The organism is Boseongicola aestuarii, assembly GCF_900184815.1.
GTDB lineage: Bacteria > Pseudomonadota > Alphaproteobacteria > Rhodobacterales > Rhodobacteraceae > Boseongicola > Boseongicola aestuarii.
This window is the reverse complement of the sequence record NZ_FXXQ01000007.1, coordinates 1-56,671: the sequence shown is the minus strand read 5'-3', so window position 1 is coordinate 56,671 and position 56,671 is coordinate 1. Positions and strand designations below refer to the sequence as shown.

Sequence of the window (56,671 nt, the reverse complement as noted above, 5' to 3'; positions counted from 1 at the left end):
CTCGATGATGTCCACGCCCATCTCATCGAGCAGGGACGCGATCTCCAGCTTTTCGGCATGGCTCATGGTTGCGCCCGGCGATTGCTCGCCGTCACGCAGGGTCGTGTCGAAGATCAACACGTGGTTCTTGTCCGCAGGTTGCGAAACGGTCTTGGTATTCATGGGGTCTCTCACTTTTTCCTTAGCATTTCGTGGCGCGGGGTCACCTCTGAGCGGTCGCGCCTAAAGGCACGCTCAGAGGCGGCTAAGGAGGAGTAGCAAGCCAAGCGCGCGCGCAACTGCACGGTCGCTCACAGGGGTATGTGTGATCTTGCTCATGAGGCGAAACGATAGAATCGCGATTTCACGAAGTAAAGCCCCGCGCGTCGCGAAGGGTCATTTCTCTTCGAGCCGTGGTCCGTCCGGATAGAACGTCAGACCAAACCCTTCTGCCTTCAACAGGTGCGCCAGATAGCTGTCCTCGGGAATGCTGTCCCAGTTTCTGACCTCCATTTGACGGTGCTGAGCAGAACCATAGAGATGGATCGCATAGGGATTGCTACGTCGCACCCGCTGTCGCGCGCGGCGCCAGGTGTTCAGTACATGACGGGGATCAATTGGAGCATGCAGCGTGTTATCAAAGGCACGTCCCACCTCGCCGTGGCGCTTCAATAGCCAGGTCAACGCCAGGGGCCCAAGCGCTTTATAGGGCAGCTTTGCAACATCAATGGTTCCGTCCGCATTCGCCCTATCTCGGATGGCTTCACGAAAACGCCGGATCCACGGCAGATCGATGCTTGGCCGCTCAAACGCGTCACAAAGAGCGACCAGCGTCGGTGAGTGCGGCGGCAGGGCCAGTACACAATTGCTGATCATCCCCTGCGCCCACCCAAATAGATATCCACAATCACGCGGGAAGGGACGGCACAGATAAATGTCCGCATCGACCCAGTAAAAGTCCGTATCCCTAAGCAACCTATACCGAAACACGTCCGAAAACGGCGCATAGGACTGCCGCTCGTCATTCAGAAAGACCCGTTCACGCGGCAAAACCTGCGTCGCATCCCTGACCTCAACACCAGTCGGCACGCCCTCTACCGGATCATAACTATAGAGGACCGGCTCCATTCCAAGCCGCACAAACGACGTCAGACACAACTGCTCGATGACGCTGAGTCGCGGACCAATCCAAAGCGTCGCAGGCCGTGTCCGTCCACGGGCGGTCCGGCTCACGCTTCGCCGGTCTGCTCGGCTATCGACAACTCCTTGCGCGCCGCCACAGCCCCCTTCAGCCAGCCCGGATCCATCGTCGGCACTGACGACAGCAACAACTCGGTATATTCGGGATAGGGCGGCTGCATGATCTCGTCCTTCATACCCTGCTCGACGACCTTGCCCATCCACATCACGACGATCTCGTCGGAAATGGCCTGCACCGTCGCGATATCATGCGTGATAAAGATATAGGTAATGCCCAGTTCCTTCTGAAGCTTCATCAAAAGCTTCAGAATGCCTTCCTGCACCACCTGATCCAAAGCGGACGTCACCTCGTCGCAAATGATCACCTCAGGCTCTGCTGCCAGGGCACGCGCGATGCAAATCCGCTGCTTCTGCCCGCCCGACAATTCGCCGGGATAGCGGTCCAGGAAACTGTCATCCAACTCGATGAGATGCAGCAACTCCGACACCCGCGCATCCACGGCGCGACCTTTCAGCCCCAGATAGAACTCGACCGGACGCCCGATGATCTCGCGCACGGTGTGGCGCGGATTCATCGCGGTATCGGCCATCTGATAAATCATCTGGATTCGCTGCAACTGATCCTTCGAGCGCCCCTTCAACTCCGGCGGCAACGGTGTGCCGTTGAATAGAACCGCGCCCTCTTTCGGCGGCAACAAACCCGTCACAACCCGCGCCGTCGTCGACTTGCCCGACCCGCTCTCGCCCACAACCGCCACGGTCTTGCCACGCGGCACCGAAATCGACACGTCGTGCAAAACCGGCACCGTACCATAAGCCGCCGTTACGTTCTTGATCTCCAGAACGTAATCGTCGCTGGTTTCGGCAGGCTTCTGGATCGAGCGCACTGCCCAAAGCGACTTGGTATAGGCTTCCTTCGGGTTCGAGAGCATCTCCTGCGTCTCGGCCTCCTCGACTTCCTCGCCATAACGCAAGACCTTTATGCGATCCGCCATCTGCGCGACGACCGCCAGATCATGCGTGATATAGATCGCTGCCGTGTTGAAGCGGTCCACCGCCTCGCGCATCGCGGCCAGAACATTCACCTGCGTCGTCACATCCAAAGCCGTCGTCGGCTCGTCGAAAATGATCAGATCGGGGCGCGCCGACATGGCCATCGCGGTCATCGCGCGCTGCAACTGCCCGCCTGACACCTGATGGGGATAACGGAAACCGATGTTTTTCGGATCCGGCAAATCCATCGCCGCATAAAGCGACTTGGCGTCCTCCGCGGCTTCCGCCGCAGACCTCACTCCATGGGCAAGACTTGCCTCGATCGTCTGATCCAGCAAGCGATGCGCAGGATTGAAAGCAGCCGCCGCCGACTGCGCGACATAGGCAATCCGCGAGCCGCGCAATGCCTGCCGCTCGGCCTCCGAGATCTTCATCAAATCCTTGCCATCGAACCAGATCTCACCCGAGGTCAAACGAATACCCGGTCGCCCGAAGGCCATCGCCGCCAGGCCCAGGGTCGATTTACCCGCCCCGGACTCGCCGATTAGCCCAAGCACCTCACCGCGCTTCAACTCAAGACTGACGCCCTTGATGATCGGATGCCACTGCTCGTCGGAAAACCCGTCGATCACGATGTCTTTCATATGCAGCAAAAGGTCTTCGCTCATTATCGGCCCTCAAATATCCCGGGGGTCTGGGGGCAGCGCCCCCAGCCGGTCGGATCGCAAAAGCGATCCGAAACTTGCACCAGTCGTCATTCCTTCAACCCACTGGTCTTCATCAGGAACCAGTCGACCACGAAATTCACTGCAATCGTCAGCAGTGCGATTGCAGCCGCCGGCAATAGCGGCGTCAACCCGGCCTTAAAATCGTACTGCGCAAACTGAATAAGCGAAGCATTGTCGCGCACCATCGACCCCCAGTCTGCGGTCGGCGGCTGAATGCCCACGCCAAGAAAGCTCAAGGCAGCAATCGTCAGGAACACGAAGCTGAACCGCAACCCGAACTCTGCCACCAACGGCGGCATGATGTTCGGCAGGATCTCGCGCCGCATGATCCAGCCAAGTCCTTCCCCTCGCAACTTCGCAGCCTCGACATATTCCATCACGACCACATTCATCGCCACAGCGCGGGTCAAACGGAACACCCGCGTCGAATCCAGCAGCGCGATGATCATGATCAACGCCGGAATGGACGAGCCGAAAATCGACAATAGCATCAGCGCGAAAATCAATGACGGAATTGCCATCAGGACATCCACGAACCGGCTGATCACCTGATCCACCCAGCCCCGGCTGATCGCGGCCATCAGGGCAAACCCGCCCCCGATCAAAAACGCCAGACAGGTCGTCGCAAAGGCAATCCCCATCGTGTTGCGTGCGCCATAGATCATCCGGCTGAAAATATCGCGCCCGATCTGATCGGTGCCAAACACGTGACCGTCACCCCAGGGCATATACGCACCGAACGAACTATCAGCCTCGCCATATGGTGCCAGAACATCGGCGAATACCGCGACAAAAACATAAAAGGCGATCACGATCATCCCGAACCATGCGGTCAGAGGTGCCTTGCGCAGTTCGATCCAGACGCGTTCGCGGCGCGAGCGTCGCGCCCGAACCTGTCCGACTTCGTCCTTGGCGGAATATGTCTCTGGGGCATCGGTCATCTTGGGTGCAACAATCTTGGATTAGTGACGATGGAAATGATGTCGGCCAACAAGTTCAAGACGATGTAGGTCGCGGCAAAGATCAACGCGCAGGCCTGAACGACGGGAATGTCGCGCGTCGTCACCGCATCGACCATCAATTGCCCCACGCCGGGATAGACGAACACCACCTCGACCACGACCACGCCCACGACCAGATACGCCAGGTTGAAGGCTACGACGTTGGCGATTGGTGCCCATGCATTCGGCAGGGCGTGGGTCAGGATCACATTGCGCGGCGACAGTCCCTTGAGCCGCGCCATTTCAATATAGGGCGAGGCCAGAAGATTGATGATCGCGGCCCGCGTCATCCGCATCATATGCGCGACGATCACCAGCGTCAGCGTCATCGCAGGAAGGGCGCATTTATAGACCCTCTCCCAGAAGGGCGTGTCGGCGTTGATGTTGGCAAGGCTCGGAAAGATCGGGTTCAGCGAGGCAAGAAACAGGATCAGGATATAGGCGACAAGAAATTCCGGCATCGCGATCGTCGTCAGAGTGACGGCGTTCACGCCCCGGTCAAAGATCGACCCGCGATACAGGGCCGCCAGAATGCCCAGCGTCAGCGCAAGAGGCACCGCGATGATTGCTGTCATCGTCGCAAGAAACAGCGTGTTCTCAAGACGTGGCCCGACCAGATCAATCACCGGACGCGACCGGTCGATGCCCGATGAAGCACGGCCCGAGAAGGACGTCCCCAGATCACCCTGAGCAAGCGCCCCGATCCAGTCGAAATATCGCACATATGCTGGCTGGTCGAGCCCCAGTTCGCGCCGGAAGGCGGCCACGGTCTCTTCCGTCGCGGTTTGCCCAAGTACAGCTTCGGTGAAGTCTCCTGGCAAAAATTCAATTGAGCTGAAGATGATCACGGACACGAAGAACAGCGTCAGGACACCAAGCGCCAATCGCTGAAGCACCGTCGTCAAAATGGGGTGCATTGAAGTCTCCCTGGTGGTGCCGGATATCTTTCCGATCTCATGCGAAGATTAGGCGCAGCGGCGCGCAAATAGCAACTGTTTGAAACAATCAAATCCCGTCGCGCGGAATGTCGAACCGAAAATCCCTATCAAAACATAAGACTTCGCCCTCGTATGCCTCGATCCGCGCGCGGCCGTGCCACGTCGTGCCACTTGCCCAAAGCGACGCATGGCATCGCGTCTCGACCGTCCAGTCGTCCCGGCGCATTGTCTCGACCCAGTCGAACTGAGCTCGCGCCGACAAAGGGTCGTCGGGATGGATGCGCCATTCTTCCACGCAGATCGAGCCCGTTGCCAAACCATGCGTGTCATCGCGCATTTCGCCGTTGTCGGTGGTAACCTTTATGACCGAGGTTCCGTCTTCCAGCACATCGCTGTCCCGCGTCAACGACGGCGCGCGCAACGTGGTCGCCTTCCATGCCGGCGCGGCCTCCGGCGGCTCGAAGGTGAGTTCGTCGCCTTGCGCCGTCGGGCGCACCGGCAGGGCCAGAGCGCCGGCCGTCAAGGTCACGCGCCCCGCCTCGGGGCCGGGCCATATGAACGGCCAATAGGAGGTAGAAACCGCAACCCGCAGGCGATGCCCCGCTGGCAGGCGATAGGCGCATTGATCAAGCGTGATGCGCACGTCGATCTCGGCCCCCGGCACCAGATCTTCGGGCGCTGCATGTGAGGCGCGATGCCGCAAATTCAGAAAGCCGTGAGTGATCAAAGTCGCACTTCCATCGGGGCGCAAATCCACCAAGCGCACCGCAAGCTGACCGCTTTTTGCGGCAGGAGTAAGCCGCAAGGTCACCTCTGGTGCGCCGACGATATCCGTCACCTCCTGCAAGGCAGATCCATCGAAACAGGCCGACATCGCATCGTCGTCGCTTTGATCTCCGGGGAAATCCTCATCAAAGGTAAAAGGGAAATACTCGCCCGCACCAGCCCCGCAGTTCTGAGGTGAATCAAGTTCCGCCGAAAAGACCTCGGTCATGCCTAACGTGCCATCTCCAAACGGGAAATTCTGAACCGGCACCGGCTTGTCCACGGCAATCCAACGCCCTGGTCTGGTGTCCAGCCAGCGCTTTGGCGGCACTGAATCCATCAGCCAAAGGCGCTGGGCGGGATCATCTTCAACACTAGTTTCAGCTCCTTTCAACCAACGATCCCACCACCGCAGGGCCTCTTGCAGAAACCCGATCCGCGGCTCTGGCAAGGCAAAATGGGGATACTTGTGGATCCATGGTCCGACGATGGCTTTCACCGGCGCAGAAAGCCCAGCCACCAGTGCCGCCGGGGTATTGCGATAGCCGTCGTGCCAGCCACCGACTGACAGAACCGCCGCCTCAACGGCCCCGAAATCTTCGCAGATCGAGCCATGCTTCCAATAGGCATCGCGCCGCTGGTGCGTCAGCCACGGCTCCAGCAAGAAAGGCTGCGCGGCCAGCCGCTCTAACCACATTTCGCGCCAACGCTCACCGACAACCTCGGGGTCCGGCGGGCGCGAGGAATAGGCCAGCATCTGAGACGCCCAACCCAGATTCTCACCCAACATGCACCCGCCCTTGTAATGGATGTCATCCGCATAACGATCGACCGTCGAGCACAGGGAAATCACGGCTTTCAAGCCCTCAGGTCTTAACGCCGCGACCTGCAAAGCGTTAAAGCCACCCCAGGAAATCCCCATCATCCCCCAGTCACCCGTCGACCAGGGCTGAGATCGTACCCACGCCATGACGTGAACCGCATCCTGCCATTCCGTTAGCGTATATTCATCTTCCATTAACCCAGAAGACTCCCCGTTCCCGCGCATATCGACGCGAATGCAGGCGTATCCATGCCCGGCGAAATAGGGGTGGGTCAGCTCATCACGCGCGATTGTCCCGTCGCGCTTGCGATAAGGCAGATGCTCCAGAATTGCCGGGACGGGGTTTGCGTCGGCGTCTTCGGGCAGCCAAATCCGCACCGACAATTCAACCCCATCCGGCATCGCGATGCGCTGATCCGGCCGTTCCACAACTTTTCTGGGAAAATCGCTACGATGCTTCATGAAGCCCCCCTCGGTCAGGACCACGTAAGCACGTGGCATCCGATCTGAAAAGTCCGCGTTGACGCCCGGCCTGCGGCGGCTACCTGATAGCCCATGAAGCGCGCACTTGTCATAGGGGCCTCCGGCGGGATCGGAACGGCCGTTACCTTGGAACTCAGGACCAAAGGCTATGACGTGACAGGTTTGTCTCGCCGCGCCGACGGTCTGGACGTCACGGATGAGGCCAGCATCGAAGCCGCGCTCGATCAACTGAAAGGCCCCTTCGACGTCATTTTTGTCGCCACGGGCGCATTGGAGCCCGGCGGCCACGCGCCGGAAAAAGCGGTCCGCGAGGTCTCGTCCGAAGCGATGGAGGCTGCCTTTCGCGTCAACGCCGTTGGTCCGATGCTCGTTTTGAAACATGGACTTAGACTGCTTCCGAAAGACGCACCTTCGGTTTTTGCGGCTCTGTCGGCGCGGGTTGGCTCGATCGGGGACAATGGGATCGGCGGTTGGCACAGCTATCGCGCGTCCAAGACCGCGCTGAACCAGTTCATCCACGGCGCGGCCATTGAAATGAAGCGCACGCACAAGCAGGCGACTACGGTTTGCCTGCATCCCGGCACGGTCGAAACCGACTTTACCGCGAAATACGCAGGTCGGAACAAAACGGTTCCTGCGGCTGAAGCGGCGGCAAATCTGGTGCGGGTGATCGAAAGCCTCGGTCCCGCGCAGACCGGCCGATTCTTTGACTACGCCGGGCAGGAGATTCCTTGGTGAGCCGTCTGATCTTGGTCCTTGGGGACCAGCTTAGCCCGGACGTCGCCGCTCTGAAATCCGCCGATAAATCCAGCGATATCATCGTAATGGCCGAAGTGGCGGACGAGGCGGCCTATGTTCCGCATCACCCCAAGAAGATCGCCTTTCTGTTTGCGGCCATGCGCCATTTCGCACAGACCTTGCGCGACGATGGCTGGACCGTGGACTATACCCAGCTTGACGATGCGGCACCTCACGCATCGATCGGTGCGGCCCTTCTGGCAGCCGCCGAGCGTCACGGAACGTCGAAAGTCGTGGCGACGGAACCCGGCGAATGGCGTTTGATCAGTCATCTGAACGAGACTCCGCTTGAGGTGACGCAGAAGGAAGATGACCGTTTTGTCGCCACCCGCGCCGAGTTCGAGGCTTGGGCCGAAGGGCGCAAAGAGTTGCGGCTTGAGTGGTTTTACCGCGATATGCGTCGCAAGACCGGGCTGCTGATGGAAAGCGACAAGCCAGCGGGCGACAAGTGGAACTTCGACCACGATAACCGCAAGCCCGCGTCAGGAAGCGTAGATTTTTCGGGACCGATGCAGTTCACGCCGGATCAGATCACAAACGAGGTGCTTGATCTGGTCGAGGCACGGTTCCCCGAAAATTTCGGCACGCTGCGCCCGTTCTGGTTTGGCGTTACGACAACGGACGCGCGGCGTGCGCTGACGCATTTCATCAAGGGCGGGCTGGCGAAATTCGGGGATTATCAGGATGCGATGCTGCAGGACGAAAAATTCCTCTGGCACTCGATCCTGTCGATGTATCTGAACGCCGGTTTGCTGTCGCCGCTGGAAATTTGCCGTGCCGCCGAGCAAGCCTGGCTGGACGGCAATGCCCCTCTGAATGCGGTCGAAGGCTTCATCCGGCAGATCATCGGCTGGCGGGAGTTCGTGCGCGGCATCTATTTTCACGAGGGACCGGACTATACATCGCGCAACGCACTTGGTCATGGTCGGGCCTTGCCTGCGCTTTACTGGGGCGGTGAAACGAAGATGCTGTGCCTGTCGCAGGCTATCGATCAGACCCGCACCGAGGCTTATGCCCATCACATCCAACGCCTTATGGTGACAGGGAATTTCGCCCTATTGGCGGGCATAGATCCGCATGAGGTCCACGAGTGGTATCTTGCCGTATATGCCGATGCCTATGAATGGGTCGAAGCCCCGAACACGATCGGCATGAGCCAGTTCGCCGACGGCGGCGTGGTCGGCTCGAAGCCCTATGTGTCATCAGGAAATTACATCGACCGGATGTCGGACTATTGCAAAAGCTGCGCGTATTCCGTGAAGACCAAGACGGGCGAGGGGGCCTGTCCGTTCAATTTGCTTTACTGGCATTTCCTCGACCGGCATCGCAGCCGGTTTTCCGACAATCCCCGGATGGGCAACATGTACCGGACTTGGGACCGTATGAACGCAGACAAGCGCGAAACAATCCTCAGCGAAGCGGATGCGTTCTTGCGAGATCTGGAGAGCGGCAAGCCTGTTTGACGCGTTGGATTGGTATTTAAGAAAGGGTGAAGTCTAAACCGCTTAATTGCTATCTGTCAGCGCGCCATCTTCCCAGGATCCGCTGCGTTCTTCACCGCTTGCATAGCGTATCGTGCCGGTACCCTGACGTTTCCCTCGCACGAACATGCCTTCGTAAACATCCCCGTTTGCATAAGTCGCGACGCCCATCCCGTCGATTTCACCAGCGTTCCATTCACCTTCGTAAATGAAGCCGTCCGGCATGGTGATTTTGCCTTGGCCCTGTCTTTGACCTGCAACGAAAGCGCCCACGTAGACCGTACCATCCGAGTAGGTCGCAACCCCTTCGCCTTCGCGTTGCCCGTTGATCCAGCCGCCCTCATAGGTATAGCCGTCCGCGAAGGTCATTTTGCCCTGACCGTGCATTTTGGCGTCCATAAAGCCGCCCTCATAGACCAGCCCGTTCGCGTAGGTGGCGACGCCTTCGCCCTCGATCACCCCGGCGATCCAGGTGCCTTCGTAGGTGTTGCCGTCGGGGTAGACGATCTTGCCAGTGCCGTCCGCCAGATCGTCCTTGAATGTGCCGGTGTAAACTGACCCGTCGGGATAGGTGACCTGACCTTCGCCTTCGATCCGTCCATCAACCCAGCCGCCGGTGTAGACATAGCCGTCGGTGCCGGTAAATGTGCCCTGGCCCTGACGGCGGTCGGCTTCGAAAGTGCCTTCGTAGATATCTCCGTTCGCGTAGATCACCTGGCCCTGGCCTTGGCGTTTTCCGTCGACAAGGTCACCTTCGTAAACGTCACCGTTAGGTTGCGTTAACGACCCCGTGCCGTTGATCTGCCCGTTCGACCATTGGCCCACATAGACCAGTCCATCCGGCATCGTCAGCGTACCGCGACCATCGCGCGCGCCGCGCACAAGCTGGCCCTCATAGACCGCGCCGTCGGGGTACTGGATCGTGCCAGTGCCTTCGCGGATGCCCTTGTTCCACTGACCTTCATAGATATAGCCGTTCGGGCTTTCCATGCGGCCCTGACCATCGTGCAGCGCATCGACAAAGCCGCCTTCGTATTTCACGCCGTTCGCGTAATTGGCCACGCCCTGGCCGTTGATCTTGCCGTCGCTCCAGTCACCTTCGTAGGTACCGCCATCAGCAAAGACGATCTTTCCGCGCCCTTCGGGTTTGCCGGCCGCGAATTCACCTTCGTAAACCGATCCGTTAGGGAATTCAGCGCGTCCCTGACCGCGGATTTCGCCATCCTGCCACTCGCCGGAATAGACATACCCGTTGGGCAACCGGTAGGTGCCGGTGCCATGCTGTTTGCCGTCCCGGAACGTCCCTTCGTATACACCGCCATCGTCGTATTGCTTGGTGATTACCTGGCTGTCTTGCGCCCATGCGGCACCGCTCAGTGCAATCACTGCACATGTCGTCACCAGCTTTAGCCTCAGTCGTCTTGCCACGATCGGTTCCACTCTTTTTATGCGCTCGGTTCACTAAATCTAGTGGAGCGACCCGTCGCTCGCAACGCTTTTCCCACGCGCCAACCCTTTCCCTTCGGCACATCTCTGCTAAGACACGCTTTGGGCATGGAGACTGCGCATGACAAACCGCTTCCGTATCACGCTCGGGCAATTGAACCCGACAGTCGGAGATTTGGCTGGAAACAAGGCTAAGGCATTGGCTGCGTGGGAAGAAGGTCGTGCGGCGGGGGCCGACTTCGTGGCGCTGCCAGAGATGTTCATTACCGGGTACAACACTCAAGATCTTGTGATGAAACCGGCGTTTGCCCGCGATGCAATGGCGCATCTCGACGCCTTGAGGGCCGAAACTGCAGATGGTCCGGCGCTTGGAATTGGCGGTCCCTTGCTGCAGGGCGGCAAGTTATTCAATGCCTATCATGTCCTGAAGTCCGGGCGGCTGGTGCGTCAGGTCTTGAAGCATCACCTGCCCAATGAGACCGTCTTTGACGAGGTGCGTCTATATGAACCCGGCCCCATTTCAGGACCATATGATCTGGGAATTCTGCGTGTTGGAACACCCATTTGCGAGGACGCCTGGCACGAGGATGTGTCCGAAGCTCTGGGTGAAAGTGGCGCCGAGATTCTGCTCGTGCCGAACGGCTCCCCCTACTATCGAAACAAGTATGAAACGCGGCTTAACCAGATGGTGTCACGGGTGGTCGAAACCGGCCTGCCGTTAATCTACCTTAATATGACCGGCGGCCAGGATGATCAGGTATTTGACGGCGGAAGCTTCATTTTGAACCCCGGCGGGGCGCTTGCGATGCGCTTGCCTGCGTTCGACGAAACGATCGCGCACGTCGATTTCGAAGAGACCCCGGAAGGCTGGCGCGCGATGCCTGGCGCCATCGCACAGTTTCCGAACGAGTGGGAGCAGGATTACCGCGTGATGGTCGAATCCTTGCGGGATTATTTTCGCAAGACCGGCTTTACCAAAGCGCTGCTCGGACTGTCGGGTGGCATCGATTCCGCGATCGTCGCGACGATCGCCGCTGATGCGCTTGGACCCGAAAATGTCCGCTGCGTCATGCTGCCGTCGAAGTATACCTCGCAGGCATCGCTGGATGACGCGGGCGAAGTCGCGCGCCGTCTTGGAACACGGCTCGACACGGTCTCTATTAAGGATCCTGTACAGGCCGTTAACCATACTCTGGAGGGAGTCTTCGAAGGCACCGAACCTGGGCTGACGGAAGAGAACATCCAGTCGCGCCTTCGCGGCGTCATCTTGATGGCGATTTCGAACAAGCACGGCGAGATGTTGCTGACGACGGGCAACAAGTCTGAAGTCGCGGTCGGGTATGCCACGATTTATGGCGATATGGCGGGCGGCTATAATCCGATCAAGGATCTCTACAAGATGCGTGTCTTCGAGACGTGTCGTTGGCGCAATGCGAACCACCGCGACTGGATGAAAGGTCCGGCGGGCGAAGTCATCCCGCCGCGCGTGATCGACAAACCGCCGACCGCCGAATTGCGCGAAGACCAGAAAGACAGCGACAGTCTGCCGCCATACGACGTGCTGGACGTTGTCCTTGAGGAGTTGATCGACAACGAAGCCTCGGTCGCGGATATCGTGGCGAAAGGGTATGACAGGGCGATGGTGAAAAAGATCGAACACCTCGTCTATCTCGCCGAATATAAACGCTTTCAATCCGCGCCCGGAGCACGACTTACAATGCGGTCGTTTTGGCTCGACCGTCGCTATCCGATCGTCAACCGTTGGCGCGATCCAAGCTGAGAACACGCGTTCACAAAGGTTAATTCCTGCGAACGCTTTGTTAATCGACTCCTACCTGAGCGCGCGGTCGCACCGACGCAATACCGACGCGATACCGACGTTGTACCGACATCTGGATTCCGACGGAAACACTGGCCATTAAATTGCTCAATTACGCGCTCTAAAGCTTTGTAACTGTGCAATCTTTCAGAAGTTTTGTGGTGATTTCCCGGTCGCAAAGACGCGTTGCCTCGGTCATGACCGCAGCGCTCGCCGCAGCCACGCCCCACCGCAAGCATTCCTCGACGGGTTCGTTGCCAGCAAGCGCCAAAGTAAAGGCGCCGACGAAGCTGTCGCCGGCACCGACTTTCGAGATCACTGGCACGGTTGGCCCGACCGAATGCCAGCTACCATCTTCGCTTGCCAACACCGAACCATCAGCCCCGCGGGCCACGATGATGATCCGCGCGACACCCGCCCGCACCAGAGATTGCGCGAAGTCAGCGGTGTCTTCACGGGTCGGCAAAGGACGCCCCGCCAGCTCTTCTCCTTCCGGGCCATCCATGCGTAAGACGTGCAGTGCTTCACGTGGTTTTTCAGCCAGATGGAACAGCGCCGGTCCCGAGGTGTCCACGATGAGCCTGGCCGCACGTCCCTTGACGTGGCTTGCCAGAATCGAAGGGAAATCCTTTGCAACGCCAGGGGGTTGGCTGCCGGAGAGAACCACCAGCGAGTCTTCACCGGTTGCCTGATCGACTGAGTTCAAGGCCCGCGGAACATCATCCTCGCGCCAGACCGGACCGGGCATCACAAAGCGGTATTGTTCGCCGGTTGCCTGATCGATCACGCTCATGGATTGCCGGGTTTCTCCGGGGCCTTGAAAGGCCACCGTCGGCACGCCTTCCAGTGCCAGCAACTGCAGAAGATGGGCGCCAGTCGCCCCGCCGATCGCAACAAGCGCGGTCGCTTGCCCGCCGAGCAATTTCACTGCACGCGCCACGTTGATCCCGCCGCCGCCGGGGTCAATCTGAGGGTCTGTGCACCGCAGTTTCGGACCCGGCTCAATGTGCGGTGCGGTCGTGCAGAAGTCGACCGTCGGGTTCAGGGTGATCGTCAGAATATGCGATTTCATGTGCGGGGCCCTCGCAGACTTTTCGAGGGTCGTTGATGCCGCGTTAGCGCAATCATCGCAAGCCCAAAACGCGTTCTCCGCGTCCGGACGGTTGGTTAACGAAATTCATCACCTATGAAGGTAGACTGGCGAGGAGATATCAAAAACCTGCGTACTCAGGTCCACCATTCATCAATCGACGCGATATCCTCATCCGACCAGCCAAAGTGATGCGCCAGTTCATGCACGTAAACATGCGCAACCAGTGCCGCCAGGCTGACGTCGCCGCGTTCGATCCATTCATCGAGAATGGCGCGGCGAAAGAGCCAGATGGCATCCGGCTTCACGGTTTGATCCGACACTGACTTTTCGGTCAACGGCACGCCGTCATAAAGCCCGGTCAGAGTAAACGGGTCGGCGATTTCGAGGTCCGTCAGCATCGCGTCACTTGCAAGATCCTCGATCTGCAAAACGACTTTTTCGGCCTCGGCTTTGAACGCCACAGGCAAGGTCGCCATCGCCGCGCGTGCAAGCGCCTCGATTTCAGCCAGATCTGGGGGAAGGTCATTGTGATTGCTCATGCCTTCCATATGGACAAAACCGGCTCTGTATGAAAGAGCGTCGCCCGATCAGGAGACACTCATGACCGTTACCCGCTTCGCCCCATCACCGACCGGTTACCTGCACGTAGGCAACTTGCGCGCGGCTCTTTTCAACTGGGTTATTGCCCGCAAGGCCGGCGGCGAGTTCATTTTGCGTTTGGACGATACCGACCCCGAGCGTTCGAAAGTAGAATACGCTGACGCCATCCGCGAAGATCTCGAGTGGCTCGGGCTGACGTGGGACCGCGAAGAACGCCAGTCCGCGCGCCTTGATCGTTATACGCAAGCGGCTGACGAACTGCGCGCGATGGGTCGTTTCTATGAGGCTTGGGAGACCCCGACCGAGCTGGACCTGAAACGCAAAAAGCTGCTCAATATGGGCCGCCCGCCTGTCTATGACCGAGCCGCTTTGTCCCTGAGCGAGGAGGAGAAAACCGCGCTTCGCAACGAGCGTGGCGCGGGTGTCTGGCGCTTTAAGCTGGACCAGGAGCGTATCGACTGGACGGATGGCATTCTGGGCGATGTGTCGATTGATGCGGCCTCGGTCAGTGACCCGGTTTTGATCCGTCATGATGGTCAGTTTCTCTATACGCTGGCGTCGGTTGTCGATGACATCGACATGGGCATCACACATGTGGTGCGTGGTTCCGATCACGTAACGAACACCGCAACGCAGATTCAGATGATCCGCGCGCTGGGCGGACAAGTTCCTGAATTTGCTCACCATTCCTTGCTTACAGGCCCATCGGGCGAGGCGCTTTCCAAGCGTCTTGGCACGCTTGCGCTGCGCGATTTGCGCGCCCGTGGCATCGAGCCGATGGCGATCCTGAGCCTGATGGCGCGGATCGGTTCAGCCGACCCGGTTGAGCTGCGCAGCAGTCACGAAGATCTGATAGACGGGTTTGATATCGGCCGGTTCGGCTCGGCGCCGACCAAGTTTGACGTAGAAGATTTGGTGCCGATGACGGCCAGCGTAGTGCATGGCCTGGAGGCGTCCGACGTGGACGATGTGTTACAGCAGGCCGGAGTTCCGAACGACCTGCGCACAGCCTATTGGTCGGTGGTGCGCGGCAATACCGCGACGCGCTCCGAAGCGGGCGCCTGGTGGCCGGTATTCGCGGGCGCGGTGAAAGCCGACGTTGCGGACGAAGACCGCGCCTTCGTCGCCACGGCCTTCGAAATGCTGGGCGATCCGCCCTACAACGCGACGACATGGAGCGACTGGACCAACGCTGTGAAGGCCGAAACCGGTCGAAAGGGCCGCGGCTTGTTCATGCCTTTGCGCCTTGCGATCACCGGTCAGGCGCATGGTCCCGAGATGGCGGACGTCATGCCGCTTTTGCTCAAAAAACCGGCTCTGGACTGAAAAAACCCAAACGGCTCCGAAATTTCGAGGTTGGCCTTGCCGTCAAAACCGGCATAGCTGAGCTATGAGCGAACGCGCTGTATTCCTTCAAGGCAATCTCTTCCGTCACATCACGGTGATGTCGTTGACCTCGTCAGTCGGGCTGATGGCGGTGTTTCTGGTCGATTTCGTCGACATGGTTTTCATCTCAATGCTGGGCAAAGCGGAACTGGCGGCAGCCGTCGGCTATGCCGGTGCGATCCTGTTCTTCACCTCGTCGTTCGGGATCGGCATGGCAATTTCAGCCGGTGCTTTGGTCGCGCGCGCCCTCGGATCCGGCGACGAAGCCCTGGCGCAACAGCGTGCCACCAACGCCTTGATCTATGGGGTTGTTTTCGGGGCGGTTTTTGCCTTTGTTGTCTGGCTCAATCTGGAAGGGCTCGCCCGACTCATGGGGGCCAGCGGCGAGACGCTGGACCTGGCCGTGTCCTATCTTTCGATTATCATTCCCAGCCTGCCACTGCTGTTGATGGGCATGGTGGGCGGCGCTATTTTGCGCGCGCACGGAGACGCCAAGCGCGCCATGATGGCGACGGTCTGGGGCGGACTTGTGAACGCTGTTCTCGACCCGATTCTGATTTTCGGGCTGGACCTTGAACTAACGGGTGCGGCCCTTGCCAGCGTCGCCGCGCGCGTGGCGATCGCCTTCTTCGGACTTCTGCCGATCATCCTTTACTATGGCGGTTTCCGGCGTCCGACGTTGCGCGGCCTTTCCGCCGATTTGCCCCCGGTCGCAACGATAGCCGCGCCTGCCATCCTGACGCAGCTGGCCACACCGATAGGGCAGGCCTATGTGACGCGCTCGATGGCGGAGTTCGGCGAGGCGGCGGTTGCTGGCATGGCGATTGTCGCCCGGATGACCCCGGTGGCTTTCGGCGTTTTGTTTGCGCTTTCCGGCGCGGTTGGTCCGATCATCGGGCAGAACTTCGGCGCCCGTCAGAACGACCGTGTGCGGGGCGCGTTTCGCGACGCCATGATCTTTACCGCGCTTGTCGTGGTGTTCGTGGCTGCTGTTCTGTTCTTTCTGCGCGGTTCCATCGTGTCGCTCTTTGACGCCGAAGGCATCACGAAGGAACTGGTGTTCCTGTTCTGCGGCCCCTTGGCGCTGGCCTTCTTCTTCAATGGCGTGATTTTCGTCGGCAATGCGGCGTTCAACAACCTTGGTCATCCTTTCTATTCGACCTGGATCAACTGGGGGCGGCACACGCTTGGGACGATCCCGTTCGTCCTGCTTGGGGGGTATTATTTCGGCGCACAGGGCATCCTGATCGGTCAGACTGTGGGAGGAATCATCTTTGCTTGCGTGACCTTGCTTCTGGTTAGAAAAGTCCTGTCCAGCGAAGCGCCAAGCGAAAAGGCAGCCGATCCTTTCGCCCGGCAGGCGCGGCTGTTCCAATTGTTCCACCACCGCCGCTGAGACGCCTGACTCGGATCCGCCAGATCGCGATGACTTGAAAGGCAGGTCTTGCCAGAACACGCAAAGAGACGTAACGATCAGATCAGACGCGACGGGAGAATTCGGGATTCGTCCCGGTGCCGAAGGAGCAACCGCCCCGGTAAACTCTCAGGCAAACAGGACCGCCGCGCCGATAAAACTCTGGAGAGTCCCCGATTATATCGGGGCGCCGAAGGGATAACGATCTCAGGCGAAAGGACAGAGGGGGCGCCGACGGGCAAGGCTTTTTGCCCGGCAGGTGCTTGGCGCGAAAACGCCGGCAGTTAACGGGGACCCGATGTCGGATTTGAAGCGCACAGAACTCTATGATTTTCATGTATCTCAAGGTGCCAAAATGGTGCCGTTTGCAGGCTATGAAATGCCGGTTCAATACCCCGCCGGGGTGATGAAAGAGCATTTGCACACGCGCGATGCGGCCGGTTTGTTCGATGTCAGTCACATGGGTCAGGTCATTTTGCGCGCGAAGTCCGGACGTGTCGAAGACGCCGCGCTGGCGTTGGAGACACTGGTTCCCGTGTCACTTTTGGCGCTGTCCGAAGGACGTCAGCGTTACGCACTTTTCACCAACGAGGACGGCGGCATCCTTGACGACCTGATGGTCGCCAATCGCGGCGATCATCTGTTTTTGGTGGTGAATGCAGCCTGCAAGGACTCCGATATAGAGCATCTTCGCGCGCATTTGTCCGAAACTTGCGACATCCAGCAAATTACCGATCGTGCGCTGGTGGCGCTTCAGGGCCCCAAGGCAGAGGCGGCGCTGGCAAGCCTCGTTCCCGGCGTTGCAGCGATGAAGTTCATGGACGTCGCCTCCTTCGATTGGGACGGCAGCACGCTTTGGGTGTCGCGATCGGGATATACCGGTGAGGACGGCTACGAGATCTCGTTGCCGTCCGTCGATGCGGCACGGTTCTGCGAGCGTTTGGTGGCCCTTGATGCGGTCGAGCCTATCGGCCTCGGCGCACGGGATGCGCTGCGGCTTGAGGCCGGACTTTGCCTTTATGGCTCGGACATCGACACGACAACGTCGCCAGTTGAAGGGGCTCTGGAATGGGCGATCCAGAAGGCGCGGCGCCGCGGTGGCGAGCGGGAAGGTGGATTTCCCGGTGCGGATCGTATCCTGAAAGAGTTGGAACACGGCGCGTCTCGGCGGCGTGTCGGATTGTTGCCTGAAGGGCGCGCGCCGATGCGGGCCGGCACCGAGATTTTTGCCGGAGATCAGAAGGTTGGCCATGTGACGTCCGGGGCGTTTGGCCCGACGCTGCAAGCGCCTGTGTCGATGGGATACGTCGACAGTGCCTATTCGACGACCGGCACCGTGCTTGAAGGTGAAGTGCGCGGCAAAAGACTGCCTCTAAGGGTTGCAGACATGCCGTTTAGGCAATCAAATTACAAACGTTAACGAACCTATGAGGGACCAATGAAATATACTGAAGATCACGAATGGCTGCGCGTTGATGGTGACGTGGTAGTCGTTGGAATCACCGAACACGCCTCGACCCAGCTTGGGGATGTGGTGTTTGTGGAATTGCCGGAACCCGAAACGCAGGTCGCCACGGGTGACGAGATCTGCGTTATCGAAAGCGTCAAGGCGGCTTCTGATATCGTGGCGCCGGTGGACGGCGAAATCGTCGAAGTGAATGACGCGCTGGTGGATAATCCGGGTCTGGTCAACGAAGATCCCATGGGGGAAGCCTGGTTCTTCAAGATGAAGGTCGAAGACATGAGCCAGTTGGACGCGCTTATGGATGAAGACGCTTACAACGACATGATCGACTGACCGCCGGTCTTTGATTTTCCGTTTAATTTCAGCCGCCTCGTCACGCTGTGGAGAGAGATATGACTTTTAATCCAACCGACTATCTTCCCTACGATTTCGCCAACCGACGCCATATCGGACCGTCGAGCAGCGAAATGGAGGACATGCTGAAGGTGCTGGACGTGCCGTCGCTGGACGCGCTGATCGACCAGACTGTGCCCAAGGATATCCGGCAGGCCCAGCCTCTGAAATTCGGAAAACCCAAGTCGGAACGCGAGTTGCTCTGGCACATGCGGCAGGTCGCGGAAAAGAACAAGATCTTCACCACGATGATCGGACAGGGATATTACGGCACGGTCACGCCCCCGGCGATCCAACGGAATATCCTTGAGAATCCGGCATGGTATACGGCCTACACACCCTACCAGCCCGAGATCAGTCAAGGGCGTCTGGAAGCCTTGCTGAACTACCAGACGATGATCAGCGATCTGACCGGACTTGAGATCGCCAACGCCTCGCTTCTGGACGAGGCGACAGCTGCCGCCGAGGCCATGACAATGGCGGAACGCACGGCCAAGTCAAAATCCAAGACCTTCTTCATCGACGAAAACTGCCATCCCCAGAACATCGACGTGATGAAAACGCGCGCCGCGCCCCTGGGGATCGAGGTCATCGTCGGTGCCCCTGAGGACATGGTCGCGGATGACGTATTTGCGGCCGTGTTCCAGTATCCCGGCACCTACGGTCATGTGCGCGATTTCACCGACCAGATGACGGCCTTGCATGAAGCCAAGGCGTTGGGGATCGTAATTGCCGATCCGCTGGCGTTGACGCTGCTGAAAGAGCCGGGCGCGATGGGCGCGGATATTGCTGTCGGTTCGACGCAGCGGTTCGGCGTTCCGATGGGGTATGGTGGCCCGCACGCGGCCTATATGGCCTGTACGGATGCGTTGAAGCGTTCGATGCCGGGGCGCCTTGTCGGTGTGTCGATCGATGCGCGCGGCAACAAGGCCTACCGGCTTTCCCTGCAAACCCGCGAACAACATATTCGCCGCGAGAAAGCCACCTCGAACGTGTGCACCGCGCAAGCGCTGCTCGCTGTGATGGCCTCGTTCTATGCTGTGTTTCATGGCCCCGATGGTCTGAAGGCAATTGCTCAACGTATCCACCGGAAGACCGAACGTCTGGTGATGGGGCTTGAGGCTGGCGGCTATGTCGTTGAACCCAAACTGTTTTTTGACACGATTACGGTCGAGGTCGGGGCGCTTCAGGGTGTCATCATGGAAGCTGGCCGCAAAGAACGGATCAACTTCCGCAAAGTGGGTAAGACCAAGATCGGCATTTCGGTTGACGAGACGATCCGCCCCGCCGTTCTGGAGGGTGTCTGGCGCGCGTTCGGACTGTCTTTGAACCGCGACGATTTCGAAGCGGGATATACGCGGCTTCCGATTGAGTATCATCGCACCAGTGATTTCCTGACCCATCCGACGTTCCATCACAACCGTGCGGAAACTGAGATGATGCGCTATATGCGGCGTCTAGCGGATCGCGATCTGGCATTGGATCGTGCGATGATCCCGCTAGGATCCTGTACGATGAAGCTGAATTCCGCGGCTGAGATGATGCCTGTAACCTGGCCGGAGTTCTCGAACATTCATCCGTTTGCGCCGCTTGAGCAGGTCGAGGGATATTCGGAACTGATAGAGGACTTGTCGCAAAAGCTCTGTGTGATCACCGGATACGATGCGATGTCCATGCAGCCCAATTCGGGCGCACAGGGGGAATACGCCGGGCTATTGACGATCATGGCATATCACCGGTCACGCGGGGACGATCAGCGCAACGTCTGCCTTATCCCGGTCTCGGCGCATGGCACAAACCCGGCCAGTGCTCAGATGTGCGGGATGGAGGTTGTTGTTGTTCAATCCGCCGTAAACGGAGACATCGATCTGGATGATTTCCGCGCCAAAGCCGACAAAGCCGGCGATCGCTTGGCAGCGTGCATGATTACATATCCGTCAACGCACGGTGTGTTCGAGGAGACCGTTCGGGCGGTTTGCGAGATCACGCATGATCGCGGTGGTCAGGTCTATCTCGATGGGGCTAATCTCAATGCGATGGTCGGTCTGTCGAAACCCGGCGAAATCGGTTCGGACGTAAGCCACCTCAATCTGCACAAGACTTTTTGCATTCCGCATGGCGGCGGTGGACCGGGCATGGGGCCGATTGGCGTGAAGTCGCATCTGGCGCCGTTCCTGCCCGGCCATTCCGTGACTGGCGGTCGCGAGGGACCAGTCAGTGCTGCACCTTACGGTTCTCCGGGCATCCTGATGATCCCTTGGGCCTATATTCTGATGATGGGCGGCGAAGGTCTGACACAGGCGACAAAAGTCGCCATCCTGAATGCAAACTACATCGCCAAGCGGCTGGAGGGTGCCTTTGACGTCCTGTTTCGAGGCAGCAAGGGTCGCGTGGCACATGAGTGTATTCTAGATACGCGTCCTTTTGCGGAAAGTGCCGGGGTGACGGTAGATGATATTGCAAAGCGTCTGATCGATAACGGCTTTCATGCGCCGACGATGAGTTGGCCCGTTGCCGGGACATTGATGATCGAGCCGACGGAATCCGAGACTAAGGCCGAGCTGGATCGTTTCTGCGATGCGATGCTTTCGATTCGCGAGGAAATTAGCGCGATCGAAGCAGGCGAGATCGATCCGAAGAACAATCCCTTGAAGAACGCGCCTCATACGGTTGAGGATTTGGTGGGTGATTGGGATCGCCCCTATTCACGCGAACAGGGGTGTTATCCGAAAGGTGCGTTCCGCGTGGACAAGTATTGGCCGCCTGTAAATCGCGTGGACAACGTATGGGGCGACCGTCACTTGGTGTGCACATGTCCGCCGCTGGAAGAATATCTTGAAGCTGCCGAGTAGGGTTTAAGCACCGAAGCCTGCGCCCTTTTTTTGGGGGGCGCAGGCAGGGCTAGCGGATGTCGCGCAGTGCCATCACGGTTCCGATGAACACAGCCAGAAGCGTCAGCGAACCAAAGGCCGAGTACACACCCAGCGTCTGCAACGCGCTTAGCCCGTGCAAGACTGCGACCCAAAGGCTTACCAGAACGGCGACGGGAAGTGTGAAAATGATTGAGCCGATTGCCATGGTGTACACCGGTGGTTTACCGACCTTTTGGCCGAGTTGGGCTCATAGCACCCTGTCATAATCCCAAAGTCAACATCTGGTTGTCAGAAGCTTAGAATGGGCCACTTTTTGTGGGCGCAAGCGTGGCAATGGGAGTATCTCGGACGTTCCGCAAAAGCTCTATAAAGCCCGAAACCTGATGCTTGCAGGTGCGTTCGCCCTTTTCTGCGGTGCCGAGTTGCGCCTCACCCACGGTACCATCCGGGTTCAGATCCGATGCGATCCATCCATAGGAAATGGGGCCGATCGGCGGGATGAGGGTGTCTTCGGCGGTTGAGGGGAAGTCGATTGCCTTACTCATGTCGACCGTCTCGGGACGGAAATGCAGCATAAGCGACGTTTCACGATCTCCACCATGGATGCCAAAAGCCTCTTCGCGGTCAGAAAAATGACCTGCCGGGGCGCCGAAATTTCCCCACTGACATTTGATCGCCAGCATCCCGCAAAGAACGCGAAGTTCACGCGACAGAATTGAAATCAAATCGAGATTTCCGCCGTGGCTATTGACGATAACGATCTTTCGAACCCCTGCGCGCGCAACGGATTGACCGATCTCGCGCCAAGCACCGAGAGCTGTTTCGGCCGTATAGGTCAGCGTGCCACAGGCGTGCAGATGTTCGTTTGATTTGCCGACGGCCTGAACCGGCAAGATCCGAATATCGAGGTCTTCGGGGCATTGGCTTCGGAGTTCGTTCAACATGCCTTCGGCAATCATCGTGTCTGTACCAACTGGCAGGTGCGGTCCATGCTGTTCAATGGCCGCCGTCGGGAGAATTGCGATTACGTTCTCAGGATCGAGGCCTTCAAACTCGGTTGTTCGGAAATCGGCCCAGTCGAAACGGCGCATCATGAGGTCTCCTTCGGGGCATAGGTCGCGTTCAGGCGGGATTGAAGGTAATCGGCTGCGCGGATGGGCGCATACTTGGGATCGCCGGTTCCGGGCAAAGCGGTGACGATTGTATCGGGATTGGCTTCGACGAAAAACGCGATCGAGTGGCGCATGTTTTTTGGTGGCAGGACACGATGCGGGGTCGAGACGTAGATATCGTTGGACCAGCGCATCATGCAGTCGCCGATGTTGACGATATAGGCGTTCTCGACGTTTGGAACGTCGATCCAATTGCCTCCGCGCGGTCGTACCTGAAGGCCGGGTTCTCCGTCGGTCATCAGAAGCGTGATCGCGCCATAGTCGGTGTGAGCACCGGCCCCGATTTCGTCTCTTGCGCCACTGGCGGGTGGATAGCGCAGCATGCGAAGGGCGCTGAGCGGGTCTTTGAACAGGGCATCGAAGTGGTCCGAGGGAAGGCCCAGGTCCTCTGCGATGATCGACAGAACGGCGAGACCCTGGGCCTGTGCAGCATCATAGTAGCCGAGGAGACGCTCGCGGAAGTCGGGGAGATCCGGCCATTGGTTGAGGCCGCGGAAGGGCTCATCGTTCAGAACGCGAGGATCGTCGGGCGAAAGATCTAGGCCAATATTGAAGGTTTCTTTCGTGTCTATCGCGGCTTCGGTTTCATCGAGGCTCTCGTCGCCTTTTGCGCCCCAGCCTCGATAGTGCGGGTTATTTAAGATCGAAACACTTCGCTTTTGTTCAGGCGGCAGGTCAAAGAATTTATGCGCGAGTTCAAATATTTCCGAGCGAAGTTGGCGTGGAACTTCCGGGTTTTTCAAGATGAGAAAGCCGGGGTCCCGGAAGGCAGTGCCGATATCTTTAGCCAGCGCTTGGCGGTCAATATGCACACGCTTCCAGTCGATAATCGGTATCATGCGGGCACCGTTCGCGTTTGCGCAGACCCGACTAAGCGATCCATCTTTCTGGCGACACGGGCAAGGTGTTTTTTGCGCGAAGCTTCTGTGGAAGAATCCATGAGGTAATGCGATGCAAATGTCTTTTTGTGCGGTTTCGCGCAGAGGAGGCCGATGCCGCGCAGAATGGTACGTTTGCCGGGTGCTCCGACAATTTGTGTGAGCCACCAGCTTGCGCCGCATGTGGTGAACACACCAAGCCGCGAGATGTGCTGTAGACCGGGGCGTATCGTGGCGTTTTCGGCGTCGGGCATCATGAAGGCGACGTCCGGTAAAAGGACGCGATCCAGCCAGCCTTTCAGGATCGCCGGAAGACCATACCACCATGTCGGATAAACGAAGATTAACGTATCGCACCAGCGGATATCTGCGACATCACTTTCGACAGGCGTGCAGTTTTCCGGGCAGGTTTCGTATCCTTCATGTTCGGCGGCGCTTAGGACCGGATCAAAGCCTTTCGCATAGAGGTCAATAACGCGGATTTCGGCGTCAACACCTCTTAATTTCTCGACGACGACATCCTTGACGGCGGCAGTGAAGCTGGTCGGACGAGGATGGCAGTAGACGACAAGGGCGCGCATTACAGGTCCTTCATTTCGCGACGGACTTTCTCGATAAAACCTGCGCGTTTCGCGTCTGATGCGCGGTTCATATCGTAAAGCGCAAGGTAGCGCATTCTGGTCGGTCTTGTCACATGCCAGACTGCTCGCTTGATGCACATTCGAGGTGGATCGCCTGCGAGCGTCGCGCGGATGCGCGTTCCGCCGTAGGTCGATACGGCTGCGAGTTTCCTGATGTGCGTGAGGTTTGGAAGGACCTTTCCATCAACCAGCTTGAACGAGACACCAGGCAAGAAGACTCTGTCGAGAAATCCTTTGAGAATAGCGGGATAGCCAAAGTTCCAGACCGGAAAGCAAAGGATCAGCGCATCGGCTTTGCGCAGACGTTCGACATAGTCTTTGACGGGCTCGATGTTTTGCGGCTCGTCGTGATAACCGTGCCGTTCCGCAGGCGTCAGGATCGGATTGAAGCCTTCCTTGTAAAGGTCGCAGTCGTCCACGTGCCAGCCCCGGTCGCTGAGCGTTTCAACCACTGTCGTATGCAATGCGGCAGCAAAACTATCGTCGCAGGGGTGGGCATAGAGAACCAATGCGCGGGTCATTCTGCACCCCGAAAAAGGCCCAAAAGGGCATGTCGGCAGAACGTCGGTATTACGTCGGTATCACGTCGGTGCATGCGTTCGCGGCTTTATGCTTTGGTTAATGGTTGCAGTCTCGGATGGGCGTACATTTCGTTGAACGCCCAGTCCGGATCGTCCCACGAGATCATTTTTCCGGGGTTCAAAAGACCCTTTGGATCGGATTCTTTCTTGAAATTGAGCTGTCTGTCATCGACCGTTTGGCGACCGCCTTCTTCAAGCGTGTAACGGTGCGGGTTGAAAATCATCGCGCCCGCGTCCTCATGAAGTTTAATGATCTCATTGAGGCGTTCTTCAGTGGTGAATTTCACCAGACTGAGACCGGCAAAAATCACGCGGCCGCTTTCCCGCATCACTTCGAGATGCTGCAGGACCTCGGGCGAAAAGTCATCGCGCATCTTTTCGACAAGCTTGAGGGAATTCGGATGGCCGTAGCGGACCTGAAGGTAGGTGATGGACGGATCGACCTTGAGGGCGCGTAAAGTGGTGTGGTTCCAGCCATATTCGAAAACAGGGCCGGGGCCGCGCTCCCAATTGTGATCGTCATTGCGGTAAATGATGGTGGCTTCGGGGCGTCTGCCAGCAAAGGTCAGAAAGCCGTCCATCGAGTGCGGTGCAACCATCAAGCCGACCAGGTTGGTACCGGGTTGGACATGGGGTTTGACCCGTTGAAAGTAGTCGTGCGCGATCGGCGCTTCGAAAACTGTCGCGAGTTTGATGAGAATGCCGTCTTGATTGGCAAGGTCTTCACTGAAGCGCGCGGCGTCCATGAAATCGTGGAAAGTGACGAACATTTCGACCCAGTCATAGGCGGGCGCGAGGGGCATTTCGACTTCGGTAATGATGCCGTTGGTGCCGTAGGCATGGCTGACGCGCGCCAGTTCTTCGCCGGTGAATTCGACGATGCGAGGTTCGGCCTCCATCGTAACGACGCGTAGGCGAATGATGTTTCCAAGGTCGCGCAGCGCGCCCCAAGTGCAGGACCCCACGCCGCCTGACCCACCCGCTATGAAGCCGCCGATGGTGGCGGTCGCCCAGGTCGACGAGAACATGCGGAGCTCTTGGCCGGAGTGCTCACGGGTCGCCGCATCGACATCTTTCAGTAGGACGCCCGGTTCGCAGATGACGCGTCCGGGGTGTATTTCGCGCACTTTGTCCATGTGGCGCAGATGCATGACGCAGCCGCCTTCAAGGGGCATGGCTTGGCCGTAATTTCCGGTGCCCGCGCCGCGTGTCGTCACGGGAACGTCGTGTTCGTAGCAGACCTTCAGGATTTCGATGACTTCAGCCTCGTCCTTGGGACGAACGACGAAATCGGCTGTCACGTGGTCGAGGCGATTTTTCAGGACCGGGGAGTACCAGAAGAAATCCCGGCTGGCGGCTTTGATTGCGACGTCTTTTTCCTCAACGTCGAGATGGGCAAGGGCGGCCTTGGCGGCGGCTATGTTGGCTTGCATCAGGTGGTCTCCATCAAGTGGTCGAGGTCTTTGTATTCGGGGAGGGTGGTGTCGATTTTTACGCCGTTCCTCAGCACCATCCGGTCGGATTGCGGCCGGGAGTAGAGTTCGGTCCAGTCGCGGGCATTGCAGATCACGAGATCGGCGGCAGCGCCGGGCGTTAACGAAGATGAATCGATGCCCATGGCTTTGGAAGGGTTGTCGGTGAAGGCTTTTGGCCAGTCGAATTCGGAGTGGTCGAGGTGGCCGATGCGGGTGGCTTGGCGCATGACTTCGATCATGTCCAGATCGCCAAATGCATAGAAGGGATCGCGGGTATTGTCGGAGGCGAAACTGACGTTGATGCCGCGCGCCTTCATTTCGTGGACCAGCGTTATGCCGCGCCCGCGGGGGGTGCGACCTGAGTGACGATCCTGAAGATAGAGGTTGCACATCGGCAGGCTGACGATGTTCAAGCCAGCCTTGGCAACAAGGTCTAATGTCTCCATTGCACGGGCTTCGTTCTGAGTAGAAAGCGAACAGCAATGGCCGACGGTGACCGGTTTATCCCAGCCGGTTTCAAGCACGGTTTCGGCAATCAGTCGAAGGGTTTCGCTGTCGGGATCCATGGTTTCGTCACTGTGGAAGTCTACCTCGAGATCGCGATTTCCGGCGAGCGTAAAGAAGTCTGTAAGTCGTTGTTTCACATCGGGAACAGGGTAGGTGACCATGCCAAGGACACCACCGTGTTCGGCGACGATGTCGGCTGTTGAAGCGTAGTCAGCGGCGAGGTTTTCGAAGCTATCGCAACCAACGAGGCTGGCGGCTTGAAGGTCGATTTTTCCAGCCCATTTCGCGCGCAACTGGCTGAAGACGGGCCAGGAGATGCTGTCTTGCGGCGGAATAGAATCAATATGTGTGCGGATCGCCTTGGTGCCGTGGGCATAGGCACATTTCAGAGCGAATTCCATGCGCGTGGCGACGTCTGTTGCGGACCAGTTTGCGGCCCTGTCGTCGCCGACTGCTGTCAGGGCGCCGAGGAAAGTTCCGTCCAGGTTGGAGGCGCGGGGCCAGATGTGGCCCTTGTCGAGATGCGTGTGCATATCGGCAAAACAGGGAAGCACCATAGCGCGTCCCATGTCGATCTGAAGACCGCCGGTATCAGAGATTTTGCCGTCTTTGATATGAAGGTAGGTGGCTACCAAGTCCTCCGGGCGGCCGATAAAGCAGCCCGGAACGGTAATATTCATTAATGTGAAAGCCCGTGCGTTCGGAATTTCCTGCATCAGACTTCCCGTTTGATGGCGCTTTCATGCCATTTACGCAATGCCATGTGGCTGATGAAGCTGAGTGTCGCATAGATGAAGACGCCGGTTATGGCGATCAGGAAGAGGGCTGCGAACATCCGGGGGATGTTGAGGCGGTAGCCGGCTTCGAGGATGCGGAAGGCGAGGCCGGAACCGATTCCGCCGGTGCCCGCGACGTATTCCGCAACGACCGCGCCTATAAGACTAAGGCCTCCGGCGATGCGCAGACCGCCGAGGAAGTAGGGGAGCGCGGAGGGCAATTGCAGGAACCGAAGGCGTTGCCAGCGCGAGGCGCCATAGACTTTGAAGAGGTCGCGCAGGTTATGGTCGGCCGAGTTCAGGCCCATTGTGGTGTTCGACAGGATCGGGAAGAAGGCGACGATCCAGGCGCAGATCAGAAGGCCCGCGAGGCGGCTGTCGACGTAAATGAAGATTAACGGCGCGATCGAGACTACGGGTGTCACCTGAAGAATGACGGCGTAGGGAAAGAAGCTCATTTCGATCCAACGGGACTGGGTGAAGAGCACGGCAAGGCCGACGCCTCCGACAACGGCGATGGCGAGGGCTCCGAGCGTGATCTGAAGCGTGACGAGCAGGCTGTCAAAGAGGATTGCCCAGTCTTCTACAAGCGCCTGCAACACCCGTCCGGGCCCGGGCAGGATGTAGTGAGGCAGTTCATTCCAAACGACAATTCGGTCCCAAAGCCAGATCGAGAGCGCGATGACGAGGATCGGCAAAACCCAGCGGCCAACCTTTTCGTTGCGACGCCGACGCGCACGGAGTGCTTCTTCCTCGTCGATCTGGGGAAGCTCGGCGATGGGGTCTGCGATGGTCATATGTGTTCTTCCATTGCGTCGCGCAGGGCGTCAGATGTGGCCCGGCAATGGGCAACGTATTCAGAGGATGTGCGGAATTCCTCGCTGCGCGGGTAAGGTTCGTTGACGTGCAGTTCGTGGATGACGCGGCCCGGACGGGCGGCCATGACGACGATACGGTCCGACAGAAAGACGCTTTCAAAGACCGAATGTGTAACGAAGACGACGGTGCAGCCGATCTTGGATTTCAGTTCGAGAAGGTCGTTGTTCAGCTTGAAACGGGTGATCTCATCGAGAGCGGCGAAGGGTTCGTCCATCAGGATGATACGGGGATGCGTGACCAGCGCGCGGGCGATGGAGACGCGCATTTTCATGCCTCCCGAAAGCTCACGTGGGTACGCGTCGTGAAAGTTTTCGAGGCCGACGAGTTCGAGGGCTTCGGCGATATCTCCGGCCACCGAGGCGCGGGATTTGCCTTGCAGGCGGAACGGCAGCCAGACGTTATCGGCAACCGTTGCCCACGGCATGAGCGAGGGTTCCTGAAACACCACCGACAAGGCGCCGGGGGTCTTGTCGACCTGCCAGCGAATTGAGCCGGACGTGGGATGGATGAGGTCTGCGATCAGACGCAAGGCGGTGGACTTGCCACACCCCGACGGTCCTAGGAGCGATATGAAATCGCCGTTGCGAATGTCGAGAGACATGCCTTTCAGCGCGACGACATCACGCCCGAATACCTTGTCGATATTCTTGAGCGAAAGGATCGGCGCGCGGGCGGCAAAAGGCACCACCCCGGACGAATCCGGGGCGGTTTTAGTGGTTGCAGTCATCAATTACTCATGAGGCTGGCTTTAACCCCAAGGGCGACGCCGGTATTTGAAAACTCGGTACTGTAGATGCTTGCGATATCGAGGCCGGCTTCAACGACGCCGACTTCAACCATCTTGTTGTAGAAGCCTTCAATGGTCTCGGCAGTCATCGCACCGATGCCGGCTTCAAGCGCGTCGCCGGAGTCGACGATCCCGTATTCCTTCATCTTTTCAATGGAGAATGCGATCTGCTCGTCCGACATGTCGGTGTTGTCGGCTTGAATCAACGCATTTGCCGCCGATGGATCACCGTAGAGGTAGTTGGCCCAGCCGATGGCAGAACCTTCGACGAAACACTTAACGACTTCGGGGCTTTCATCGATGGTGGATTGCATGGTTTCGACCGTGGTGGCGTAGGTCGTGAAGCCCGCGTCAGCCAAAAGCCAGATGTCCGGTGCGAAACCGCCTTCACGTTCGATGGCGAAGGGTTCGGACGTGATATAGCCCTGCTGCGCCGAGTTTTCATTGGCGATGAACGGGGCCGGATTGAAGGTGTAAGGCACACGCTTTTCGGCATCAAAACCGTAGTCGGCCATCATCCACTGATAGAAGCTTTGAAAGCCGTTATCTCCGATGATGAGTGTTTCGAGGTTCTTCAGGTCTTCGAAGCTGGACGCCTTGCCGGGGTGGCTAAGCAGCACCTGTGGTTCTTTTTGGAAGTGGGCCGCGACCACTTTCATCGGGATACCTTCCTTGGCGGCCGAGAAGGCCTGCAGCAGGTTGCCACCCATGTGGAAGTCGATCTTTCCGGCCAGCATTTGGGCTCGGTTGTTCACTTGTGGACCACCCGGCGCGATGGTGACGGACAGGCCGCAGGCTTCGTATGTGCCGTCGGCGATGGCCTGATAGTAGCCGCCGTGTTCAGCTTGGGCGACCCAGTTTGTGCCGAAAGTCACTTCGGTCAGATGGCCGCCTGCGAATGCAGTCGAGCCGGCGAGCGCAGCGATTGTCGCTGTGGCGATTTTGAGTTTCATGGGATTCCTCACCTCCAGGTTTTTATCTTTAGCCATTTGTGAGGAGACGCAGCGGGCGTCCAATTTGCATGCCGCCGCGACGGCCCCCCTCGGGCGTCTTCGCACAATCATTACTCACCTATGCGCGATTCGCCCATCCTTTGAGCATCGGGCGGGTGCAAAGTTTTGAGCTTGCGCCGGTTTTTGCGACGTTGCAGCCTTGCGGAATGAGAGAATTGAACCCCAAGACAATCGCGCCGCCTTTTGCTCGATACGCCCATGGCGTCGAGGTGCCGGCGGGGTATGCGCTGGTTTTCACCTCCGGGCAACTGGGAGTGTCCGAAGGCGGATCGGTGCCCGAGGACGCGGACGCGCAGGCAACTATCTGTTTCGGCAATATTGATGCAATACTGGGCGAAGCGGGCGCGACGCGGGCGGACGTGGTAAGGATCAATGCCTTTGTGACGGATCGAAAATATATGGCTGGATATATGGCGGCGCGGGATCGCTGGCTGGCGGATGTCTCGCGGCTTCCGGCGTCGACGTTAGTGATTGTGAACGGCTTTACGCGGGCCGAGTTCAAGGTTGAGATCGAAGTGATCGCAGCCGTGCCTGCGGCGCGTGCATGAGGGTGCGGGGATTCAGATTTGGCTGAGGGCTGGCCCGTGGCGCGGCCCGGTCGGCGGATCGGACTTTTGGGAGGGTCATTTGATCCGCCCCATGCCGGGCATCGCCATATCACGCTTGAGGCGCTGAAGCGGTTCCAGCTTGATGAGGTCTGGTGGCTGGTGTCGCCCGGTAACCCTTTGAAAGAAAGGGGGCCTGCGCCCCTGGAGGAACGGATGACTGCGGCGCGTTTGGTGATGGATCATCCACGCGTTCGCATCACTGACCTGGAGACGCGGCTGGGAACGCGCTATACGGCGGCGACGCTGGATGCTTTGCAGCGGCGGTATCCGGGCGTGTCATTTGTGTGGCTGATGGGAGCGGACAATCTGGCGCGGTTTCATCGCTGGGACCGCTGGCGGACGATTTTCGAGACGGTGCCTCTGGGAATTTTGGCGCGACCGGGGGATCGGATTTCGGCGCGGATGTCGCCTGCTGCGCGACAATTTCGCTCGGCGAAGCTCAGGGCTCGGGAGGCTGGGGTTCTGGCGGATTGCGAAGCGCCGGCGTGGTGCTTTGTCAATGTGCCGATGAAGCCGATTTCGTCGACGGCGCTGAGGGCGGCGCGGGCGGCACTCGCGACAAATTGAGGGGAAGTGGTCACAAAATCGCCTTGGACGCGCGCCAAAACACTTGTGTGAACGTCGTGGTCGCCGGATAACTTGGGTATGATGAATTCCCCCTCTCGCCGTGCAGTTCTTGCAGGAATGGGCGCTGTCGCGGGTCATGCCGCTTTGGCCGAAGCGCCTTTGACGACCGAACGCCCATTGCCGCGTGGAGTCGTGGTACCCCGCGAGGGGCGAACGAACGCGCTTGTGGCGAATTCAGGCGTCAACGGGGCGGTGACATTCGCGCTGGCGGACGCCGAAACCGGCGAGATGCTGGATATGCGGCAACAGGGACGTCCGATGCCACCTGCCAGCACATTAAAAGCGGTGACGTCGATTTACGCACTGGACCGCCTTGGGCGTGATTTTCAATTTGAAACCAAGGTATTGGCGGACGGTAAGATCGTAGATGGTGAGCTGCGCGGCGACCTTTGGCTGGTGGGTGGCGGTGATCCGACGCTGACCAGTGACGGCTTGGCTGACCTTGCAAAAGCCGTCGCCGAGGCCGGGATTTCGCGGATTTCGGGAACGTTTTTCGTCTGGGCGGACGCGCTGCCGCGCTCGGATCGGATCGATTCCGATCAGCCTGACGTCGTGGCGTATAATCCGTCCTATGGCGGACTGAATTTGAACTTCAACCGCGTGCATTTCGAGTGGATCCCCGATGGCGACGAGATCGAGATCACGATGCAGGCACGGGCTTTGCGGTTTTCGCCGGAGACGAACGTGGCGCGGATGCGTATGGTCGATCGGCCGGGGCCGGTTTACGAATACAAGAAAGGTCTGCAGGCCGATTACTGGAGCGTGGCGCGCGATTCACTTGGGAAAAAACCGGGGGCCAGATGGCTGCCAGTGCGGTTTCCCGCGCTCTATGCAGGAGATGCCTTCAGGGCGGTTGCGCGCCTTCAGGGGTTGAAGCTGCCGTTCCCGGAGGTGGCACAAAACCCTGCTGTCGGACGTGTTATTGCTTCGACGTCAAGCGAGAAACTGGAAGACGTACTGACCGGAATGATGCGCTATTCGACGAACCTGACGGCCGAGGCCGTAGGCATGGCGGCGAGTCTGGTGAATGGCGTGCCACTGGCGAACCTGATCGGGTCCGGATCGCGGATGGCGGGCTGGGCTCAGATGCGTTTTGGCACCCGGCGAATGACGTTTCGCGATCATTCTGGCCTTGGGTATGACTCGGAGATCAACGCACAGGACATGGTCGATATCTTGCGGCAGGGGCAGGACTGCGAAGGTCTGATGAAGTCCCTCGCCATCGCGGACCCCGGACGCACGGACGGCAAGCCAATGGAGGGCGTTTCGGCGGTCGCCAAGACGGGAACGCTGAATTTCGTCAGTTCGCTTGTCGGATATATCTATACCAAGAGTGGCCGAAAACTGGTGTTTGCGATCTTTACCGCTGACAAGCAGCGTCGGGATTCCATTCCGACGGAACTGCGGGAGCGCCCGCCGGGTTCGAGAAGCTGGGCCAACCGTTCACGTCGTTTGCAAAAAGGTCTGCTGGCCGAGTGGGCCGAACAATTCGAACGCGCTTAAACCGTCATGTGGCGTGCGCGGGCGCCGCGCTCGATGGCAGCGGCGGCAAGGCGGTCAATGTTCAACTGGTGGCGCATTTCTTCGAGAAGTTGAAGTTCGCTCTCCAGAACCCTGCCGTCTGCGACGGCCACGTCACATGCCATGGCATAGGCAGTTTCGAATAGGCGCTCGGGAAGCGTCGTGCGCACCACTTCCCATAAAATGTCGAGACCGTCTTCGTCTGCATAGAGATCGAACACGCCGTTCGAGATGTCTTTCAGCCGAGACATGTCGAAGTCCGCAAACGCCGGCAGGTGATTGATGATGCGCTCGATCGTCACAAGTTCGGACGTACCGATCCTCTCGTCAGAGGCAGAGATCGCGATCATGAGGGCCACAAGCGTGTCGGCGGGCGAGTAGTCGTTTGGATGCAGGGACAAAAGCCATTCCTTTTTCGGATTTCCCACTGAATTTATTGACGACACAGGCCGCCCGCAATAGGTAGCGGTGCTTGCGTCGCGGGTTCGTGGCGATTGGGTGAAGGAAAATTGAGATGACGGCTCTTGAAGATGCGGCAATGACCTCGAAGGCCTGGCCTTTCGAAGAGGCGCGTCGTCTTTTGAAACGCTATGAGAAGGCGCCACCCGAGAAGGGTTATGTTCTGTTTGAGACGGGTTACGGCCCGTCCGGGCTGCCGCATATCGGGACATTCGGTGAGGTTCTGCGCACAACCATGGTGCGGCGCGCGTTTGAAGTGCTGTCGGATATTCCGACACGTCTGATCTGTTTTTCCGATGACATGGATGGCTTGCGCAAAGTCCCGGATAATGTGCCGAACCCGGAAATGCTGGCGCAGCATTTGCAAAAGCCTCTGACGCGGGTGCCGGACCCTTTTGGTGAGTTCGAGAGCTTTGGGCACCACAACAACGCCATGTTGCGGCGATTTCTGGACACCTTCGGTTTCGACTACGAGTTTTATTCCGCAGCCGAGTTTTATGCGTCAGGGCAATTCGATGAAACGCTGCTGAAGGCCTGCGAGAAGTACGACGAATTGATGGCCGTGATGCTGAAAAGCCTGCGTGACGAGCGGCAGCAAACCTATTCGATTTTCCTGCCGATTTCGCCGACCACGGGCCGGGTTTTGTACGTTCCGATGAAGGAAGTGAACGCCAAGGACGGTACGATCACCTTCGATGACGAGGACGGAACCGAGACGACATTGCCGGTCACGGGCGGCAACGTGAAGTTGCAGTGGAAGCCGGATTTCGGAGCGCGCTGGGCGGCATTGGGCGTGGATTTCGAGCCTTACGGTAAAGAGCATGCACCGAATACGCCAATCTATTCAAGCATTTGCCGCGTTCTTGGGGGCAGGGCGCCCGAGGTGTTTACCTATGAGCTTTTCTTGGACGAGATCGGCCAGAAGATTTCCAAGTCGATGGGCAACGGGATTTCGATCGATGAGTGGCTGACCTATGCCTCATCTGAAAGCCTGTCGTATTTCATGTATCAAAAGCCAAAGACGGCGAAGCGGCTGTTTTTCGACGTGATCCCGAAGGCGGTGGACGAGTATCATCAGCAGTTGCGCGCCTATGCGGATCAGGACGTGACAGCGCGTCTGGCAAATCCGGTTTACCATATTCATGGGGACGATGTTCCGACCTCGACCATGGTTGTGCCTTTTGCGATGCTTTTGAATCTGGCGTCTGTTTCGGGGGCCAAGGACAAGGGTGCGCTTTGGGGCTTTATCCAAAGGTATGCGCCCGAGGCGACGCCGGAAACTCATGCGGATCTGGATGCGGCTGCAGGCTTTGCCGTGCGGTATTTCAATGATTTCGTGGCCCCGACACGGGAGTTCCGTGTACCAAGCGATATCGAACGTGCCGCGCTTGTTGATTTGCGCGGTCGCTTGTCGGAATGGGACGGCGGCCTCGATGCCGAAGCGTTGCAGTCGATGGTGTTTTCAGTAGGCAAGGATCATGGTTTCGAGCCGCTGCGGGATTGGTTCAAGGCGCTTTATGAAGTGCTTTTGGGCGCGTCACAGGGGCCTCGGTTTGGTGGTTTCATTGCTCTCTACGGGGTGCCCGAAACGATCGACTTGCTGGACCGTGCTTTGGCTGGTGAATTCGCTTAGCGCAGAAAATTAGAACCAAATCGTTCTTTCTTTCGTAATGATTATTGAGATCATGCGAACAGGAGGACGATATGCGTCGATTGGTTTTTGCGATTGCGTTTTGGATTGGCTGGTCCGGGTCGCTGTTTGCAGCAGAGGTCTTGCCGTCCGAACCCGCGATTGAAGGCACGATCCAAAGTCAGATCGAAGCATTTCAGGCGGATGATTTCGAAGGTGCCTTTACGTTCGCGTCGCCCAATATCCAGACCATGTTCCGCAGCCCGGACAATTTCGGCTCGATGGTCAGGAATGGATACCCGATGGTTTGGCGCCCCGACGAGTTGAGGTTCCTCGAACTGCGCGAGATCGCAGGAAACCTTTGGCAAAAAGTAATGATCCGAGACGCAGCGGGGACGGTGCATATCCTTGATTATCAAATGATTAAGACGCCTGACGGCTGGCGTATCAACGGCGTGCAGCTGCTCAGAGCCCCCGACGTCGGTGCCTGACGCGTTGAGCGTACGTATGGTTTATGGCGGGTTAATACTCGCCGGGTAAACCCAATGCCCGATGCCGGGGACTGTCCCGGCCTATTCACAAAAGTCGCGTTTGGTCTTTCCGGCGGAAGGTCCGCTTCCGCATTCTGCGTGGTTTTTGTCGTTTTGAAAGGGCGCGAGAATGAACAAAGCGATCACCGATTGTTTGCACCTGATGTCGTGTTTGCGGCGAATACATTCAACAGTATCGGTCAAAACACTATTAATCCCGTTACGTTACAGTTCGATCAGTTGTCGGTCGCCTCGACCTGAACGCTGGATGTCTCTGGGTATTTGCCGTTTGGCGGACGTGCGCGCGAAGTTGTGTCAGTGGTTGCCGAAGGTGCAATTGAGAACGTGGGGGCAAGCGCCGTCCATGCGATGCCCAACGTGACGACAGAGGTCGGCCCCGGGGGCGGTGACGTTGCATTGACATGGCCCGAACCGGTGAAGGGACGCGTGCAGGTGACCGCGCGCGTGGATCGCCCGATCTGAATTCTGAAGTTTTGCAGGGGGCCGGATTGCCGGCCCCTTTTACGTATTAGGACTTGTTGAGCCCTTCGGCTGTTCCTCCTGGTGGTGTTAATGAGTGTAAATCACCTGCTGTCAGCCTGAATGCTTTGCCAAATCCACCGTTCAGATACCCTTGAAGCGGCGCCAGTCTGATGAAGTGAAAGTCGGTGAAGTCGATATAGAGTTTGGCTTTTGGTTGGTGGGCAAGATAGCGCTCAACGCGGTCCTGTGTCTTGTCGACGCAGGCCGCGCGCACCGACAGCGTGAGACGGGGATGCGTCAGTGGGTCACCGCGCGGGCCGGGTTCTCCGAGGAGAAGCGAGGCGGAGTCGTGCTTGCGTAAACATCTGGTATGCAGAGATAGATCTGAAACAAGCGTGAGAGGGCAACCGTCGTCGTCCGTTGCAATCGCGACGCGTGTCACCAATGGATTGCCATCTTCCAGAACGCCGAGCGCGCCGAAGTACGCGCCATCGATGATGGTTCGTGCCAGGGTGCGCGCTTCGGTATCGGTGGGTCGGATTGGGTCAATCGCCATGGTTTCAGGTCCGACGCGCGATGCAGTCGATTTCGACCAGCGCATCAACGGCCAGAGCGGTGACGCCGATTGTGGTTCGGGCGGGTCTTCGGTCGACCGGGAAGTATTTCTGGTAAGCTTCGTTAAAGGCCGCATAGTCGCGCTTGAATTCGGTCAGATAGCAGCGACATTGCACGACGTGGCTTAGATCGAGATCAAGCTCACCCAATATGAGAGCGAGGTTGTCCATCACGCGATTGGTCTGGGCCACGATCCCGGAAGGCAAGGCTGCATCGGGTGCGCTTGGATCGGTGGGCATCTGACCCGTCAGGATGACCCAGCCATCGGTTTCCACGGCATGACTGAACGGAGCGACGGGACGCGGTCCATTTGAGAAGAGGTGAAATTCGGGCGGCATGGTGTCGATCTCCTTTGGCTCATCGAGCGTATCAATACACCAGCGTCAGGCGTGTCGGCTAGGCGATTGGGGCAGCCAGACAGTCGCGAAAACGCGCGATTTCCGGTGCCGCGCCGTCGAGCGAGAAGGCGACCGTTTTATCCCCCAGAAATGCGGTCACGGTTGTATTGAACTGCAAGCCATTCAATACATTGCCAAATCCCCGGTCGCGCACGGTCAGCGTATTGCCGTCAATGCTTTGGCGATCGGTGGTAATTGTCAGCCCGTTCGCGCCACTGAACTGAAGTCCGAAAACCCGTGAGGTGTCCCAGGTTGCGGTGCGAGTGACCGCAATGGCGTAGGGCTCGGCTTTGCTGGGGTCATACGTCAACTCGATCGCGCCTTGGGGTGTAGCCGTGCTGACGGTGCAGACTGGCACCGTGCTGAATTCCCAGGCAAAAGCGGGCGTCGTGAGGACAAGGAGGGCGATAAGGTAACGCATGGGGAAGGACATAGAGCGTGCGTACGGTCTGTCAGCCTTCCATTTCCGCGACGTCGAAATCGACGTGAATATGGTTACCGTCCGGGTCATGGAAGTTAACCTGAACGATCGGTATGCCGGGAACCGTCGCGAGGCGGTGGTCGATATCCTTGCTGTCGAGCAGGGCGCGGAACTCGGAGAGGCCAGTGGCGCGGAAGGCGAAGTGCTCCAGCGTCAAATTGGATTGCGCGGCAATCGGGGCGTTGACTTCGACCAGGTGGATGAGACCTTGATCGCCAAGGTAGAGCCACGCACCGGGGAAATCGAAATCGGCGCGCTTTCCGGGGTGGAGGCCGAGGACTTCGCCGTAAAATGAAATCATTTCAGCGAGCTGGGCGGTGCGGAGGTTGACGTGGTCAAACGATGTGAGCGGCATGGCGGACCTTTTGGTTTGGTTGGTACGAGCGTCTCGCAGTAAGGTCTGAATTGCAAGGATTTGAGAGGCGGGATGACGCGCGAGGAGTTTAATACGTTCTGTGGTGGGCTGGCTGCTACAAGTCATGTGGTGCAATGGGGCAATGCGGATGTGTGGAAGGTCGGCGGCAAGGTTTTCGCGCTGTGCGGTTGGTACGAAGGCGGGCCGGCGTTTACGTTTAAGGTTGGTGACATCGCATTTGAAGTGCTGGGGGATGCACCTGGGATACGACCCGCGCCCTATCTGGCGTCGCGGGGGATGAAGTGGGTGCAAGTCTATGAGGAGGGAGCGCTCAGCGAGGAGTCGCTTCGCGAGCATATTGTGGCGAGTTACGAGATGGCGGTGGGGAAGTTGACGAGGAAGGTTAGGGCCGAGTTGGGGGTGTAAAGCCCTAGTGAAACTCCCGGCGGACGATAAAAAGATAGTAATGAATGGAGCAAATTAATCGAAGCGGAAAATACAGGAAACCTGACGAGGCCGCCGCAACGAACCAAAGGATTGCAGCCCAAAAACACAATTTACAAGGAGGGCATCAAGTGCTTGATCTTGCCGCTATGGCGAAAACTATCCGAGCATTGGCGTGAACACGGAACGTCGACAGCGTCTTGCTAGCGGTCCTCAAGGTTAGAATATGAATTGAAGAAGTTACCTGTGAGCGGCTTGGAGCCGTAAACCGCAAATACATCGAAGAAGATATCGAGATATGGGCCCCGAGGGATGTGCTAAAATTCCTGCTTTCTGAGATTGATGCAAATGCGCCAGGGAGTTCACCCTATCTGTTTTGCGGGAGCGAATTGAAGTTCAGAATCCTACAAGTTCTGCGTCGGATTTTCAGCATTTTGAGTATCAAACGATTGGCACTCAAACCGGGATCGATATTTGGCCCTAAACAAAATATAGCATAATCCTTCTCGCTACCTTCATGCAAACTACAAAGATCGGGGGGAGTGTTGATCTTGAAGGGGCATTGCGGGCGGTTTCGCGTGCAACGGAATTGCTATTTGAGATTTCCGAAGGTGATCTATTATTGGTAGGTCCGCTTGAGACGCTAACATCCGATTGTAAATGCGGACGACCATTCTTCAAAAATGCCGATTTGATTGGTGAAGGGGCAATTCTTGCATGCCCTCGCAGGACTTGCATGGAGAGCTTTCAAGTAGTTTCGACTGAAGGAGAAATAGTTCTCGAAAGGCGGTTTGTTTCATTTGTTTGTAGCTGTGAAGAGAGAATTGAAATCCCGACGCGCTACTTGGATAACCTCACTGGGTTGCAGAGGCTGGGTTGCACTTGCAAGTGCGGTCGGAAAGGTTTCATTCGCCACGAAGGAGTGAAGGTATTCATTAAGGCGGTAAAAATCACCGCCCCCGCCTCTTCACATTTCCCCCACGTTGTCCGGCCCTACCAGCCGTACTCCGCCCTTTGCCTTTCTCGCTCTCCGCCACCGCCTGCTCTACCGCGCTTTGCCGCGCTAGCGGATCATCCGCGATCGTCAATTCGACCGTCTCCAACCGCTTCACCTCGTCCCGCAGCCTTGCGGCTTCTTCGAACTCAAGGTTCTCGGCCGCTTTGCGCATATCCTGTCGCAAGCCGTCCAGCACCGCTTGCAGGTTCGCGCCAACCAGCGGTTTGTCGACCTTGGCCGTCACGCGGTTCATGTCGACGTCGCCCTTGTAGAGCCCGGCCAGAACATCCTCGACGTTCTTTTTCACGGTCTCGGGCGTGATGCCGTGCTTTTCGTTGTAAGCGATCTGTTTGGCGCGGCGGCGGTCGGTTTCGCCTAAAGCCCGCTCCATCGAGCCGGTGATGCGATCGGCATACATGATGACGCGACCCTCGGCGTTGCGCGCAGCGCGGCCGATGGTCTGGATGAGCGAGGTCTCCGAGCGCAGGAAACCTTCCTTGTCGGCGTCAAGGATCGCAACGAGGCCACATTCGGGGATGTCGAGGCCTTCGCGCAAGAGGTTGATGCCGATCAGCACGTCGAAGGCGCCGAGGCGGAGATCACGAAGGATTTCAATGCGTTCCAGCGTGTCGATATCGCTGTGCATATAGCGGACTTTGATGCCCTGCTCGTGCATGTATTCGGTCAGGTCCTCGGCCATGCGCTTGGTCAGCGTCGTGACCAGCGTGCGGAAGCCGTCGGCTGTGACTTTGCGCACCTCGTCGAGAAGGTCGTCGACCTGCATGTCCACGGGGCGTATTTCGACCATCGGGTCGAGAAGGCCGGTGGGGCGGATAACCTGTTCGGTGAAGACACCGCCGGCCTGTTCCAATTCCCAGGCGGAAGGAGTGGCCGAGACGAAGATGGATTGCGGCCGCATGGCGTCCCATTCCTCGAATTTGAGGGGGCGGTTGTCCATGCAGGAGGGCAGGCGGAAGCCATGTTCGGCCAGCGTGAATTTCCGGCGGTAGTCACCCTTGTACATGCCGCCGATTTGCGGGACCGAGACGTGGCTTTCGTCGGCGAAGACAATAGCGTTGTCGGGGATGAATTCGAACAGGGTGGGAGGTGGTTCACCCGGGGCGCGGCCTGTCAGGTAGCGCGAGTAATTTTCGATACCGTTGCAGTGACCGGTAGCTTCAAGCATCTCAACGTCGAAGTTGGTGCGCTGTTCAAGGCGCTGGGCTTCGAGGAGTTTGCCTTCGTCGACGAGTTGGGCGAGGCGGATTTTGAGTTCGGCCTTGATGCTTTCAATGGCCTGTTTCAGCGTCGGTTTGGGTGTCACGTAGTGCGAGTTTGCATAGACGCGAACCTTGTCCATCGCGCCGGTTTTCTCGCCTGTTAGGCTGTCGAACTCGACGATGCTTTCCAGTTCTTCGCCGAAGAACGAGAGACGCCATGCCCGGCTTTCGAGGTGGGCGGGCCAGATTTCGAGGCTGTCGCCACGTACGCGGAAGGTGCCGCGCTGGAAGGCCTGGTCGTTGCGCTTGTATTGCTGCGCGATGAGGTCGGCCATGACTTTGCGCTGGTCATAGTCGCGACCCGTGATGAGTTCCTGGGTCATTGAGCCGTAGGTTTCGACGGAACCAATACCGTAAATGCACGAAACCGAGGCCACGATGATTACATCGTCGCGTTCCAGCAGGGCGCGGGTGGCCGAGTGGCGCATCCGGTCGATCTGGTCGTTAATCTGGCTCTCTTTTTCGATGTAGGTGTCGGATCGGGCGACGTAAGCTTCGGGTTGGTAATAGTCGTAAAAGCTCACAAAGTATTCGACGGCGTTGTCGGGAAAGAAGCCTTTGAATTCGCCGTAAAGCTGCGCGGCCAGTGTCTTGTTGGGGGCAAGGATGATCGCGGGGCGTTGGGTTTCGGCGATGACCTTGGCCATCGTGTAGGTTTTGCCCGTGCCGGTTGCACCAAGAAGAACCTGGTTTTGCTCACCTTCGTTAATGCCTTTGGACAGCTCAACAATTGCCGTCGGTTGGTCACCCGCGGGTTTGAATTCGCTGCGCATAACAAGAGGCCGTCCGCCCTCGAGTTTCTCGCGGGTCAGGGCGGCGGAAGCTGAACTGTGCAGAATTGGGTCAGCGGACATGCGTGATTCCTTTCGGTCCGTCAGACTTGGTCTTCTTTTGTTCACGTTCAAGGTGTTCTTTGCGTCTGTCCGTATGCTCCTGACATTTTCCAAGTTGCGGTTGTAAACAGGGCGTTATTCGAAAATACAACCATAAGTAGTTTTAATCCTTTATGACCCACGTTTATCGTGTATTCTAATCCTACTAAGCAGCAGATCGAGCTGTCGGCCGGGGTTGCGACTTACCCACCCCTCGCTCCCCGTGCCCTGGTCGGCACCTCAGCTGATGCTTTCCCTTGCACGACAGGTGCGTTTCGCGCGATATATCGAGCAACGAAAAGGGACCACATCATGACAGCACGCATCTTCAAACCGGCGAAATCGGCCATGTCTTCGGGCCAGGCAAAAACGCGTGAGTGGGTGCTGGAATATGTGAATGATACTGCGCGCGAAGTTGACCCACTAATGGGCTGGACTTCGTCGAACGATACCCAGTCGCAAATCCGCATGCGGTTCGCGACGAAAGAAGCCGCTCTGGAATACGCCAAGGACAACGGGATCGGCGCAGTTGTCGTCGAGCCAAAACCGCGTAAACCCAATATTCGCGCTGGTGGATATGGTGAGAACTTTGCGACCAACCGCCGAGGGGCTTGGACGCACTAGGAGTCAGGTCGCGGTCGCACGCTTTAGCAGGAATTCAATCATGCCTTCCATGCGCTCGCGCGGGACAGCAGAAATGCGGTTCTCAAGCCCGAGCAGTACGATGCCGTGGACGGACGAGAACAGCGCGCGGGTCATGAGGTCGATTTCCCCGGGTTCGGGGTCGGGATGAAGCTCGGACAAGGGTTGCGCAATGATCGCGAACAGCCGACCGAGTTCTTGCATATACCATTCCGGCACGTCGCGGTCTGTTGACATCTCGACGTCGAACAGCGCGCGCCAAAGGTTCGGGTTCGCACTGGCAAACTCAAGGTAGGCGATCGCCATTGCGACAAGGCGTTCGGTCGGAGGCGCATCTGCGACTTTGGCGACGGCGTCCGAGACGTGTTTGCCAAGGCGGCCAAACGTGCGTCCGTTAACCGCCAGCGTAAGGCCAGTCATATCGTCGAACACATTGTAAATTGCACCGACCGCGCATCCGGCTTCTTTCGCCAACGTGCGGGCGCGAAGCGAGGCAAGCCCGTCAGCGCGGACTTGAGCTTCGGCAAGCCCAATCAGGCTTTCGCGCAGAGCCTCTCGCCGTTTGGTTGTGTCGTGTGCCATCGAATCCCTACCTGAACAGTGTTCAATGAACTAGCCTGCGAGCCGTTCTTCTGCAACAGGCTTGCCAAGATCGAAAGGGCACGCCAATAACGCGGTCAGCGGTCCCATAGCTCAACTGGATAGAGCAGCTGACTTCTAATCAGCAGGTTGAGGGTTCGAGTCCTTCTGGGATCGCCACGAATTTCATCTAAACTACTGAAATAAATAATTTATCTTACAATTTTTACGCAGCGATCCCCCATTTGTTCCCCCAGGCGACATTCAATGTAGGCTGGTTCAGGGGCTCTCACACTGAGTCGCGTGACATCTCCATGATGGCTTTCCTTAGTTCTATCCACTCTCTTGTCCGCAATCCATGTTTGTAAGCAGGATTCGCCTCCCCAGAGCCATGCCCACCTCGTGCGCCATGCATTCTGCAAACAGACCAACCTCGAACCGCAGGGCTATTGCAGGGAAGTCCCGAGCGCTTTGAATGTGCGGTACATCTCGGAGCGTCATGAGCGCTTTGCATGGGGTTATCGTCACTTCTTGCCATGACCTCCCCCCTCGTGGCTGACTGAGCCAACAATCGCCTGACCGCCCTCATTCACTGTTACGCGCTCGACCCGCACGGTTTGCTGGGCCTTTGCACGGTACTTCTTCAGCCCGTCCATCTGCGCAAGGAACGTGCGGCTTAGCCGTGTCATTGACCTCTCGTAGCCTTCGCGCACGTCTGCGCATGCCGCATGCAGACCTTTCTGAGACATGGAACACAAAGCAAAATGTGTTGCCGTCATTTGAGTGACCAGCATCGCCTCAACTGCGTCCCTGGGCTCTAGCTCGACGGCCATAGCTGGCATCAGGTCAATGTACTCCATGGCCTTCTGGCCAAAAGCGTTGAGCGCAAGGTTAAGCAGCAGGTCCGCCGCTTCCCTTGTCTTCATTCCATACAGCCTCTGTATTTGGTCCTCATCGGCAGGATGAATGGTTACGTTGCTATCGCCTTTTGTTACCAGCTTGGGAGCGGTGCGTTTTGCTGTGACAATCTCATGCTTGGCCTCTTTGCCCATCTTCTGCCTCCAAGGTTATTGGCGTTCGTAGCCGTTGTGTGTTCATGATATGTTCTATCACACACTTGCACAGAAACGAACCGATATGCCGGACCGACGCGGGCGCAGAGCCAGTCTGGAAGACATCTTGCCGGAGGATAGGAGGGCATGGGCAAAGGAGATATGGGCGAACCGGTCTGATGTGGCCAAGCTCAGCTCCGGTGCCTGGATGCTCAGAGAGGCAGCGAAGGAGCTCGGGCTCAGCGAGGAAGCTGTCGATGAGGTTTTGCGGCCTTAATGCTTGAATACAGCACAGCCTCGTCACCCAGAATCTTTGAATTGTGGATGCGTGAATTTGGCTTCCCCCACCGGTCAGTGGAGATGAGTTCCGGGGATTTGAGTACCCCCCCCTAGACAAATCTTCAGGGTCACTTCGTTAATGACCCGCCGCCCTGTTCCGTTTGCACTGGGATGTTATTCAAAAGGGGGTACGGGTCTCACAGCGACGAATTGATCGCAAAGCAGACATTCGTACACCGCGCAGCGAATGGCTGTTTTGAGCCCGAACCGGACCTACCTCTACAAGGCACGTGCGGAAACCACGGTGACCATGACAGGAACCCTGTAGGTTGTTCCATCACGGAACTTCTCGCTGACGGATTGCGAAATCGCTTTTGCAACGGTCTCCACGGTTTCGTCAGTCTGGCTCTTTATCAGCATCCGAGCGCCAACGGTTGCAGTCAGAAAGATTTCGAACAAATCCTCAGGCTTTTCCAAAACCCATTCCGCCTCTACGGTTTGGTGTTCGATCATTTCGAGAGCCGCCGCCCCCATCATCGCGTTTGCTTGCGCGGGGTCTGCAAATGCAAACAGGTCGGGTTGAGGTGGCGCAGCAGAGAAATCAGCGTGAGCCTTCAGAGCACCGAATACCGTTCTAAAGGCAGGTGATGCCGGGGGCGCGGTCCAGGTTGCCATGACAAACTCACCGTTTAGCTTCAGCACTCGCCGAACCTCATTCAGCGCTCTAGGTTGGTCGGGAATGTGCATCATGCCGAAATTGCAGACGACTTTGTCGAACTCCGCATCATCGAAGGGCAAGGCCATTGCATCGCCGGTGATAATCTCGGCGTCGGGTGCGGTCCGTCGCGCGTTTGCGATCATTTCAGGGGAGAAGTCCAATCCGGCAACAATGGCGCCAGCCTCCGCGATCATGGCCGTCAATGTCCCCTGACCACAACACAGGTCAAGTACGCGATCGCCGGACGCGATGTGGTCTGCGACGATCAGATTACCCACCTTGTTCGTGATGGGGACAAAATGATTGATGTAGGCCTCGACGATCCCGCCGTTTGTCCATCCCTCCTTTTCGCGCGAGCCGAATTCTTCGAAATCGGACATGACTTATCTCCCCCTTTTTTTTGGCGAAAGGTTATCATGGCTAACATCAGGTGTCAGCTTTGGTCCGCTAAGCCGTCATCCAACGATTCAAGTCAGATGACTGCTTTGAGCCCAAAGTGCAGGATGCTGCGCCGCGTTCTAGGGGCCGCGATACGCACAAAGCAGCCATTGGCTTTGGCAAAAGCGGCTCATAGCCGCCGTTGGCCGCCCCTCCACATCGCTGCAGTGCGGCCCTTTCTTCCGGACATTCGCTGCGTCGGCAGGACCTGATGATAGGCGGACTAACAGTTTGCGGACAAAGCGCCAATTCATGGCTTTTGGATCGGTGCTGTAAGTACATTAAGCATCTGTTGAGGCGCTTCATGATTTCTTGTCAGTTGATGGTGGGTTACTTTTTACGTTATTGATTGCCTTATGGGAAATGTTAATTTGTGTAGGGCCAGCGGCAAAACAGCGTGTTGGCATATTAAAACATCAGGAGACACAATCATGAACGCATTCCAAAAAACCCTAGCCGCCGCCACTCTTGGCCTCAGCGCAATCGCAACCAGTGCTGCCGCCGATGACTTGGCCGCTGTACATGCCTTCTACGATATTTTCACCAATCCAGGTCCTGAAAGCAACGCGGCATTCCTTGCTGCGACGTCCGAGGATTGGAAGAGCTACGCCGATTATTCCGGCAATTACGAAGTCCGTGAAGATCTGTTGCCCCGCTCGGCTGGCATCGTAGCGTTCATGCCGGATCTTGAATTTACAATTGAGGCCATTCATCAGGACGGCGACTTTGTGATCGTCAGAAGCCGTTCAATCGCAACGCCAGCGGGCCCGTTCTTGGGCATTGATCCCGAAGGCCGCAACTTTGACGTCATGAACATCGACATCCACGAATTGAAGGATGGCAAGCTTGTAAACCTCTGGCACATCGAAGACTGGGCTACGGCAATGCGGCAGATGTCCGGCCAGTAAAAAATCGTACGACTGAAAGTCAAAGATTACGATATCTAAGCCCCGAGTTGGCAACGCTATTATCGACCAACTCGGGGACGTATCGCTCCAACTCTCTCTAAATGACAATTTGCTGCGCTGCAGTAGTTCGTAAAGAGGTCTACTCGCAGACCTTCGCTTTCCACCCGAGCTGTTTTTCGATGCCGTCGCGAACAGTGCAAAGCGGCCGTTCTTGCGAAACGGCCAATGGCGGGTTTGTCCCGCATTGCAGTCATTAGTGCTCGACGCAGCGAACGTCCGCTCTGAGCCCAAAGCCGTCACTAATAGTTATCGTTCTGAGCGTCTGCTTTGGCGAACACACTGTTGGCGCCAGCGCGATCCAATTGAGATTTTTCCTACACCGGCGCTACGGTCTTTCCGGCATTCCGGATTTGGCGAAGAGATCAAGGACAAAACTTAGGTCGTTCGGGTTGGAAAAAGGCAAGTAACGCCGCGCGGTGGTGAGGGTATAGAACGGGTTCGTTTCTCTTAGCTGGTCCATCGCATGTCGAGCATCGCCGGGTCGCCCTATGGCGGCATAGGCGGCCGCAGCCCAAGCCAGAGCGTTTGAATGACCTGGCATTTGAGTCATCATCTGCTCCAGGACCGGCAAAGCTTCTTCGATCCGCCTAAGCATGAATAGGGCACGACCGTGGAAACCAATGAAGACTGGCGAGAAATGGGGGTTCATAACATTCGCCAGCTCGATCTCGACCAGCGCCGCTTCAGCTTCGCCGCAGAATGACAGAACATAAGCAAAAAAACCGCGGAACTGGGCATTAGAGGGGTTGAGTCTAACCGAGCTTTGCATAGCAGAAATTGCGCGGTCATGGGCACGGTTGTGCCAAAGCTCAGAGATCCCGAGCATTGCATGCGCCCAAGGATCGCGCGGGTCAATCGCCACGGCAGTACGAGCCGCTTCGTAGGCGGTCCGAAATGTTGTCCCTGGATTCTCCGTCCAGAAGTTGTTGCCTTCAATAACAAAACTGAAAGCCAGGATCGCGTGAGCACGGGCGAATTTCGGGTCGAGCTCAAGCGCTTTCAGGGCCTCGTCCCGTGCAATCACCGCGTCATTGGGATCTATGCGCAGGCAGTGTTCGGTGGCCTTCAGGACATGGTCATATGCGCCACTCTCGGCCACGACCCGTTTGTAGCGCTGTTGCGCAATCTGGCCTACGAGCGTGTTTACTATTACCGTCGTGATCTCATCCTGCACCGCGAATATATCAGCAAGCTCGCGATCGTAGCGTTCGGCCCAAATCTGATTGCTCTGAGCGGGGTCGATTAACTTAGCCGTAACCCGCACCCGATTGCCAACCCTGCGGACGGAACCCTCGACGATATACTGTACGCCGAGTTCTCCGGCGACATCGGCTGCAGGGGTGGTCTCGTCACGGTAGAAGAATGAGGAGTGGCGGGCTATCACGAAAAGCTCTTCGTAGCGGCTGAGTTCTGTAATGATGTCGTCTGTTATGCCGTCAGAGAAATATGCTTGCGCAGGGTCGCCGGACATGTTCGCAAACGGTAATACGGCGATCGATGGCTTTTGGGAGCGTTTCAGAGCGCCGGGTCTAGCGGACCCGACCGGGGCCTCGAAACGGAAACCGCGGCGCGGGATGGTCTTGATAATCCGCTGTGCGGTCCCGTCGTCGTCCAGCGCGGCACGGGCCGCGTTGATACGAGATGAGATAGCGCTGTCCGACACAATACGCCCGGCCCAAACATTTTCGATCAGATCGTCGCGGGTGATGACCGTTCCGGGGTGCGATGCAAGGTGTGCAATTAGGTCTAGGACCTGCGGTTCAACCTGCACTGGGGCGCCATCTCGGCGCAATTCACCACGCCCGGGATCGAGCTGGAAATCCAAAAAAGATATGATGCCAAGCTCGCTCATCCGTAACTTCCATCACTCTGGTGACGGATTGGCAAGACGTTTGGACGAATTCACAAGGTCTTCTGGACGCTCCCCGAAAGTTTCTTAGCCCAAGACATGTGAGCTTTGTTCATCGCCGCAACGAAGCGGCTTTTACAAAGGAACGCGTAAATGACACGCCAAGATTATATCTTCAAGCACGCCGCCGAAATCGTTAACCAAAAAGCACGTACCGCCCAAACGCTGCAATCGCAGGAAGCAAGGCGACTTTGTATTGCTGCAGTCGCCGTTTTCAGAAATGCGCTGTTCAACATCAGAAGCTTCGCGACGCGCACCAAGCAATGCAAAAGTTGAGTTTCGATGGAATGAAATCCTATTCACTGAACTATTTGGCGCAGATATTCGATTGCCGCATTGATCCCGTTAGAGGTCATTGGTGGTTCGCACAGCGAATGTCCGGTTCCCGCCCTTCGTGACGGCGCGGGATTTCAAGCGCACCAGATTTCGCACTTGCAGCGAAAGCTCACTTTGTTCGCATAACGGTCATTGATGGAGTCCGCGGCGAATGACTGCTTCGAGCCCAGAGCGGACTTTCAGATTTTAAATCATTTTGACAGCAGAGATTGCCAAGGCAACCGCCACATACGACCTCGGCCCATCTTGGTCGCCATCAAGGTATGCGCGTCTTACGGCATCCTTAATTTTTGCCCTCAGGTCAGTCGGTCTTTTCGAATAATAGGCTGGTATGGGACCGTCTTTGCCATCGAAGGGTGCCCAATAGTCGGCAAAAGATTTGAATTCAGTTCGGATTAATAACTCATCTGCTCGAATACCTGAAAAGCCCGCCGACAGGGCGACCTGCGTCAATTGTCCTGGTTGCCGAAGCGGTCTTGTAAAATTCTTCTTTCGCAGAACTCCCGCCTCCTCGTCCAGAACTGCAGCGGTATCGAGGAACATGCGATTGAATACCAAGCCGCCCCTTGCATCCCAAACGGCTGCTGCAAAGCGGCCGCCGGGCTTAAGCACTCTGAATAGCTCTTCAAAAGCTCGAACTGTGTCAGGAACAAAATCCAGAACAAGCTGAGAATACGCTTGCTCAAAATGGCAGTCTGCGAATGGAAGCTTCGTGAGATCCGCTACATCGAAATCCGCACGGTGGTCAGATACATTCTGCCGGCAGTACGCAATGTAGGCGTTTGAAATGTCGACACCTACGATCATCGCCTGCGATGTCCTACTCAGCAACTCAGAAGTCAAAGACCCCGTTCCGCAACCCGCATCAAGAATCGGACCGCGGTCATCAATTTTTGAGAATGCCAGGAATTTTGGGGCAAGAAGTCTGCTGAAGCGGCCCATTTGCAGCTCGTAGCCTGCACCACTTGCAGTTGCGAAATCTGTTGATTTACTTACGATGAGTCGCTCACCTATCCGCCAACACAGACGGTCAGCCAGGCAAAGCTTAACACACTCGCCCAAGAGCACCTAAGCTTGTCTGCATCTTTCCGCAGAGCGGTCGTTCAGGCAGAGTGCAGCGAATGACGGCTCTGAGCCCATTGCGGACAAGAGAAAATCAGACCAACAACGCAACGTCGTTGGAATTATTAGGGCGTTTACTATCGGTCAGAAGTTCGAAGTTTAGGATGATCCAAATTGAGTTCAGGAAAAGATGAAGTCGAGGATGTCTTCTGCCTGCCCATAGCTTTCCGGTTCCGCAGGAAAGCTTTGAGGAGCGTTCTCCATAGGGATTACCGGGAGGCCGGTTGCTTCATCAAATTCGGGAATTTCGCCAGTGTCTACTGGTGGGGTTGTATCTGGGGGTCCCATAGCTTCGGGCTCTGGTTGAACGGGTAGCTCAGAAGGTTTTCCGCCTTCGGGAAGTCCAGATAGTTTTTCAGTTGCCATGCCTCTGCCTTCGGCATTTGCGATAGCCTTAAGTATTGCGTCTGCTTTCATTACAATTGGCCTCAGATTGTTGTTTGGATTTTTCTATATCTTAATCCATCGATTGTGGCGAAAGTTGGGCAGCGCAAATGAGGATTGCGGTTTCGGCGAACGCCCGCTTCGTCCGCGTAGCGGTCATTAACGAAGGCTGCAGCAAACGACGGCTTTGCGCCCAAAGCAGACTGAATTTCTCATGACAAACAATGAATGCTCAATTGCTCATTTTGGGCCGTATTTTCGACAGTTTCATATGCCATATTTTATATGTAACGATTTTTTAATTCTAGGTGCCCGTATGAGTATAATGACGTCCGTAGTCAGATCCGATAAGAGCTTCTCTTGCCAAGATGGTACTTCAGAAACTCTCACTGACCCAGTTCACCCAGTATTCGCTATTGAGCAGATGCGTTCGCGTTTGCACGACTTCTCGGACACTGAACTTGAAACACTGGAAGATGAGTTGGATTTTTACGCGTTCACAGGGATAGCTGGCGCTTATGTGAAACAACTTCTTCAATGTAACTGACGGGGGTTCCCCGACCCTGCCAAATTCCTCATCGTCCGCATTGCAGACCTTTGAGCTTGTCGCAGTGAATGACGGCTTCGAGCCCTAAGCGATCGGTTAATTAAACAGTTTACTATTTCGCTGGACCGCAGTTCTAAGTCCGCGATCTTCAGCCCCATCTCAAGAATTTTGGGATACTTCAATGTTGTGCTAGATTCGCTGCAGTCGAGATCGGAATTGATCTCGTGTATATGGGGGACAAATCAATGAAAATACTTAAGAGAGCCGCGGCCTTAGTGATGGTTTGCCTGTTTGCCACGCAAGCATTTCCAGGAGGTCACGCTTTATCAACAGAAGAAGTTCTGAATAAGCACCTGACCTCCTTCGGCGCGGGCGATGTAGATGCAATTATGGAGGATTACACTGAAGACAGTGTCATTATTCTTCAATCCGGTGTTCTTGCTGGACCTGATGCCATACGTGGTCTGTTCGATGCGCTGGTCGCTGAGTTCTCAAAGCCGGGAATGACATTCTCACTCGACGCAACACACATAAATGAAGATGTCGCATTCATCGTTTGGCATGCTGAAACAGCCGATAACGTATACGAATACGCGACGGACACCTTTGTGATTAAGGACGGAAAAATCCGTACGCAGACAGTCGCATTCGCTGCTTCAGCCAAGTAGGTAGACAGCGCTGAGAAGCAGTAATGAATTCTGCTGCAACGGCTGCTTTGTCCGCGTAGCAGTCATTCGTGCACGTCGCAGCGAACGGCCGCTCAGAGCCCAAAGCGGAACAAGAGAAATCTGAAAGGATTCAGCTGCGAACCAGCAAAACGCCAAGTGGATGTCGTTATCTTGCGACAGACATCAAGTAAGAAACTATGTGAGCAACATCATCTCTGCTCCAGTCGCCCTGCCACCTCATTCTAGTGCCCGGAACCGTCAACATCGGCTCAGCCACAAATGAAAAAAGAAGCTCTTCGGTCCAAGTCCCGCCCACTTTTTTCAATGCGTCGCTGTATTGAGCGTCATCTCTGGAGGCGACTTGTCGTCCGTAGATATTCACCAGCGAATGTCCCATTTCAGGCTGCGTAACAACCTCTGCCTCAGATTCGACTTTGTGACATCCACCGCACCTTGTGATTGTCAATTCTCGCCCAAGATTTGGATCGGCTTTCGACATCCGCTCCTTATCTAAAGGTATCGGTCTAGGCCCGGCTCCTGCCTTCAACAATGCTTCCGCGATGGCGGCATCACGGTCTGGCGAGGAGAAACGCACCTTGAATGTACCCAAATGCAGGGCGTTCACATTTCCATGCCCGCCTTTAGGGCTACGGCTGGCAACAGCGGTAGCTTCAATGTCTGCGCCTGCCGCAATCAAAGCTTGTAATGCTTCCAAACGCTGTTCGAGTGCAGCGATCATAAGCGATGTGTATCCGTCTGCATTACGAGCATCAGTGTCCGCTCCCGCCGTCAAAAGAATTTCGACGACCCCTACATGCCCGCGGCTTGTGGCGGCGTGCAAAGCCGTTCCCAATGCCGAGCTGGACATATTCAAATCCGCTCCTTTTGAAATCAGCAACTCTACCGCTTCAGCCTGTCCACTGAAGGCGGCCATCTGGAGAGGCGTTGCAAATTCTAGGGCGTTCACGTCGGCTCCATCTTTCAGAAGATTTTCGAGAGCGGCGATGTCACCATTGCGTGCCGCATCGTGAAGTGGACCGCCAATGACCATTGATGCCGGTGCAAGAACTATGGCTGTCAGTATTGCCAGAAAGACTCTTGGATTGTGCATGCATCTCCCCCCAAAGTGCCGCCGCTATGCTACGTAACCTACCAAATCTGTGCATCAATGTAAAAACGGCCAGATGGTTAAGTCACATTTGCGACGCTGTAACTCATAAATTTCTGGAAGGAAAAAAGTGCCAGATTCATCTTGTCGACGATCCACCATCGCAATTTCGGCTTTGTCCGCATAGCGGTCATTGATGGAGGCCGCAGCGAATGACAGTTAGGAGCCCAAGGCGGACCTCCTATTGACCCATATCAAAGGATATCTTGCGTACTTTGTTAGAACTTCGCGAAACAGCCATTTGGGAGCGCGCGTTGAAACTGAATGCAGACAATGAAGAGCTAAAGCCTCAAAGGTTCTTTCTTATTGTCGCAATCGTGGCTTCGCTTTCAGGCGCAACTTTTGCGAAAGCAGATGAAACGCCATCGGGTGTCGCTGGCCAGACATGGGACTATGTCGCCTTGGGAGGCTCCATAGGAGCCCAGTGGATGAAGCACTACGGAGCTCTCATCGAGTCTGATTTATCGGTTGAGATTGTCTACTACGACCATTCTTTCCCATTCCAAAAAGTTTCGGCGTTACGGGAAAAAGTAACTGGCGAGCCAAACATTCGGGAGGACATAGTAAACGCTGAGGTTATTACCATCGGAGTTGGATTCGCTGACATGAGGCCGGCGATCACGCTATGGGGATCAGAGAGGAAGACCCCAGACTCCGAGGGAATGAATGGAGCGATACACGAGTTTTGCCTTGCCTACGACGCAATGTTATCTGAGGTGGTGTCGCTGGCTGCCCCGACGACCATTGTGCAGATTATGGACTTCTACTTTCCATACGTGGAGGCACATCGGGACATGGGGATTTACGAAAGCACAAAGCAGGACTGGAAACGCTTCAATGAGTGCATCGCCACCGCGGGGAGTCGGCACGGTGTCGCTGTGGCGCAAGTTCACAAAGCATTCAATGGGCCGCTCGGAGACGATGATCCCGCTAAAAAAGGCTATCTGGATTCCGGCGGTAAGCACTCCAGCGAAGAGGGAATGCAGGTCATAGCTGAGGAATTTCGACGTCTGGGGTATTTGCGAGAGCCAGAATAAGTACTCAGTTCGTCCCGGTTTGCCACCACCCCAGTGCAGCGGCTGCTTAGTCCGCATAGCAGTCATTCGCTGTGAGGCGCATCAAGGTCCGCTTTGCGGACAAACCGGTCTTTTGACCTTTTGACCAAAAATCATCTTTTCGAAAGAGTCTCATTATCAATGGCCAAGAGGTCCAATAAACCGGATGTCGAAAACCCGAGATTCTTCGAGACACCAATCGATGCTGCATTTTCTGCTAGAATGCCCGTCTCGTACTGTAAAAGACCGTGCCGTTTCGCCATTGAAACCATTGCCGTTGCTCCAAGAAACTTGGCAATACCGCGACCGCGCCAATCAATGTTGGTAGAGAGAAACCCCCACCATGCTTTGCCTTGTTCTGATCGCGCGCGAGTTGCCTGAACGATGGCCGCAGCAAACCCAATCACCCTTCCATCTGAAGTCTTTGCAAAGAGGCAAACCGCAGGTCCCGCGTCACCACGCAAGAATGCTGACGCCGGCAACAGAATGCCACAGGATTGGGTTAGATCATCGAGTTTGTCATACTCCTCGGCAGATGTTGTGACCCCAATCTCGTGTACAGAAAGTTCTGTGGGCAAAGCGTTTTGGCGCAAGAAATCACTAGCCGCGGCGACGCCCGCCTCATCCGCGCTCCAACGTTCCTGAACTTCCACCAAAAGGCCTGCACTCTTTATCTCGGCGATACGTGCCGTTGCGATTTCTGGTGTAAGTTGGGGAGATGGTCCAAGCCCCTGGAGTCTAGCGAGCGCAATTTGAGCCGCTACATCCTCTACTCGATTTTTTAGAAGCCCGACAGCACGGCCATGAAAGCAGTAGCTCGGATCGTCTTGGACGATCTGCCACAACAAATCGGCCCTTCGTTCGAGCCCCTGTTGCTCTAACGTGCCAAAATACCTGTTCTGGCTAAACATAGTGATGAATTACACAAATCGACCGTGCTGTCACCATGCTACAAATCGAGGACGAACGTCGAAGTGGCCAATAGTATAGTCCCAATCTTTGCAATTCTCCCAAAGATATTGATTTAGTCAGCCGCAGACCCGCAATAACTGGACGGCACTTGTGCTCGAAGACGTAATTCGCTGCGACAAGCTCAAAGGTCAGCAATGCGGACAAAGCAGTCAGCCAATGGCAATCAACGTATCGTTTCGAAATCTGCTCTACCAGTTCCCGCTGCGGCTCAGACTGGCGCGGTGCAGGGTCATGGCTGCATCCGTGCTAAGCGGCAACCAACCGGCCGCAGAGATGTCGTGCTCGATAAGCCCGATGTCCCGAAGATCGCCGCTCTTTAGATGACGCAGATATGTGATCTGCTTGCGGCGCGCCTGCCATTCGATAAGGCACTTGCGGGCCTTACGCATGAACCGGTGAGGCGCGGAAGAGATTTGGGTGTTCGGCTGGGTCGTATTGGTGGTGAAAGTCGTCATCTGAATGCTCCTTGTTGAGTCGTTTCGAGATGACCAAAAATTGGCGGAACTGTTGGGGAAGCGGGTAGTGCAGATCATGAAGCGCGTCCGGTACACATTATGAACTGGATTGCTTTCGGTTGAACTGCCACCCTGTTGCAAAGGAGACAGTCCCATGAGTTCCAAGCCCTACGGAATAATCTGCCCAATCACGCGCGCCTGCGATGTGCTGGAGCCTCGATGGACTATCCCAATTCTCTCAGAGCTCTGGGCCGGTGCGACAAAATTCAACGAGCTTCGTCGCGGTATCGGAAGTATTTCTCCCGCACTCTTGTCCAAGCGCCTGAAAGAGCTTGAAGACCACGGCCTCATTGAGCGCATCGAAGATCCGGCAACAGGCGCCGTGGACTACGTCAGAACACAAATGGCGGTCGATTTGGAACCAGCGTTGAATAGCCTGGCAGTCTGGGCTCAGAAATACATCGAGGCCGAGATTGCCTGCGAGGTCAATCTGTCGTCACTGACTTGGAAGATGAGAAGATATATTCTCACAGAAGAGCTTCCGAACAGACGGGTCGTCATCCGGTTCCATTTCCAAGACGAAGACCTAGACTACGACACATACTGGATCGTCGCGAGTCCCGGCGAGCCGGTGCAGCTTTGCACATCCATTCCGGGATTTGACGTGGATCTCTGGGTGGAAACCACGGTGCCTTCACTCAGCGCCATAATTCTTGCGCGTTCCACCGTCGCCCGAGAAGTCGAGGCGGATCGCATGTTCGTCTCTGGGGATGCGCTTCTAGCCCGGACGATGCAGCGTTGGCTTCATGTCACCGACTACCTGCCCGAAGGCGGGCCGCTGGAATTTTCAAGTGAAACCAATAAGACGCATGCTGCTGGCTAAACGGTCTGGGAAAACCTACCAAAAGCCGTCCGCTTTGGGCTCTGAGCCGTCATTCGCTGCGCTGTGCACCAGTGACCGCTTTGGACGGTAGCTAGCCGCGTTATTAGTCCCGTCAGTCGCGTTCTGCTCGGAGGGTGTCCAAACTGTCCAAATGTCCATTTGGCCGGAGAGCGTTCTGGACAAATGGACAGATTGGACAGGGTCTGACTAGAAGTGCGGATCGGGCGTTAGCCGGTAGTGACCGCGACCGCCTTTCTCAATCTCTCCACCTTCGGCCATACGCTGCAACGTCTTGGCGCAGAGATCGTAGTCGAGGTCACCATGCTCTGCGATCTCCTTGGGATGGATCATCCCGTCTTTCAGTGCACACCTGATGGCCTTGCGGGTTTCACTTCCGAAGGCGTCGCAAGGACGACCCAGGTCAGACCAGCGACACGTGCCGGGGTCAAAGTCCATTGCACACTCAAACTCGGCCAGATCGCGCCCACGTCCGTAGAGGACCTTTCCCTCTCCCGTTGAGCTCAGGATGATCGTGCTGTCTGCCGCACCCGTAAGACCGGTTGAGCCTGAGACGGTGTCAAAGGGGTCCTCCGCATCCATCTTGCGAACGTGGTGCACGATGAGAATGGCAATTCCGGTGTCGCTGGCCAGGGAATGAAGCCCGCGAAGGGCGGCATAGTCAGATTGATACTGGCTATCCTTGCCGCCGGACGCGGGTCGTACCGTCGCCAGCGTGTCCACGATCAAGAGGCGTGCATCAGGCGTGCTCCTGATCCAGTCCTCAAAGGCCGTGAGGCCTCCTTGATCCA

General features: G+C 57.0%; 55 protein-coding genes, 1 tRNA gene and 1 riboswitch (1 of these 57 cut by a window edge). Of the genes, 21 read left to right on the top strand and 35 right to left on the bottom strand.

Going from position 1 to position 56,671, the window contains the following annotated elements:
* The 6 genes from BOA8489_RS10980 to BOA8489_RS10955 form a co-directional block, all read right to left on the bottom strand.
* Positions 1-162, bottom strand: partial view of a 2-isopropylmalate synthase gene (locus BOA8489_RS10980; RefSeq protein WP_093974079.1) — the start only. Its footprint begins 1,428 nt before the window's first position; the window shows 162 of its 1,590 coding nt (coding positions 1-162); it begins with the start codon at positions 160-162; its stop codon lies beyond the left edge, outside the window.
* A gap of 213 nt (positions 163-375) precedes the next feature.
* Positions 376-1,212, bottom strand: coding sequence for a hypothetical protein (locus tag BOA8489_RS10975; RefSeq protein WP_093974078.1), 837 nt, complete (start codon positions 1,210-1,212; stop codon positions 376-378).
* Complete coding sequence (locus tag BOA8489_RS10970) at positions 1,209-2,840, bottom strand: ABC transporter ATP-binding protein (RefSeq protein ID WP_093974077.1); 1,632 nt, start codon at positions 2,838-2,840, stop codon at positions 1,209-1,211. The genes BOA8489_RS10975 and BOA8489_RS10970 overlap by 4 nt, the downstream gene beginning before the upstream one ends.
* Positions 2,841-2,926: 86 nt before the next feature.
* Positions 2,927-3,841, bottom strand: coding sequence for an ABC transporter permease (locus BOA8489_RS10965; RefSeq protein WP_093974076.1), 915 nt, complete (start codon positions 3,839-3,841; stop codon positions 2,927-2,929).
* Positions 3,838-4,818, bottom strand: coding sequence for an ABC transporter permease (locus BOA8489_RS10960; RefSeq protein WP_093974075.1), 981 nt, complete (start codon positions 4,816-4,818; stop codon positions 3,838-3,840). The genes BOA8489_RS10965 and BOA8489_RS10960 overlap by 4 nt, the downstream gene beginning before the upstream one ends.
* 88 nt (positions 4,819-4,906) lie before the next feature.
* Positions 4,907-6,889 (bottom strand): CocE/NonD family hydrolase, encoded by a 1,983-nt coding sequence (locus BOA8489_RS10955; RefSeq protein ID WP_093974230.1) that lies wholly within the window; start codon positions 6,887-6,889, stop codon positions 4,907-4,909.
* Between the two features lie 93 nt (positions 6,890-6,982).
* Here BOA8489_RS10955 and BOA8489_RS10950 point away from each other — a divergent pair, with 93 nt between their 5' ends.
* Entirely contained in the window at positions 6,983-7,648 is a 666-nt protein-coding gene (locus BOA8489_RS10950) for an SDR family NAD(P)-dependent oxidoreductase (protein ID WP_093974074.1), read from the top strand.
* The gene (locus tag BOA8489_RS10945) at positions 7,642-9,171 is read left to right on the top strand and encodes a cryptochrome/photolyase family protein (RefSeq protein ID WP_093974073.1); all 1,530 of its coding nucleotides are present in this window, start codon (positions 7,642-7,644) and stop codon (positions 9,169-9,171) included. The genes BOA8489_RS10950 and BOA8489_RS10945 overlap by 7 nt, the downstream gene beginning before the upstream one ends.
* 42 nt (positions 9,172-9,213) lie before the next feature.
* Here the strand turns inward: BOA8489_RS10945 and BOA8489_RS10940 are convergent, their stop codons facing one another.
* Complete coding sequence (locus BOA8489_RS10940) at positions 9,214-10,590, bottom strand: MORN repeat-containing protein (RefSeq protein WP_370807166.1); 1,377 nt, start codon at positions 10,588-10,590, stop codon at positions 9,214-9,216.
* 166 nt (positions 10,591-10,756) lie between these two features.
* Here BOA8489_RS10940 and BOA8489_RS10935 point away from each other — a divergent pair, with 166 nt between their 5' ends.
* A complete protein-coding gene (locus BOA8489_RS10935) occupies positions 10,757-12,415 on the top strand; it encodes an NAD+ synthase (protein WP_093974072.1) in 1,659 nt (552 codons plus the stop codon).
* 160 nt (positions 12,416-12,575) lie between these two features.
* On the opposite strand, the gene BOA8489_RS10930 is transcribed toward BOA8489_RS10935, so the two are convergent.
* Both BOA8489_RS10930 and BOA8489_RS10925 read right to left on the bottom strand, forming a co-directional pair.
* Positions 12,576-13,526, bottom strand: a complete 951-nt coding sequence (locus BOA8489_RS10930; protein ID WP_093974071.1) for a 1-phosphofructokinase family hexose kinase — start codon at positions 13,524-13,526, stop codon at positions 12,576-12,578.
* Positions 13,527-13,681: 155 nt separating this feature from the next.
* Complete coding sequence (locus tag BOA8489_RS10925; protein ID WP_093974228.1) at positions 13,682-14,086, bottom strand: metallopeptidase family protein; 405 nt, start codon at positions 14,084-14,086, stop codon at positions 13,682-13,684.
* 61 nt (positions 14,087-14,147) lie between these two features.
* Here BOA8489_RS10925 and gltX point away from each other — a divergent pair, with 61 nt between their 5' ends.
* From gltX to gcvP, 5 genes are all read left to right on the top strand, one after another.
* A complete protein-coding gene (gene gltX / locus BOA8489_RS10920) occupies positions 14,148-15,473 on the top strand; it encodes a glutamate--tRNA ligase (RefSeq protein WP_093974070.1) in 1,326 nt (441 codons plus the stop codon).
* 64 nt (positions 15,474-15,537) lie between these two features.
* Positions 15,538-16,929 (top strand): MATE family efflux transporter, encoded by a 1,392-nt coding sequence (locus tag BOA8489_RS10915; RefSeq protein WP_093974069.1) that lies wholly within the window; start codon positions 15,538-15,540, stop codon positions 16,927-16,929.
* An 82-nt stretch (positions 16,930-17,011) separates the two neighbouring features.
* Positions 17,012-17,103: riboswitch (glycine riboswitch) on the top strand.
* A gap of 142 nt (positions 17,104-17,245) precedes the next feature.
* Complete coding sequence (gene gcvT / locus BOA8489_RS10910) at positions 17,246-18,367, top strand: glycine cleavage system aminomethyltransferase GcvT (protein ID WP_093974068.1); 1,122 nt, start codon at positions 17,246-17,248, stop codon at positions 18,365-18,367.
* A gap of 18 nt (positions 18,368-18,385) precedes the next feature.
* Positions 18,386-18,745: a glycine cleavage system protein GcvH gene (gene gcvH / locus BOA8489_RS10905; RefSeq protein WP_093974067.1), complete on the top strand. Its 360-nt coding sequence runs from the start codon at positions 18,386-18,388 to the stop codon at positions 18,743-18,745.
* 59 nt (positions 18,746-18,804) lie between these two features.
* Positions 18,805-21,657: an aminomethyl-transferring glycine dehydrogenase gene (gcvP, locus tag BOA8489_RS10900; RefSeq protein ID WP_093974066.1), complete on the top strand. Its 2,853-nt coding sequence runs from the start codon at positions 18,805-18,807 to the stop codon at positions 21,655-21,657.
* A gap of 49 nt (positions 21,658-21,706) precedes the next feature.
* Here the strand turns inward: gcvP and BOA8489_RS20445 are convergent, their stop codons facing one another.
* The 10 genes from BOA8489_RS20445 to BOA8489_RS10855 all read right to left on the bottom strand — a co-directional run bounded on the left by BOA8489_RS20445 (position 21,707) and on the right by BOA8489_RS10855 (position 30,390).
* Positions 21,707-21,883 (bottom strand): hypothetical protein, encoded by a 177-nt coding sequence (locus tag BOA8489_RS20445; RefSeq protein WP_176440273.1) that lies wholly within the window; start codon positions 21,881-21,883, stop codon positions 21,707-21,709.
* Between the two features lie 91 nt (positions 21,884-21,974).
* A complete protein-coding gene (locus BOA8489_RS10895; protein WP_217897947.1) occupies positions 21,975-22,772 on the bottom strand; it encodes a creatininase family protein in 798 nt (265 codons plus the stop codon).
* Positions 22,769-23,689, bottom strand: a complete 921-nt coding sequence (locus BOA8489_RS10890; protein ID WP_093974065.1) for an isopenicillin N synthase family dioxygenase — start codon at positions 23,687-23,689, stop codon at positions 22,769-22,771. The genes BOA8489_RS10895 and BOA8489_RS10890 overlap by 4 nt, the downstream gene beginning before the upstream one ends.
* Positions 23,686-24,309 carry an NAD(P)H-dependent oxidoreductase gene (locus BOA8489_RS10885; protein ID WP_093974064.1) on the bottom strand — a complete coding sequence of 208 codons (624 nt, stop codon included), beginning with the start codon at positions 24,307-24,309 and terminating at the stop codon, positions 23,686-23,688. The genes BOA8489_RS10890 and BOA8489_RS10885 overlap by 4 nt, the downstream gene beginning before the upstream one ends.
* Entirely contained in the window at positions 24,309-24,890 is a 582-nt protein-coding gene (locus BOA8489_RS10880) for an NAD(P)H-dependent oxidoreductase (RefSeq protein WP_093974063.1), read from the bottom strand. The genes BOA8489_RS10885 and BOA8489_RS10880 overlap by 1 nt, the downstream gene beginning before the upstream one ends.
* An 86-nt stretch (positions 24,891-24,976) precedes the next feature.
* Positions 24,977-26,383, bottom strand: a complete 1,407-nt coding sequence (locus tag BOA8489_RS10875; protein WP_093974062.1) for an FAD-binding oxidoreductase — start codon at positions 26,381-26,383, stop codon at positions 24,977-24,979.
* A complete protein-coding gene (locus BOA8489_RS10870) occupies positions 26,383-27,648 on the bottom strand; it encodes a cytosine deaminase (protein ID WP_093974061.1) in 1,266 nt (421 codons plus the stop codon). The genes BOA8489_RS10875 and BOA8489_RS10870 overlap by 1 nt, the downstream gene beginning before the upstream one ends.
* Positions 27,648-28,505 carry an ABC transporter permease gene (locus BOA8489_RS10865; RefSeq protein WP_093974060.1) on the bottom strand — a complete coding sequence of 286 codons (858 nt, stop codon included), beginning with the start codon at positions 28,503-28,505 and terminating at the stop codon, positions 27,648-27,650. The genes BOA8489_RS10870 and BOA8489_RS10865 overlap by 1 nt, the downstream gene beginning before the upstream one ends.
* A complete protein-coding gene (locus BOA8489_RS10860; protein WP_093974059.1) occupies positions 28,502-29,314 on the bottom strand; it encodes an ABC transporter ATP-binding protein in 813 nt (270 codons plus the stop codon). Before BOA8489_RS10860 ends, BOA8489_RS10865 begins: the two co-directional genes overlap by 4 nt.
* Positions 29,314-30,390: an ABC transporter substrate-binding protein gene (locus BOA8489_RS10855; RefSeq protein WP_245813784.1), complete on the bottom strand. Its 1,077-nt coding sequence runs from the start codon at positions 30,388-30,390 to the stop codon at positions 29,314-29,316. The genes BOA8489_RS10860 and BOA8489_RS10855 overlap by 1 nt, the downstream gene beginning before the upstream one ends.
* A gap of 143 nt (positions 30,391-30,533) precedes the next feature.
* On the opposite strand from BOA8489_RS10855, the gene BOA8489_RS10850 reads away from it, so the two are divergent.
* The 3 genes from BOA8489_RS10850 (at position 30,534) to dacB (ending at position 33,125) form a co-directional block, all read left to right on the top strand.
* Positions 30,534-30,935 carry a RidA family protein gene (locus BOA8489_RS10850; RefSeq protein WP_093974226.1) on the top strand — a complete coding sequence of 134 codons (402 nt, stop codon included), beginning with the start codon at positions 30,534-30,536 and terminating at the stop codon, positions 30,933-30,935.
* 18 nt (positions 30,936-30,953) lie between these two features.
* The gene (locus BOA8489_RS10845) at positions 30,954-31,562 is read left to right on the top strand and encodes a nicotinate-nucleotide adenylyltransferase (protein WP_093974057.1); all 609 of its coding nucleotides are present in this window, start codon (positions 30,954-30,956) and stop codon (positions 31,560-31,562) included.
* 78 nt (positions 31,563-31,640) lie between these two features.
* A complete protein-coding gene (dacB, locus tag BOA8489_RS10840; protein WP_141138276.1) occupies positions 31,641-33,125 on the top strand; it encodes a D-alanyl-D-alanine carboxypeptidase/D-alanyl-D-alanine endopeptidase in 1,485 nt (494 codons plus the stop codon).
* On the opposite strand, the gene BOA8489_RS10835 is transcribed toward dacB, so the two are convergent.
* A complete protein-coding gene (locus tag BOA8489_RS10835) occupies positions 33,122-33,544 on the bottom strand; it encodes a tellurite resistance TerB family protein (protein WP_093974055.1) in 423 nt (140 codons plus the stop codon). The genes dacB and BOA8489_RS10835 overlap by 4 nt on opposite strands.
* A 113-nt stretch (positions 33,545-33,657) precedes the next feature.
* Here BOA8489_RS10835 and BOA8489_RS10830 point away from each other — a divergent pair, with 113 nt between their 5' ends.
* From BOA8489_RS10830 to BOA8489_RS10815, 3 genes are all read left to right on the top strand, one after another.
* Positions 33,658-35,235 (top strand): lysine--tRNA ligase, encoded by a 1,578-nt coding sequence (locus BOA8489_RS10830; protein WP_093974054.1) that lies wholly within the window; start codon positions 33,658-33,660, stop codon positions 35,233-35,235.
* A 71-nt stretch (positions 35,236-35,306) separates the two neighbouring features.
* The gene (locus BOA8489_RS10825) at positions 35,307-35,723 is read left to right on the top strand and encodes a DUF4864 domain-containing protein (protein WP_093974053.1); all 417 of its coding nucleotides are present in this window, start codon (positions 35,307-35,309) and stop codon (positions 35,721-35,723) included.
* Between the two features lie 321 nt (positions 35,724-36,044).
* A complete protein-coding gene (locus BOA8489_RS10815) occupies positions 36,045-36,245 on the top strand; it encodes a hypothetical protein (protein WP_093974051.1) in 201 nt (66 codons plus the stop codon).
* Between the two features lie 46 nt (positions 36,246-36,291).
* Here the strand turns inward: BOA8489_RS10815 and BOA8489_RS10810 are convergent, their stop codons facing one another.
* Genes BOA8489_RS10810 through BOA8489_RS10795 form a run of 4 tightly spaced genes read right to left on the bottom strand, consistent with a single transcriptional unit; the run spans position 36,292 to position 38,094 of the window.
* Positions 36,292-36,801, bottom strand: coding sequence for a HugZ family pyridoxamine 5'-phosphate oxidase (locus BOA8489_RS10810; protein WP_093974050.1), 510 nt, complete (start codon positions 36,799-36,801; stop codon positions 36,292-36,294).
* A gap of 4 nt (positions 36,802-36,805) precedes the next feature.
* Entirely contained in the window at positions 36,806-37,198 is a 393-nt protein-coding gene (locus BOA8489_RS10805; protein WP_093974049.1) for a RidA family protein, read from the bottom strand.
* Between the two features lie 58 nt (positions 37,199-37,256).
* The gene (locus BOA8489_RS10800; RefSeq protein ID WP_093974048.1) at positions 37,257-37,679 is read right to left on the bottom strand and encodes a hypothetical protein; all 423 of its coding nucleotides are present in this window, start codon (positions 37,677-37,679) and stop codon (positions 37,257-37,259) included.
* A 31-nt stretch (positions 37,680-37,710) separates the two neighbouring features.
* On the bottom strand, positions 37,711-38,094 hold the full coding sequence (locus BOA8489_RS10795; RefSeq protein WP_093974047.1) for a VOC family protein: 384 nt from the start codon (positions 38,092-38,094) through the stop codon (positions 37,711-37,713).
* Between the two features lie 72 nt (positions 38,095-38,166).
* Here BOA8489_RS10795 and BOA8489_RS10790 point away from each other — a divergent pair, with 72 nt between their 5' ends.
* The gene (locus tag BOA8489_RS10790) at positions 38,167-38,520 is read left to right on the top strand and encodes an MmcQ/YjbR family DNA-binding protein (RefSeq protein WP_093974046.1); all 354 of its coding nucleotides are present in this window, start codon (positions 38,167-38,169) and stop codon (positions 38,518-38,520) included.
* 968 nt (positions 38,521-39,488) lie between these two features.
* Here BOA8489_RS10790 and uvrB read toward each other — a convergent pair.
* Positions 39,489-41,669: an excinuclease ABC subunit UvrB gene (gene uvrB, locus BOA8489_RS10785; protein WP_093974045.1), complete on the bottom strand. Its 2,181-nt coding sequence runs from the start codon at positions 41,667-41,669 to the stop codon at positions 39,489-39,491.
* A 330-nt stretch (positions 41,670-41,999) separates the two neighbouring features.
* On the opposite strand from uvrB, the gene BOA8489_RS10780 reads away from it, so the two are divergent.
* Positions 42,000-42,311 (top strand): ETC complex I subunit, encoded by a 312-nt coding sequence (locus BOA8489_RS10780; RefSeq protein WP_093974044.1) that lies wholly within the window; start codon positions 42,000-42,002, stop codon positions 42,309-42,311.
* 3 nt (positions 42,312-42,314) lie between these two features.
* Here BOA8489_RS10780 and BOA8489_RS10775 read toward each other — a convergent pair whose 3' ends face one another.
* Positions 42,315-42,911, bottom strand: coding sequence for a TetR/AcrR family transcriptional regulator (locus tag BOA8489_RS10775; RefSeq protein ID WP_093974043.1), 597 nt, complete (start codon positions 42,909-42,911; stop codon positions 42,315-42,317).
* Between the two features lie 100 nt (positions 42,912-43,011).
* Here BOA8489_RS10775 and BOA8489_RS10770 point away from each other — a divergent pair.
* Positions 43,012-43,088, top strand: a tRNA-Arg gene (locus tag BOA8489_RS10770).
* A gap of 344 nt (positions 43,089-43,432) precedes the next feature.
* Here BOA8489_RS10770 and BOA8489_RS10765 read toward each other — a convergent pair.
* Together BOA8489_RS10765 and BOA8489_RS10755 are read right to left on the bottom strand one after the other, a co-directional pair.
* Positions 43,433-43,960: a hypothetical protein gene (locus BOA8489_RS10765; protein ID WP_093974042.1), complete on the bottom strand. Its 528-nt coding sequence runs from the start codon at positions 43,958-43,960 to the stop codon at positions 43,433-43,435.
* Positions 43,961-44,518: 558 nt separating this feature from the next.
* Positions 44,519-45,337, bottom strand: coding sequence for a class I SAM-dependent methyltransferase (locus tag BOA8489_RS10755; RefSeq protein ID WP_093974040.1), 819 nt, complete (start codon positions 45,335-45,337; stop codon positions 44,519-44,521).
* A gap of 489 nt (positions 45,338-45,826) precedes the next feature.
* On the opposite strand from BOA8489_RS10755, the gene BOA8489_RS10750 reads away from it, so the two are divergent.
* On the top strand, positions 45,827-46,303 hold the full coding sequence (locus tag BOA8489_RS10750) for an ester cyclase (RefSeq protein WP_093974039.1): 477 nt from the start codon (positions 45,827-45,829) through the stop codon (positions 46,301-46,303).
* 385 nt (positions 46,304-46,688) lie between these two features.
* Here the strand turns inward: BOA8489_RS10750 and BOA8489_RS10745 are convergent, their stop codons facing one another.
* The 3 genes from BOA8489_RS10745 to BOA8489_RS20190 all read right to left on the bottom strand — a co-directional run bounded on the left by BOA8489_RS10745 (position 46,689) and on the right by BOA8489_RS20190 (position 50,147).
* The gene (locus BOA8489_RS10745; RefSeq protein ID WP_093974038.1) at positions 46,689-48,215 is read right to left on the bottom strand and encodes a winged helix-turn-helix domain-containing tetratricopeptide repeat protein; all 1,527 of its coding nucleotides are present in this window, start codon (positions 48,213-48,215) and stop codon (positions 46,689-46,691) included.
* Between the two features lie 579 nt (positions 48,216-48,794).
* The gene (locus tag BOA8489_RS10735; RefSeq protein ID WP_093974036.1) at positions 48,795-49,550 is read right to left on the bottom strand and encodes a class I SAM-dependent methyltransferase; all 756 of its coding nucleotides are present in this window, start codon (positions 49,548-49,550) and stop codon (positions 48,795-48,797) included.
* A 300-nt stretch (positions 49,551-49,850) separates the two neighbouring features.
* On the bottom strand, positions 49,851-50,147 hold the full coding sequence (locus tag BOA8489_RS20190) for a hypothetical protein (RefSeq protein WP_141138275.1): 297 nt from the start codon (positions 50,145-50,147) through the stop codon (positions 49,851-49,853).
* Between the two features lie 759 nt (positions 50,148-50,906).
* Here BOA8489_RS20190 and BOA8489_RS10730 point away from each other — a divergent pair.
* On the top strand, positions 50,907-51,329 hold the full coding sequence (locus BOA8489_RS10730; protein ID WP_217897946.1) for a nuclear transport factor 2 family protein: 423 nt from the start codon (positions 50,907-50,909) through the stop codon (positions 51,327-51,329).
* A 166-nt stretch (positions 51,330-51,495) separates the two neighbouring features.
* Here BOA8489_RS10730 and BOA8489_RS10725 read toward each other — a convergent pair whose 3' ends face one another.
* Entirely contained in the window at positions 51,496-52,440 is a 945-nt protein-coding gene (locus BOA8489_RS10725) for an ankyrin repeat domain-containing protein (RefSeq protein WP_093974034.1), read from the bottom strand.
* A 311-nt stretch (positions 52,441-52,751) separates the two neighbouring features.
* Between BOA8489_RS10725 and BOA8489_RS10720 the strand changes: the two genes are divergently transcribed.
* Positions 52,752-53,534, top strand: coding sequence for an SGNH/GDSL hydrolase family protein (locus tag BOA8489_RS10720; protein WP_141138274.1), 783 nt, complete (start codon positions 52,752-52,754; stop codon positions 53,532-53,534).
* Between the two features lie 131 nt (positions 53,535-53,665).
* Here the strand turns inward: BOA8489_RS10720 and BOA8489_RS10715 are convergent, their stop codons facing one another.
* Positions 53,666-54,463: a GNAT family N-acetyltransferase gene (locus BOA8489_RS10715; protein WP_093974032.1), complete on the bottom strand. Its 798-nt coding sequence runs from the start codon at positions 54,461-54,463 to the stop codon at positions 53,666-53,668.
* Positions 54,464-54,712: 249 nt separating this feature from the next.
* On the bottom strand, positions 54,713-54,979 hold the full coding sequence (locus tag BOA8489_RS10710) for a hypothetical protein (RefSeq protein ID WP_093974031.1): 267 nt from the start codon (positions 54,977-54,979) through the stop codon (positions 54,713-54,715).
* A 154-nt stretch (positions 54,980-55,133) separates the two neighbouring features.
* Here BOA8489_RS10710 and BOA8489_RS10705 point away from each other — a divergent pair, with 154 nt between their 5' ends.
* Entirely contained in the window at positions 55,134-55,862 is a 729-nt protein-coding gene (locus BOA8489_RS10705; protein ID WP_093974030.1) for a winged helix-turn-helix transcriptional regulator, read from the top strand.
* 207 nt (positions 55,863-56,069) lie between these two features.
* Here BOA8489_RS10705 and BOA8489_RS10700 read toward each other — a convergent pair.
* Positions 56,070-56,671, bottom strand: a 602-nt coding sequence (locus BOA8489_RS10700) for an AAA family ATPase (protein WP_176440272.1), incomplete at its 5' end; no start/stop codon positions are given.

Coding starts and splice junctions, on each gene's coding strand:
- BOA8489_RS10970 (WP_093974077.1), bottom strand. CDS start 2,840: ATGAGCGAAGACCTTTTGCTGCATATGAAAGACATCGTGATCGACGGG.
- BOA8489_RS10965 (WP_093974076.1), bottom strand. CDS start 3,841: ATGACCGATGCCCCAGAGACATATTCCGCCAAGGACGAAGTCGGACAG.
- BOA8489_RS10960 (WP_093974075.1), bottom strand. CDS start 4,818: ATGCACCCCATTTTGACGACGGTGCTTCAGCGATTGGCGCTTGGTGTC.
- BOA8489_RS10955 (WP_093974230.1), bottom strand. CDS start 6,889: ATGAAGCATCGTAGCGATTTTCCCAGAAAAGTTGTGGAACGGCCGGAT.
- BOA8489_RS10950 (WP_093974074.1), top strand. CDS start 6,983: ATGAAGCGCGCACTTGTCATAGGGGCCTCCGGCGGGATCGGAACGGCC.
- BOA8489_RS10935 (WP_093974072.1), top strand. CDS start 10,757: ATGACAAACCGCTTCCGTATCACGCTCGGGCAATTGAACCCGACAGTC.
- BOA8489_RS10930 (WP_093974071.1), bottom strand. CDS start 13,526: ATGAAATCGCATATTCTGACGATCACCCTGAACCCGACGGTCGACTTC.
- BOA8489_RS10925 (WP_093974228.1), bottom strand. CDS start 14,086: ATGAGCAATCACAATGACCTTCCCCCAGATCTGGCTGAAATCGAGGCG.
- gltX (WP_093974070.1), top strand. CDS start 14,148: ATGACCGTTACCCGCTTCGCCCCATCACCGACCGGTTACCTGCACGTA.
- BOA8489_RS10915 (WP_093974069.1), top strand. CDS start 15,538: ATGAGCGAACGCGCTGTATTCCTTCAAGGCAATCTCTTCCGTCACATC.
- gcvT (WP_093974068.1), top strand. CDS start 17,246: ATGTCGGATTTGAAGCGCACAGAACTCTATGATTTTCATGTATCTCAA.
- gcvH (WP_093974067.1), top strand. CDS start 18,386: ATGAAATATACTGAAGATCACGAATGGCTGCGCGTTGATGGTGACGTG.
- gcvP (WP_093974066.1), top strand. CDS start 18,805: ATGACTTTTAATCCAACCGACTATCTTCCCTACGATTTCGCCAACCGA.
- BOA8489_RS20445 (WP_176440273.1), bottom strand. CDS start 21,883: ATGGCAATCGGCTCAATCATTTTCACACTTCCCGTCGCCGTTCTGGTA.
- BOA8489_RS10895 (WP_217897947.1), bottom strand. CDS start 22,772: ATGATGCGCCGTTTCGACTGGGCCGATTTCCGAACAACCGAGTTTGAA.
- BOA8489_RS10890 (WP_093974065.1), bottom strand. CDS start 23,689: ATGATACCGATTATCGACTGGAAGCGTGTGCATATTGACCGCCAAGCG.
- BOA8489_RS10885 (WP_093974064.1), bottom strand. CDS start 24,309: ATGCGCGCCCTTGTCGTCTACTGCCATCCTCGTCCGACCAGCTTCACT.
- BOA8489_RS10880 (WP_093974063.1), bottom strand. CDS start 24,890: ATGACCCGCGCATTGGTTCTCTATGCCCACCCCTGCGACGATAGTTTT.
- BOA8489_RS10875 (WP_093974062.1), bottom strand. CDS start 26,383: ATGCAAGCCAACATAGCCGCCGCCAAGGCCGCCCTTGCCCATCTCGAC.
- BOA8489_RS10870 (WP_093974061.1), bottom strand. CDS start 27,648: ATGCAGGAAATTCCGAACGCACGGGCTTTCACATTAATGAATATTACC.
- BOA8489_RS10865 (WP_093974060.1), bottom strand. CDS start 28,505: ATGACCATCGCAGACCCCATCGCCGAGCTTCCCCAGATCGACGAGGAA.
- BOA8489_RS10860 (WP_093974059.1), bottom strand. CDS start 29,314: ATGACTGCAACCACTAAAACCGCCCCGGATTCGTCCGGGGTGGTGCCT.
- BOA8489_RS10850 (WP_093974226.1), top strand. CDS start 30,534: ATGAGAGAATTGAACCCCAAGACAATCGCGCCGCCTTTTGCTCGATAC.
- dacB (WP_141138276.1), top strand. CDS start 31,641: ATGATGAATTCCCCCTCTCGCCGTGCAGTTCTTGCAGGAATGGGCGCT.
- BOA8489_RS10830 (WP_093974054.1), top strand. CDS start 33,658: ATGACGGCTCTTGAAGATGCGGCAATGACCTCGAAGGCCTGGCCTTTC.
- BOA8489_RS10825 (WP_093974053.1), top strand. CDS start 35,307: ATGCGTCGATTGGTTTTTGCGATTGCGTTTTGGATTGGCTGGTCCGGG.
- BOA8489_RS10810 (WP_093974050.1), bottom strand. CDS start 36,801: ATGGCGATTGACCCAATCCGACCCACCGATACCGAAGCGCGCACCCTG.
- BOA8489_RS10805 (WP_093974049.1), bottom strand. CDS start 37,198: ATGCCGCCCGAATTTCACCTCTTCTCAAATGGACCGCGTCCCGTCGCT.
- BOA8489_RS10800 (WP_093974048.1), bottom strand. CDS start 37,679: ATGCGTTACCTTATCGCCCTCCTTGTCCTCACGACGCCCGCTTTTGCC.
- BOA8489_RS10795 (WP_093974047.1), bottom strand. CDS start 38,094: ATGCCGCTCACATCGTTTGACCACGTCAACCTCCGCACCGCCCAGCTC.
- BOA8489_RS10790 (WP_093974046.1), top strand. CDS start 38,167: ATGACGCGCGAGGAGTTTAATACGTTCTGTGGTGGGCTGGCTGCTACA.
- uvrB (WP_093974045.1), bottom strand. CDS start 41,669: ATGTCCGCTGACCCAATTCTGCACAGTTCAGCTTCCGCCGCCCTGACC.
- BOA8489_RS10780 (WP_093974044.1), top strand. CDS start 42,000: ATGACAGCACGCATCTTCAAACCGGCGAAATCGGCCATGTCTTCGGGC.
- BOA8489_RS10775 (WP_093974043.1), bottom strand. CDS start 42,911: ATGGCACACGACACAACCAAACGGCGAGAGGCTCTGCGCGAAAGCCTG.
- BOA8489_RS10765 (WP_093974042.1), bottom strand. CDS start 43,960: ATGGGCAAAGAGGCCAAGCATGAGATTGTCACAGCAAAACGCACCGCT.
- BOA8489_RS10755 (WP_093974040.1), bottom strand. CDS start 45,337: ATGTCCGATTTCGAAGAATTCGGCTCGCGCGAAAAGGAGGGATGGACA.
- BOA8489_RS10750 (WP_093974039.1), top strand. CDS start 45,827: ATGAACGCATTCCAAAAAACCCTAGCCGCCGCCACTCTTGGCCTCAGC.
- BOA8489_RS10745 (WP_093974038.1), bottom strand. CDS start 48,215: ATGAGCGAGCTTGGCATCATATCTTTTTTGGATTTCCAGCTCGATCCC.
- BOA8489_RS10735 (WP_093974036.1), bottom strand. CDS start 49,550: ATGGGCCGCTTCAGCAGACTTCTTGCCCCAAAATTCCTGGCATTCTCA.
- BOA8489_RS20190 (WP_141138275.1), bottom strand. CDS start 50,147: ATGAAAGCAGACGCAATACTTAAGGCTATCGCAAATGCCGAAGGCAGA.
- BOA8489_RS10730 (WP_217897946.1), top strand. CDS start 50,907: ATGAAAATACTTAAGAGAGCCGCGGCCTTAGTGATGGTTTGCCTGTTT.
- BOA8489_RS10725 (WP_093974034.1), bottom strand. CDS start 52,440: ATGCACAATCCAAGAGTCTTTCTGGCAATACTGACAGCCATAGTTCTT.
- BOA8489_RS10715 (WP_093974032.1), bottom strand. CDS start 54,463: ATGTTTAGCCAGAACAGGTATTTTGGCACGTTAGAGCAACAGGGGCTC.
- BOA8489_RS10710 (WP_093974031.1), bottom strand. CDS start 54,979: ATGACGACTTTCACCACCAATACGACCCAGCCGAACACCCAAATCTCT.
- BOA8489_RS10705 (WP_093974030.1), top strand. CDS start 55,134: ATGAGTTCCAAGCCCTACGGAATAATCTGCCCAATCACGCGCGCCTGC.